Source organism: Caballeronia sp. LP006 (assembly GCF_031450995.1).
Taxonomy (GTDB): domain Bacteria; phylum Pseudomonadota; class Gammaproteobacteria; order Burkholderiales; family Burkholderiaceae; genus Caballeronia.
This window is the reverse complement of the sequence record NZ_JARTVW010000002.1, coordinates 690,418-748,088: the sequence shown is the minus strand read 5'-3', so window position 1 is coordinate 748,088 and position 57,671 is coordinate 690,418. Positions and strand designations below refer to the sequence as shown.

Sequence of the window (57,671 nt, the reverse complement as noted above, 5' to 3'; positions counted from 1 at the left end):
TCGTCCTGCGTGGCAATCTTGCCGTTGAAGAATACGGTATCGGCGCGCGCGGGCGTGCCTGAACCCGTGCCTGAGCTCGTGCTTGAATTCATGGGCGTTCTCGTGTGAGGCGTGCCGCGACGCGGCGCTTGCTGGAAGCCGGCGCGATGAACTTCGCGCCAGCCTTTTCGATACGACTGCGAGCCGATTCAGCCCGCTTCGCTTGCGTGTTCGCCGAGAATCGATTTCGCATAACGCACGCCGATGCCATACGCGCTATGCGACTTGAGAATGTCCATGCAACCTTCGTAAGTCTCGGTGCGGCCCCAGTCGCGTTGCAGTTCGAACATGAACTGAAGCGACGTCATTGGCACCGCGCCGGCCTGGATGATTCGCTGCACGGCGCGTTCGTGCGCTTCGTGCGTGATGTCGCCACAAGCATCGGTCGGGACGTAGATTTGATAGCCTTCCGCGATCATCTGCACGGTCGGAAACGTCACGCATACTTCCGTCCAAAGACCCGCGAGCACGATCTTCTTGCGGCCCGTCGCTTCGATTGCTCGGCGAAAGCCCGCGTCTTCCCACGAGTTCATCGAGGTACGGTCGACCGGCTGCTGCTCCGGAAACACGTCTTGCACTTCGGGCACCATGTCGCCGCTAAAGGTTTTGGCGGCAACGGTAGTGAGAATGGTCGGCACCTTGAACAACTTCGCCGCCTTGGCGATAGCCTGCACGTTATGCAGGATGGTGGTGCGTTCATGCGAGGTCGTGCCAAAAAACATCTGCGGCTGATAGTCGATCAGCGCAACCGCGCAGGTATCCGGGGTCAATAGTTCTTGCGGCATTTGCAGGCTCCGTTGGAAAAGATGCGGCAGTCAGGACGAACATGCCGTGCTCGGGTGAGCGGCTGGAAGGATTGAGATGGATGATAGCCACGCGTCTTCGCCGAGTCCTTGAAAAATCCCTTAATTGTTCTTAACGAATATTCGCTAAGAAAATGCACTTCAATCTTTAGCGCGTGGGATTTTCAGGAAATGAATTTCAGGACTTCGCCTTTCGCTGGCGGGAGCATGCACCGCGATTAAACCGCCTTAAGAACAATTAATCTTTTCTCAAGTTCAGGCGTCTTCCACGCGGCTAAGATTCGGTCCACGCGTCGCGCTCAAGGAATGATTCTTAGCGCACGCGCTCGACCAACATCGCTAAAGGACACGCCATGAGCACCGTAAAGACCAAGGACGGCACGAATATTTTTTATAAGGACTGGGGCAGCGGCAAGCCGGTGGTCTTCTCGCATGGCTGGCCGCTTTGCGCGGATGCATGGGACCCGCAAATGCTGTTTCTGGCGCAGAAGGGATACCGCGTCATTGCGCATGACCGTCGCGGTCATGGCCGCTCCGACCAGACTTCGGAAGGCAACGACATGGACACGTATGCGGACGATCTCGCCGCCGTGCTCGACGCGCTCGATCTGAGGGACGCCATGCTCGTCGGCCATTCGACGGGCGGCGGCGAGGTTGCGCATTACATCGGACGTCATGGCAGCGCGCGCGTCTCGAAGGCCGTGCTGATCGGAGCCGTGCCGCCGATGATGCTCAAGTCCGAGAGTAATCCGCTCGGCTTGCCGATGTCGGTGTTCGACGGCATCCGCGACAATACGGCTTCGAATCGCTCGCAATTCTTCAAGGATCTGGCCGTACCGTTTCTGGGCTACAACCGTGACGGCGCGAAGGTCATACAAGGCAACATCGACGAGTTCTGGCGGCAGGGCATGATGGGTTCGATCAAAGGCCAGTACGAGTGCATCAAGCAATTCTCGGAAGTGAACTACACCGATGATCTGAAGAAAATCGACATTCCCACGCTCGTTTTGCATGGCGACGACGATCAAATCGTGCCGATGGAAGCGTCGGGGCGACGTACGGCGGAGATCGTGAAGAACGCGACGCTAAAGGTTTATGCTGGCGCGCCGCACGGCATGTGCACGACGGAAGCTGATCGCGTGAATGCGGATCTGCTGGCGTTCTTGCAAAGCTGATGCTGCACGAGACATGCTCGCTACGAAGCGAGCATGTCAGCCGACCGAACAGTCAGTACCGCGCTTAATCCCGGATGCTTATCGGCGAATTCGAGTTTGCCGTGATGCAACGTCGCCACCGCCTTGACGAGCGCGAGCCCAAGTCCTACACCGGGCGTCCCACGGCTCGCGTCGCCGCGATAGAACCGCTCGGTGACCTTGTGCTTTTCCGCGTCGGGAATACCGGGGCCATCGTCGGATACGGATAACTCTATGCCGTCATCGCGCGCCAGGAGCGACACTTCGACCTCGCCATTTTCGCGCGCGAACTTGATAGCGTTATCGATCAGATTGCCGATAGCCTGCGCGAGCAGCAAGGGATCGACCACAGCGTACAGTTCGTCCGCCTGCGTCATGGAAAGCGTCACGCCACGCAGTTCCGCCACGGGCTGATAGAACTCGACTGCATCCGAGACAATGGCGAGCAAATCGCTGGACTCGAAACCCGAGCGACGCACGCCCGCATCGATTTCGGCGAGCCGCAAGAGCGCATTGAAGATGCCGATCACGCGATCGACATCCGCAAGCGCGGGCTCCAGTTGCGCGAGCGTGGCTTCATTCCCTTCCTTGCGCAAGCCGATCATCAGCACTTCGAGACGCGAACGCAGTTCGGCAAGCGGCGTACGCAAATCATGGGCGATTGCATTCGACACGTTGCGCACGCCGTTGATGACTTCGATCAGCGCTTCCTGCGCCTGCTTGCGCGTGTTGACCTCTTCCTGAAGCCGCAAATTCTGCTCGCGCTGCAACTTCTGCAAGGCCCGCAACTTGAGATGCGTATGCACTCTCGCGGCGACTTCCTCCATGTGCAGTGGCTTGGTGACGAAGTCCACGGCGCCAGCGCTGAAGCCCGTGATCTTGTCCTCGGTCTGCGTGAGCGAGGTCATGAAGATGACCGGAATGTCGCGCGTGTTCGGGTTGGCCTTGAGCTGACGGCAGGTCTCAAAACCGTCGAGACCGGGCATCATCACGTCGAGCAGAATCAGATCGGGCTGCACGAGTTCGGCGCGGCCCAGCGCCTCGCGGCCATCGCGCGCAACGGTCACGCGCAGGTTGTTTCCTTCGAGCGCATCGACCACGAGGCCGAGATTCGTTGCGGTATCGTCGACAACGAGAACGACTGGCGTGGCGGTATCGGGTAAGTCTTGCGTACTCACGTGCTTGGGTCCAGATGTTCTTCGATCAGGGACAACAGCGCTTGCGATTCGTACCCGGCGGCAAGACATCGCAGACGCGTTGCGAAAATTTCATAGCGCTTGTCGAGTACCGTCAGATGCTCGGCCCGCTCGATGATGTCGCGCATCGAACCGAGCAGCGCAAAGCGATGCAGCAGCGCCATTTCCTCGGGCGGTGGCACGACGAGCGCTTCGTCGGCCCGAGCATGTCTTCCCGTGCGCGGCGCCCATTGCAACGCCAGAAGGCCGGTGATTTCCTTGAGCAGCACATGCAGGTTCAGCGGCTTTTCGATGAACACATTGGCGCCCGCCGCGAGATTGGCCTGCGCATTGCCGCGCGATGCATCGGCCGATACGGCGATCACCGGCACGTCGCGTAACGCTTCCAGCGCGCGCAGACGCTCCAGCATCTCGATGCCACCCATCACCGGCATGAGCGTATCGACGACGATCAGATCGGGCCGGTCCTCGCTCGCCATCGCGAGTCCTTCGCGGCCATTCTCTCCTTGCGATACGCGAAAGCCGCTACGTTGCAAGGTATCGACGAGCAGGATGCGATTGGCCGCGACATCGTCGAGCACGAGTATGTGACGCTCGCGGCCTTCATAGCGCGTGACGCCCACCGGCAGAATCGCGGGCACGGGTTGCGCCGTGGCGCCGGGCGCGTCGAGTTCGAACCAGAACGCGCTGCCTCGGCCAAGCGAACTCGCGACGTGAATATCGCTTCCCATCATGCGCACGAGTTGCCGGCTGATGGCAAGACCGAGTCCCGCGCCGCCGCTCCGACGCGTGAGTTCGCCCGCCTGCTCGAAGGGCTGAAAGATCACATCGAGCCGGTCGGGGCTGATACCTATTCCCGTGTCCTTCACTTCGAAGCGCAGACGTCCGGGCCATATTTCCGAAACCGCGAGACTGACTTCGCCCTGATCCGTGAACTTCACTGCATTGACGAGCAGATTGAGCAACACCTGACGCAAGCGCTTTTCATCGACGCTGATCGCGCGCGGCAGATTCGGCGCCGCATGATAGTGGAGTTGCAGGCCCTTTTGCTGGGCGCGCACGCCGACGATCTCCGCGATGACATCGAGAAACGGACCGAGTGGCACATCGCGCACCTGCATTTCGAGCTTGCCCGCACCGATGCGTGCGAAGTCCAGCAAATCGTTGATGAGCATGAGCAGATGCTCGCCACTCTGTTCGATCACGCCAAGACTAGACAACTGTCTGCGGCTCAACGTTTCATCGCGTCGCAAGATTTGCGCATAGCCGAGAATGCCGTTGAGCGGCGTACGCAATTCGTGGCTGATATTCGCGAGAAACTGATCCTTCGCCTTGTTGGCCGCTTCGGCGGCGTCGCGCGCCACGCGCACCGCATCTTCCAGTGCCTTGCGCGCCGAGATGTCCTGAATGATGGCGATGGTGTGACTCGTGTGCCCAGCAGAGTCGTATTGCAGCGCCACCGATAAATTGACCCACACGCGCTGACCGTCGCGTCTCACGAGCGGTTTCTCTTCCGAGTAATGCGAAACGCCGCCCTCGGTCAACATGAAATAGCGTTGCAGGCTTCCGGTCACGAAGTCGTCGTCGGTGACATCGCGCAGGCGCTTGGCGAGCAACGCATCGCGTTCGTATCCGACGATCTCGCAAGCACGCTGATTCACGCGCAAAAAGCGGCCTTCGAGGTCGCAATGCGCAATACCCACGGCCGCGTTCTCGAAGGTGCCGCGAAAGCGTTCCTCACTCGCGCGTAGTTCGTTCTCGGCGTGCTTGAGCTCGGTGATGTCCACCAGACTCCCGACGAAGCGCACGGGCTTACCGCTCGCATCGCGCCTTGCCATGCCGCGTACCAGCACCTTGCGATCGCTGCCATCGCTATGCAAGAGGCGGTTCTCCATCTCGAACACGCCATCCGCATGTTCGAGATAACGCTCGACGGCCGCTTCGGTCGCGGCCCGTTCCTGCGGGTGCACCACGCTCATATACGACTCGTAGTCGAGCAATGGCTCCTTGCCGCCATAGCCGAGCCATTCCCAGATGTTCGAGAAGCGTGCCTTGCCGTGGCGAAAATCGCCGTCGGGCATGTCGATTTCCCATACGCCGACATTCGATCCGCACATCGCCGCTTCGAATCGTGCATTGGTCTCACGCAAAATCTCCGCTTCTTCCGCGCGCCTCCGTTGCGTGACATCGCGGAACACGAACACGATGCCGAGCCCTTCGCCGCGTTCATCGACGATAGGCGAACCGCTCGCTTCCACCGGCACTTCCTGGCCGTGACGCGCGATCAGCAGATTGCGGCTCGGCAAGCCGATGTCTTCATCAGCGCGCAAGAACGACGACACCGGCTCGCGCGTGATTTCATCGACGACGCAAAAGACCTCGCCCAGCAAGCGGCCGCGTGCTTCATTGCGTGGCCAGCCCGTCAACCGTTCGGCCACCGCGTTCATGAAGTCGATGCGCCCTTCCGGGTCCGTGGCGATCACGCCATCGCCGATACTCGACAGCGTCACCGCATAGCGCTCGTCGCTTTCGCGCATGCGCCGCTCGGCCGCGTATTTGTAGAGCGCCATCTCGACCACGGTGCGCAATTGCGTGTCGTCGAATGGCTTGAGCACATAACCGAACGGCTCGGCCGTGGTGGCGCGCTGCACGGTTTCCTCGTCGGCATAAGCGGTCAGAAACACGACTGGCAGCCTGAATTGCTCGCGCAGAAGCCGCGCCGCGTCGATACCGTCGAGCTTGCCTTCGAGCCGCACATCCATGAGCACGAGATCGGGACGCACTTCCTTCGCCAGCAGGAGCGCATCTTCGCCGCGCGCGGTCGAGCCGACCACCGTATGACCGTTGCGGATCATTTGCTGGGCGATATCGCGGGCGACCACTCGGTCGTCTTCCACAATCAGGATGCGTGCAGGTGCCATCGTTCGTTGAGGTCAGCTTGCTTCGGCTTCGAAGGCTATGGTGAAGACCGTGCCGCCTGCGCGGTTCACATCGACATTGCCGTGCAATTGATTCGCGAGATCATGCACGAGTTGCAGCCCGAGCGTGTCGGCCTGATCGAGCGAAAACGCGGGCGACAGTCCCACGCCATCGTCGGCGATCACGAGGCGGCAACGGTCCTTGTCCGTGATACGAAGCTCTATACGCAACAGTCCGCCGCGTCCCTCCGGAAACGCATGTTTGAGCGCATTGGACACGAGCTCGTTGATGATGAGCCCGCACGACACCGCGCGATTCATGTCGAGCTGGATATCGTCGACGACCACGTCCATGTCCACGCCGAGACGCCGCATGTCGTAAGCCTGCGCGAGATGCTTGCACAGGTTCCTCACGTGCGGCGCCATCATGATGCGAGCGAAATTGCCAGCACGATAAAGGTTTTCGTGCACCATCGCCATCGATCGCACACGGTTGCGGCTTTCGGCGAAGAGTTCGGCTACCGCCTTGTCTTCTACACGCGAAGCCTGCAGATTGAGCAGGCTGCTGATGAGTTGCAGATTGTTCTTCACGCGATGATGCACTTCGTGAAGCAACGCTTCCTTCTCTTCGAGCATGGCCTCCTTCTGTTCGAGCGATGCGTTCTCGAGCGAAATAGCCGCCTGCGACGCAAGCAGTGTCAGCACCGTGATACGCGCTGCCGTGAACACGCCGGGCGCGAGATCGTTCTCGAGATACAGCACGCCCTTGAGCTTGGCCTGCTTGATGATGGGCACGACGAGCACCGAGCGCGCGCCGCTCGAACGCAGATACTCGTCGGCGGAGAATTCATTGGGCAACGTGGCGTCGTCGATATGCACGCGCTCCCGCATGCGCATGGCGAAGTGCACGATGGATACCGGCAATTCACGCGGCGTCATCGGAGCGCTTTCCATGCGGACCTGCACACCGTCCCTGCCGGATACAGCCTGCGCCTCGATCCAAAGTTTCTCTTCGCGCGGCAAGACGAGCACCGCGCGACGCGCGCCCGCATGTTCGAGCACGATGGTCATGAGCGTGCGCAAGAGCCGTTCGAGCACGATCTCGCCTGAGATTGCTTGCGACGCCTGCACGACGGTTTCCACATCGAAGCGTTCCGCCACGACTTTCCTTGCCGTCAGGCTTTCCTCAGGGCTTTCGACGAGTTCCGGATAAAGCCGCTCCAGCGCGTGAACCTTCGCCATCGCGCCCCAGCGCAGATACGCGCGCCGTGCATGGCCCAGATAGACATGAGCGATAGTCGTGAATTCGCGTTCGATGTAAAAGCGCGCGGCCGTTTCATGGGCCAGCGCTTCGATCTGCACAAAGCGATGTTCGCGTGCGAGCGCGATAGCGTCTTCGTAATGACGCATCGCGTCGAACGGCCGGTTCTCGATGCGCGCGACTTCGCCTTCCACGAGCGCCGCCCGGCAGCCGAAATTCGCCGGACCGTGATAGGCCCAGACCTGCAACTTGCCGTGATACTCCGCAAGTGTTGACGACACATCGTGTTTGCGCGGATCGTGCATGCGTGCAAGCACCAGCGCCGCATGAAAATAGTATTCGGCCATTTCGAAGTGGCCGGCGGAGGTCCACAAGAGCGGCCTGGCTTTATCGCCTGCGGCGGCGGCGCCCGCTATGTCATCGGCGAAATGGAGCCATTGCTGCTTGCGAATCCAGTACCAGCATGCGGCAATCGCGAGACTGGCATCGGCTTCGAGGCGCCGCTCGAACTCGGCTTCGTCGAATCCCGCGAGAAGCACGCTGTCGCCACGCAAGTGACCGATCAGCCGCAACTGCGAAGTAATGATATCGACGATAAGCCCGAACTTCGCGCTCTTCACGACCGACAGCCGCTCTTGTGCCTCGCGCTCCACGTCTGCAAGCGGTTCGCCCGCAGCCAGCAGACTCGTGATCAACGTGCAACTGCTGAAGCCCGTATAGGTCAGATCGCCGCTCTCCGTCGCGGCATCGAACGCGCGGCGCAACAAGGGCAGATTCGTGCGAATGTGCCGCGTCCACGGCGTGACGTGATAGGCGAAGCACATGTAGACGCGCGCCTTGAAGCGGTCTAGCGCGCGTTCGTCGACGAGCGCAAGTCCCAGGCGCCCAAAGCCGAACCCAGCCTGATAGTCGCCGAAGATAGGACCCGTCACCATGCCGAGATAGGCATAGCCGAGCGACGATGCATCGCTGTTGCCGTGCGCCACGCTCAGATTCGCCATGCGGCACAGCACCAGGCAGACGAGGTCTTCGTCGCTGAAGAACGCGGGCGGCAGCACGGCCGTGAGCACATCGAGCGTGGCGGCGAGATCGGACGCTTCGAGCAAGGGCAGGTCGATCAGGCGTTCGATCGGCTTCGAGCCGATCTGCCGAAGCAGCGCGTCGTATTCGAGGCGCGCGGCGGCTCGTCCCGGATGCGGCTCCCACTCGATACCGACGTGCCGCAAATACTCCAGACACGTTTGCACGGCAAGCTGCATCTGATCGAGCGCGGTGTAGAGCGTGACGCGCAGGAACGTGACAATGGCGCGATCCGGCAGCGTGCTTGCCCGCTCGGCGAGTTCGGTCAATCGCTTGCACGCGGCTTGGGTATCGCCTGTCAGGAACTCGCACTCGGCGCGGTTGCTTTCCAGCGCGAACTTGCGCGCATAGTCGTCGTGCCATCGAGCGGTATCGAGAAGATCGCTTCCCGTCGAGAAGTACGTCAAGGCGGAACCGAACGCCGACGAAGCCTTCGCGCGCTTGCCCGCCTGCAAATTGAGCTCGACGATTCGCTCGCGCTCCGCCGCGTTATCGACCAATGCGATCGCGCGATCGTACTGATTGACGATCTCGAAGATGTCGGCCTCGGCGTCATGCGCTTTGGTCGCATCGAACATTCGCGCGATTCGCAAGTGCGCGAGCGCGCGCTCGCCCGGCGGAATCATTGCGTAGGCTGCTTCCTGCACGCGGTCGTGCACGAATGCATAACCGTTCTCGCGCCTATACACGAGACCTGCTTCGACCGCATTGCCGAGCGCGGCGTCGATGTCGCCTACGGCATCGGCACACACTTGCGCGAGCGTCGCATCCGTTGCCGCGTTGCCGAGACACGCGAACCACCTCAGCATGTCTTGCGTCGCTTGCGGCGCGCGCGTAATGCGCTCCACCATCAGATCGACGACGCTTTCCGCAAAACGCGCCGCACGAATGCGGTCGATGTCCCAGCGCCAGACGCGTGTATCGCGGTCGAAATGCAACAGCCGTTCCTCTTCGAGAATGCGCAGGAACTGCACCACGAAAAAGGGATTACCACCGGTCTTGTCGAATAGCAGGCTGGCGAGCGGTTCTGCTTCAGCGGCGTCGGCATGCAGCGTGTCGGTCAGCAGATTCGATACATCGCCGGGCGCAAGAGGCGCCAACAGAATGAGATGCAGCGGCGTGCTGGTCTCGCGCACCGTCGCGAGCACGCGTGAGAGCGTGTGCGTGGGCCCCACTTCGTTGTCCCGATACGCGCCGATGAAGAGCACGTGACGCGTATCCGCGGACGCCGCCATATATTCGATCCAACTGCTCGTGCCGGAATCGAGCCATTGGAGATCGTCGAGAAAGAGCACGAGCGTCTCGCCTGGACCACAGAACGTGCCGATGAAACGCGCGAGCACCGCTTGCAGACGCACATGCGCCTCGCGTGGCCCGAGCGCCGGCACAGCGGGTTGCGGACCGATCACACGTTCCAGTTCCGGCACGAGATCGACGATGAGTTGCGCATGCGCGCCAAGCGCATCGGCAAGACGCGCCTGCCATGACGGCAGGTCGAAGGCTTTATCGTCGAGCAGTTGGCGGATCAATTGCTGAAAAGATTGCGCGAGGGTGGCGTAGGGAATGTCGCGCTTGTATTGATCGAACTTGCCTGATGCGAAGCGCCCGTTACCGGCCACGAGCCTCTTTTGCAGGTCGCCAACGAGCGCCGATTTGCCGATACCCGAGTAGCCCGACACCAGCACGAATTCCGAGCGACCTTGCTGCGCCACGCGCTGAAATGCGTTCGCGAGCGCCGCGCTTTCGACTTCGCGTCCGTAAAGGCGTTCGGGAATGAGCAAATGTTCGGGCGCGTCGTGCTCGCCCGGCGTGAACGCTTCGATACGCTCGCTGCGTTGCCATGAATCGAGACAGCGCCGCAAATCGTGTTCGAGCCCGAGCGCGGTCTGATAGCGTTCCTCGGCGGCTTTCGCGAGGAGCCGCGCGACGATGGCGGCCAACTGTCGCGGCACGTGAGGCGCTTGCTCGGCAAGCGGAATCGGCTGACGCGCGATATGACAATGCAGCCATTCGGCGGGCGACGCGGCGCGATACGGCAGCTTGCCCGCGAGCATCTCGTAGAAAACGACGCCGAGCGAATACAAGTCACAGCGCGAATCCACACCGCGATTCGTGAGCCCCGTTTGCTCGGGCGAAAGGTAAGCGAGCGCGTCCAGGGTCACGGGCGCGAGTTCCGTTGCGGGACGTTCGCGCGTTGCTCTCGATGCGCGTCCGAAACCCGTGAGCGCCACTTCGCCGCTCGCTACATCGACGAGTATGTTGGCCGGTCGCAAGTCCTTGTGCATGACGCCACGCGCATGCAGCACCTTGAGCGCCGCTGCAAGATTCACCGCGATGCGCAAGCTCTCATGCACGCCGAGTGTTCCCGCAGATATCGATGCAAGCGAAACACCGCCGCGATCTTCGAGCAGAAGCGTGGCCGCGCCACGCAACTCCACCAGCGCATGCGGCCGCGTGAGAACCGGGCTGTCGAGTAGCGCGCGCAGTTCGAACGCACGCGTGAGCCGCGCCTGACTCTCCACGACTTGCGCCACGTGCGCCACAGGCAGCGCAACGGCAAGCCAGGTCTGCGCGTCTTCGCGACGCCACAGCCGCGACAGGACGAACTCGCCGTCATCGCACAGGGTTCGCCGCTCGAAGTTCCGCAGTTCCAGCATGCTCGCGCCCTCCCGCTACGCTTCTGCGGTCAGCATATAGCCGGCATTGCGGACGGTCAGGAGCAGCGACTTGTCGAAGCCGGTATCGATCTTCTGACGCAGCTTGCTCACGTGCACGTCGATCACGTTGGTCTGCGGATCGAAGTGATATTCCCAGATGTTCTCCAGCAGCATGGTGCGCGTCACGACTTGTTCCGCGTGGCGCATGAGATATTCGAGCAGCTTGAATTCGCGCGGCTTGAGCACGATAGCCTTGCCCGCGCGCACGACCTTGCGCGAAAGCAGGTCGATGCTCAGATCGCCTACCTTCAACGCCGTGTCCACGAGGTTTTCTTGCGAGCGTCGCGTCAATGCGTCGAGCCTCGCCGCGACTTCGCCCAGCGCAAAGGGCTTGACGACGTAATCGTCACCGCCGGCCTTGAGGCCGCGAATGCGTTCATCCACTTCGCCAAGCGCGCTCAGAATGAGGATAGGCACCTTGTTGCCGGTCGCGCGCAACGCCGAGATGATGCCGAGGCCGTCGATACCGCCCGGCAGCATGCGGTCCAAGATGATCGAATCGTAGGTCTCGCCGGCCGCGAGAAACATGCCGTCGCGGCCATTGTCCGCGCAATCGATGACATGGCCCATTTCGGCCAAACCCTTGCGCAAGAATCCGGCGACTTGCTCGTTGTCTTCGATGACCAGGATTTTCATTTTATGGCTCGTAACAGGCTCGAAGCGCACTCTGATTTTCGAGTACAGGGCTTCCCGCCGTGCATTATGCGCCCGCATGGTCCGCGCATAAATCCGGTCATTATTAAATTAAGTTAACGTGCGCGCGGAAAATGGCAAGGTATTCCCGAATTACTAATGAAGGCGCGGAGTTAACTAAGCTTAATGATTTTCTCATCGGGCGCAAAGGCTGGGAAGCATAGGATCGGTTATGTGATCGGACATCCATCGCAAACGGAACGACACCATGAACGCCATTGCCGAGTTGCCCTTACCCGGATCGCACAGCGGCATTATCGATCTGGGCGGCATACGGATCGACCTCGAAGCACGTACCTTGCACCGTCAAGGCGAGATCATGTCCGTGGGCTCGCGCGCATTCGATATTCTCGTCGTGCTGGCTAAAGCGGAAGGGCGCCTCGTCACCAAGGACGAATTGATGAGCGCAGTCTGGCCGCGCACCGTCGTCGAAGAAAACAATATCCAGGTTCACTTATCCAGCCTGCGTAAAAACCTGGGCAGTGATCGCGACATTATCGTGACCGTGCCGGGCCGTGGGTACAGACTGACAAGGCGAACTGTCAGACCTTCGTGTCCGCATGCCGAGGCGCGTTTCGCTCGACCGGAACTCATCGGACGAGAAGACGCGCTTGCCCGTATTTCCACGATGCTCGCCGCGACGCAAGTGCTCACGCTCGTGGGCGCAGGCGGCATCGGCAAATCGGCGCTCGCGCTCGAAGCGGCGCGTCAATGGACAGCGGCGCGCGCAGAGCCGATCTTCTTCGCCGATCTCGCGCGACTCGACCACCCGCGCTCGGTGCAAGAAGCCATCGCGCGCGCATGCGGTTTGCCGGAACACGAGCCGCTCGACTTCTCGTCGCTGCCCGAGCGTGGACTCGTGTTCATCGACAATGCCGAGCATGTGATCGCGCATGCCGCGCAAATAGTCGATGCGCTCGCCGCCGCCAATGACGGCATCCGCGTTCTGGTAACGAGCCGCGAGCCATTGCGCATCATGTCCGAGACGCTCTATCGTGTCGATCCGCTCGACGTGCCGCGCGCCGGATCGACCGATGCGCAAGCGCTCGAACATGCTTCCGTGCGGCTCTTTCTCCGCCGTGGCCGCGCCGTGCAGCGCAATCTCGGCGACGACAGCGCGCAGATCGGCCGCATAGGGACGATATGCCGGCGGCTCGACGGCAATCCGCTTGCCATAGAACTGGCGACCGCGCGTCTTGCCGCGCTCGGCCTCGAAGATATTCATCGGCGGCTGGACGACCGTATGTCCATGCTCGCTGGTGGATACCGCACCGCGCTGCCGCGTCATCAGACGTTGCGTGCGAATTTCGACTGGAGCTACGGGCCGCTCGCCGCGCAGGAAAAGACCTTGCTGCGCAGGATGGCCGTTTTCGAAGACTCGTTTTCGTTCGAAGCCCTGTGCGCTGTCGCATGCGATGACGGACTCGCGCTCGCAACCGTGATCGACGCCGCTAGCGAACTCGCCGCGAAATCGCTGTTGATCGTCGAATATGACGGCCCCGTCGTGCGCTACCGGTTATCGGAATCGATGCGTGCGTATGCGCTGGAAAGGCTCGCGGCGGAGGACGACAGCACGGCAATCGCCGGGCGTCTCGCGCGTTATCTGGAACATTGCGCCGACTTCTCCGGTGCCGACGAAGCGAATGAGCCCGACACCCCGCGAGGTCTCGTTGTCGAGTAAGGTTAGACGTTAAGCGAAGCGTGAGAAGATCACGCGGCACCAGGTCAATCCCGCCACGAAAGCCGAGGAACGCATGGACCGCCTGACCGGCATCGAAGTATTCGTCGCGACCGTCGATGGCGGCAGTTTCGCGGCTGCCGCGCGACGTTTCGGGTTATCGCCCGCGATGGCCGGCAAGTACGTGAGCGCAATCGAAGCCGAACTGAACGCGCGGCTTCTGCATCGCACGACGCGCAAGCTGAGTCTGACCGAGGTCGGCCAACACTATTACGAGCGATGCAAACGCATCCTCGAAGCCTACGAAGAGGCCAATCGCGAGGCGAGCGACGCACAGGACACGCCGCGTGGCGTGTTGCGAATCGCGGCGCCCGTCACGTTCGGAGCGATGCATCTCGGCGACGTCCTCGCTGCATATCTTGAGCAGCATCCGCATGTCACGATAGAAGTGTCGTTGAACGACCGCTATGTCGATCTGCTCGAAGCCGGCGTGGACGTGGCGATACGTATCGGTCGCCTCAACGACTCCGGCCTCGTCGCGCGCAGGCTCGCGCCGTGTCGAATGGTCATCTGCGCATCGCCAGGCTATGTCGAACGACACGGCACGCCGCGCAACCCCGACGACTTGCGGCAAGCGCCGCGACTCGCGTTCAGCGAAGCGGTGTCGGTGGGAGACTGGACGCTCGCCGATACGAAAGGCCGCGCACATGTCATCGACGGGCCATGCCGCATGGCCGCGAACAACACGCAGATGCTGTTGGCTGCGGCGCTTGCGGGCGCGGGTATCGCGTATGGGCCGACCTTCGTGTTCGGCGAACACATCGCGCGGGGGAATCTTGTCGCGCTGTTGCCGGACTATCGGACGCCGGAGTTGGCGATTCAGGCGGTTTATCCGAGCGCACGACATATGCCGCTGAAAGTGCGGCTTCTGCTCGATAGTCTGGTCGCCGCGTTCGGCGACGAGCCGCCTTGGGACCGCTCGTCACGCTGATTCCGTTCAACGCGCTTGCAGTTCGTCGATGAACTTTTCGATAAGCGCAGCGACGGCTGCTGGCGCTTCAAGTGGCGATAAGTGCCCGACGCCGGGCAAGACATGAAGGCGCGCGTCCGCTATGCGAGGCAACAGTTCCTTCCGCAAGGTCTCGACGCGGTCCACCTGGTCGAGTTCGCCTGAGATCACTATGACGGGAACACTGATCGACCCGACTTCATTCGTGATGTCTTCGAGCATGGCGGCGTTCGGCCACGCCGCCTTGGCTTGCGGCGCGCCACGCAAGCTGTCGGCAATCACTTGCTCGCGCAACTCGGGCGCAAGCGGACTTGCGGTGAGCACGTTATCCATGACCCATTCGACCGATTCGCGCGAGTCGTAGGCTGCGGCCATCGCGGCTCGCTGGGCATCGGGAAGCTGCATCGGCGAGGGCGGCGAGGGCGCGATAAGCACGACGCCCTGCAATCCGCGAGGCCTGCGCGATGCGAGCAATTGCGCGACCTTGCCGCCCATCGAATGGCCGATCAGGATGTAGCGATGCAAGTGCAGTGCTTCGACGACGTCTGCTGCGTCGTTTGCAAGATCGGCTATTGCGTAGGCTTGCTCGGTCGCGCTGGATTCGCCCCATCCACGATGATCGAGCGCGATGGTGTGTCGAGCGTTCGCCAATGCGCCGACAACGCCGTCCCATGTCCGCAACGACCCGCCCCAGTAGTGGAGAAACACGAGTGCCGGCTCGCTGCTTCCTTGTTCCTTGACGTGAATCCTCGCTCCGCGTGTTTCGATGTTCATGGCGATGCTCCTTGGGTTTAGTGACGAAAGAGCATCTTAGGTGGGATCGTCTGGATTGATAATTCGCTCAACATGATCGGCACTCGATCACGCCGGGATCGAATTCGATGCCTTGGCAAAGCGCCGGACAGCGCGAATCGTGGACGTAAGGGAGGAAAGCAGAGCACCGCGGATGCCGCTCGACACCATGCATCTCACTTAGAATCACCATCTGGTCTTGTCGACTTGGAGCGTTTTCATGATCAAGAGAGTGCTGACGACCGGTGCAATGCTCGCGAGTATTGTCGTGACGACGCCTGCTCACGCCGATGCAAACGCCGACAAGGCCGCGATCGCGCAAAGGCTGCAAGCATGGTCAAAGGCTTTCAACGCGCGCGATGCCAAAGGCGTCTGCGATATCTTCGCGCCCGACCTGGTCTCGACCGTCCCGGAAGCACTCGATGGCAATCGCGACACGATCTGCAAGAAGCTCGCGGTGCTGTTTGCAAAGCCCGGACTAAGCTTGAAATACGACAGCCCAGACATTCGCGAGATCATCGTTTCCGGCGATAGCGCCATCGTGCGATTGTTCTGGACGCTCACCGCCCGCATGGGTGACAAAGAGAGCGTGACCGAAGAAGCCGGCATGGACATTTTCCAGCGGCAACCGGACGGTCAATGGTCCATCGCCCGCTTCATGTCGTTCAGCGCGACGCCTAACACCGTACTCGAATAAGCGAGAGCAGAACCAAGGGAATATTCCGCGCGCCCGGTTCGTTTAGATGGAGGATGCCGTGTTTTGCGGCCGCCTCGTAGCTATTCGACCTGGAGTGACCCATGAAACTCGTTCGTGCGTTTTCGCTATTGCTTGCCGTGCTTGCCCTATCCCTCGCTGGCTGTCAGACCGACGGCGCCGGTGCAAGCTCGTCGGGCACGTCATCGAGCAGCGGCAGCAGCGGCGGCTATTGACCCGCGCGGTGGCGAGGCCGCCTCCGCGCGACTTTAAAAGCGCGCTGACTGCGTTCATCGACATAGTTGGCCGCGCCGCCGTGCTTTCGTTCAATGAGGCGCAGCCTGCTTATCTCGATCCTTTCGCTCCCGGCGATGCCCGCATGTGGCAAGCGTCAGCGGTCGTCATGCCATCGAGCGTGGAGCAGATCCGCGCGGTCCTGCAAGTGGCGAACCGATTCAAAGTGCCGCTGTGGAGCGTATCGACGGGACGCAACTTCGCTTACGGCGGCGCGGCGCCAAGGCTTGCGGGCAGCGTCGTGCTCGATCTGCAACGCATGAACCGCATACTCGAGATCGACGAAAAGCTGGCTTATGCGCTCGTCGAACCCGGCGTGAGTTACTACGACCTGTATCGTGAATTGAAGGCGCGTGGCACGCGTTTATGGCTCGATCCGCCAGCGGCGGGCTGGGGCAGCGTCATCGGCAATACGCTCGAGCGCGGTTATGGCACGACGCCGTATGGCGACCATGCCGCGATGCAATGCGGCATGGAAGTGGTGCTTGCAAACGGCGATGTCGTGCGCACCGGCATGGGCGCCATGAACGCGAGCCGCGACTGGCAAGTGTTCAAGCCCGGTTTCGGTCCTTCTTATGACGCCATGTTCGCGCAGTCGAATCTGGGCATCGTGACCAAGCTCGGCGTGTGGCTCATGCCCGAGCCCGAGGGCTACATGATCGCGCGCTATGCCTTCAAACGCGATACCGACCTCGAACGGATCGTCGAAACGCTGCGGCCATTGAAGCTGGACGACACGATACAGAGCAGCGCTGTCATCGAAAGCGCGGTGCGCTGGGCGGCGGGCGTATCGACACGCAAGCGGTGGTACGACGGCCCCGGTGCGATGCCCGAAGCGGCCATCGACGCAATGGCGCGCGACATCGACATCGGCCGCTGGAACCTGCGCTTCTGTCTTTATGGACCGCGCGAACTGGTCAACGTGCGGCGCGACATCATCCATCGGCGCTTTGCATCGATTGCCGATGCACGCCTCTTCGACATGCCCTATCGCGACGCATCCGATGAACCGACAGGCGGCGGCGATCGCAGTCAGGTCGGCATTCCCGGACTCGATGCGTTCAACATGCTGAACTGGCGTGGCGGTTCGGGCGCGCATGTCGACTTCTCGCCGATATGCCCGCCAACCGGCGCCGATGCAACCAAGCAATACATGATGGTGCGTGACCGCGCCGCACAGTTCGGCTTCGATTACTACGGCGGCTTCACGGCGGAACGGCGACACATGCATCACATCTTCGCGGCCATTTTCGACCGCGACGACAGCGCTCGAACAAATGCTGCGGGCACGCTGGTGCGCACGCTGATCGAGGATGCGGGCCAGGCCGGCTATGGCCAATATCGCACGCATCTCGCGTATATGGACCTTGCGACTTCGCAATACGACTTCAACGACCACGCGTTGATGCGGCTCACGAACACGCTGAAAACCGCGCTCGATCCGAATGGCATTCTGTCGCCCGGCAAGCAGGGTATCTGGCCTGCCGCTCGGTCGAAGGACGCTCGATGAGACGCGCCCGCCGCGAATTCTTGACTGGCGTATCCCTGGCGGCGGCGTATGCGTGGGCCATCGGAAGCATCGGCGATACGAAGGCGGCACGCATGCGTCTCCTCGTCGTATGCGATGAACGTTGCTCGGATAGCCGCGCGTTTGCGCATCGCGCGAGCTTGAACGGTGCGCGCGTCGTTGCATGGCGAAACGATGCCGGCTTGCTATGGCACGAACGCTTGCTTCCGGATGCATCGCTCGGCGTACCCCTTGCCGGTCTGACGACATACGCGGATGCCTTCGTTCTCTCGCGTCTCGCATGGACGTGCGGCCTGCGCATGACGAAGCTTGCATGCAATGCCGAGGCGCTCGTCGCATGGCGCATGGAGCAACTGAACCAATCCTCTGTTGATTGAAACACCGTCTATCTGCCGATCGATCGACGCAAACGCTTTCGGTTGTCGACCTGCAACACCGCTCGACGCGTTTGAAAAAACGTATATGCGAATCGTTCGCATTTCACTAAAATCGCAGCACGCATGCATCCGTCCTCTCGCGACGACCGCATCGCATCTTCTCGGCACCACACGTGGCAACGCATAGCACCTCTAACAGCGGTTCTCCTTCGGATTTTCTTCGCTATGTCAGCAACTGCTCTGTCGCGCCCGCGCGTTCGCAAAGTTTATGCGGCGGTTCTTCGACTTTTTGTCTGCGCCGTGTTGCCCGCCTCTTTGAGTATCACCGCACGAGCGCAAACAGAGCCGCAGGCATCGCCGGCCAATGCAGACACCGCGCTGCCCGCCGTGAACGTGCGCGGCGTCGCCGAAACGCTTCCCGGCGATTTCGAACCCGCATACGCGGGCGGACAGGTTGCGCGCGGCGCCCAGTTCGGCGTGCTGGGCAGTCAGAAGCTCATCGATGTTCCGTTCAGCATGACGAGTTATACGGCGAAAGCGATCGAGGATTCGCAAGCGCGCACCATCGGCGATCTGCTGGCGCATGATCCCGCCGTTCGTCCCGCCTACGGCTTCGGCAACTTTTCTGAAGTATTCGTGATTCGCGGCTTCCAGCTCAATGGCGACGACATCTCGCTCAACGGCCTGTACGGCATCACGCCGCGTCAGCTCGTCTCGCCTGATGTATTGGAACGCGTCGACGTATTCAAAGGCGCCAACGCGTTCCTGAACGGCGCCTCGCCGACTGGCTCGGCAATCGGCGGCGGCATCAATCTCGAACTCAAGCGCGCCGACGATAAACCTCTCACGCGCGTCACCGTCGATGGCAGCGCGTCCGGTCAGATCGGCACGCACGTCGACGTGGGTCGGCGCTTCGGCAGCGAAGGACAATTCGGCGTTCGCGTGAATGGCTCGATAGACGGCGGCGAAACCAGCATCGACGACGAGTTCCGCCATAACCAGACCACCGCCGTTTCGCTCGACTGGCGCGGCGACAAGCTGCGTTTGTATGGCGATTTCCTTTACCAGCGCAAGAACATCGACCAGGGCCGCTCGACGGTTTCCGTCACGGGCGACGTGGTGCCCGAGCCGCTGTCCGCCACGCACAACTTCGCGCAGCCGTGGACGCATAGCACGCTGGAAGACACGGTAGGCATCGCGCGCGCGGAATACGACTTCTTGCCTGGATGGACCGCATACGCCAGTGGCGGCATCCGGCGCACACACGAGGACGGCACGTATTCGTCACCGACCTTCAACGCGCTCACGGGCACCACGAGCACGCGCGGCGACGTATTGCGCACCACCGACGCGCTGTCCGGCGAAGCCGGCGTGCGCGGCCGCTTCGTGACGGGTCCGGTCTCGCATCTCGTCTCGGCGGGTTTTGCCATCACGAGCGTCGAAGACCGCGAGGCATTCGCCTTCAGCGGGCCCTTCCCGACGACGCTCTATGGCGGCGGCGTCGTGCCGGAACCGGCGGCGACGAGCTTCGTCGCGGGCAGTTTCTCCGATCCGGGTCTCGCGGACCGCATCCTCACGCGCAGTTTCGCAGTATCCGATACGCTCGGCTTTCTCAACGACCGCGTGCTCTTCACCATCGGCGCGCGTCATCAGCAACTGCATCAGAACAACTATACGGTCGGCACGGACGCGATCTCGAACACCTATGATCAGTCGATCAACACGCCGATCTTCGGTCTCGTCGTGAAGCCGACCAACACGATCTCCCTGTTCGCGAATCGCGCCGAGTCGCTCGCGGCAGGACAGACGGCGCCGTTCGGTGCCGCCAATGTCGGGCAGACGCTCTCGCCGAACCGCACGAAGCAATACGAAGTGGGCACGAAGTACGACACGAATCGGTTTGGCGCGGAGCTCGCGCTGTTCCAGATCGAGCAGCCCACGGCGTACACGGACAGCACGAACAACATCTTCGCCACGAACGGAACGCAACGGCATCGCGGAATCGAAATGTCGGTGTATGGCGAACCGCTCAAGGGCGTGCGCGTGCTCGCGGGCGCGACGTTGCTGAACGCGAAGCAACTCGACACGAACGGCGGCGCAACCGATGGTTATCGGCCCATTGGTGTGCCGAGTTATCTCTTCAATTTGGGCGGCGAATACGATCTGCCTTGGGTGCCCGGCCTGACGTTCAACGCGGCGTGGATCCACACGAGCAATCAGTATCTGGACGCGGCCAACCATTTATCGATACCCGCGTGGGACCGCTTCGATCTCGGCGCGCGCTATACGACGACCGTGTTCAAGCACGTAACGACGCTGCGCGCCACGGTTGAAAACGTGACGAACAAATCGTACTGGTCGTCGACGACGGGCGCCTATCTGACAATGGGAAAACCGCGTACGTTGCTGATGTCGGTGACTGCGGACTTTTGATGCCGCGCGCGCGATCTTCGTTACGCCGATAATCGCGCGCCGGTTCAGTTAGAGGAAGTCACGCCTGCGCCCGGCTTCACCGTACCATCGGCCTGTGGAACTTCCACGGGTTTGACTTCGACGGGCGCGGTGCCGTTTTCCTTCAAGCCGAGCTTATCGGCGGTTTTCGGCGATACATCCACGATCCGGTCTTTCACGTAAGGACCGCGATCCCTGATCTCGACTACGTCGCTATTGCCGTTCTCCAGATTCGTCACGCGCGCTTTCGTACCGAGCGGAAGCGTCTTGCTTGCTGCCGAATTGGATTGCGGATTCATCGGCGTGCCGTCGGCCATTTTCTTCTTGTAGAAGTTTCGGCCGTAATACGAAGCCTTGCCCTTGCGTTCCTTGCCGGAGCGGTCGAGATTCACGGGTTCCGCGGCTGCCGCTTTTGCTGTCGCATTCACGTTTGCCTGGCTATGACGCGCATGCTTCTGCGCGCGCTTATGCGCGTGTGTGTGCGTTTGCGTTTGCGTTTTTTCCTGCGCCGCCGGGAATGCGGCATTGAGCCAACACGTCAGCGTGACGAAGACAAGCGCTCGAATCTTCGTTCCGCTTCGCGCTCGTTCCTTCAGATGTATCGTGCTGAGGGTGTCATTCCCCATCGTACGAAGTCGCATTCGTCTCTTCTCCTTGGGCTTTGTGCAGCCATTGACGCCTCGTATGTTTGATTTTGATTATTCGTACGACGAGCATGCGATGCTCTACGTGCTTTCCATCCATTCGCTACGCGTGCCGTGGATGCACGAATCGCTCCCGAACGACAATTTGACGCTCGATGGGACCACGCTCTAACGTAAGATCTTTGGTGCGCGATACGCGCGACCTTGATAACGACGACGGAGTCCACGCAATGAGCCATGATCTCGACAACAAAATCGCCCTCGTCACGGGAACATCGGGAATAGGTGCGTCTGTCGTCTTGCGAATGGCTGCGGGAGGCGCGCACGTCGCGGCGTTGGGCATCGATGAAACGTTGAACGCCGCCTTGCGTCGACGCGCCGAGGATGCGGGGCTGAAAGTGACCGTGCTCAAGGCGGATGTGTCGGACCCGGCGCAAGTCGAAGCGGCGATGCGCGAGACGGTCGAACTATTTGGCGGGCTCGATATCATCGTCAATTCGGCGGCCATTCATCCTTATGGCGATCTCGTCGAGACATCGCACGAGACGTTTGCGCGCTGCATGAACGTGAACGTAGGCTCGATTCATTTGACCGCGCACTTCGGCGTGCCCGAAATGCGCAAGCGCGGCGGTGGCGCGATCGTCAATATATCGAGCGTTCAGGGCTTTAGTTGTCAGGCAGGCGTTGCGGCCTACGTGGCATCTAAAGGCGCGATCCATGCAATGACGCGAGCGATGGCAATCGACTTCGCACCCGACAAGATTCGCGTCACGTCGGTGAGTCCCGCATCGGTACGCACGCCGATTCTCGAACTCGCCGCGCGAACCTTCGACGGACCGGACGCGAACGTCGAGGAAGCCTTCGCGCGATTCGGCGCAGCGCATCCGCTCGGGCGGATCGGCGAACCCGAAGAAGTGGCCGAACTGGTCGCGTTCCTCGTGTCGGATCGCGCGCTTTTCATCAGCGGCTCGGATCACAAGATCGATGGCGCGTTGCTCGCGGGGCTTGGAGTTCGGTAGATGAATGGCACGTTCGCGGCTTTATGGAATCGCTGTAACAAGCGGTGGAGGTGTATAGCAGATCACATTGCGATGAAGTTTTCTCGAAGCTTCCTCACCGCCTGACAGAGAGGCCGGCAATACGCCGGCTTCCGATGGTCGATCATCATGGCAACCGTCTACCAACTCGACGACAAGTCGCCCGGACGGGCTTCAGGGCTCCATCGAAAGTACAGGCGTTGCGTCCAGCGCGCTGGCCCATGCAAGCAACTCGTTCGCTGGCAATGCTTGCGAGAAGAGAAAGCCTTGCAGTTCATCGCAACCGATGCCGCGCAGCGTATCCGCCTGATGTTCGCTCTCCACGCCTTCCGCAACCACACGCAAGCCCAATTCGTGCCCGAGATCGATGATCGCCTTCACGATAGCGAGATCGGCTGGCGCATCGAGCATGTCGTGCACGAACGCTCGATCTATCTTGAGACGGTCCAGCGGAAAGCGATTGAGGTAACTGAGGCTCGAATAACCGGTGCCAAAGTCATCGAGCGAGAGCTTCACGCCGAGCGCACGAATCGCGCGGATGGCCGCGACGTAGCTCTCGGCGTTATCCATGAGCACCGTTTCGGTGATCTCGAGTTCGAGGAACTGCGGCAACACGCGATACTTCGTGAGACTGCGCGCGAGCACGCCCACGAGTTCGGGATCGCGCAATTGAATCGCCGATACGTTCACGGAAGCGCTTACTTCCAGACCATCGCGCTCGCGCCACGTTGCAATCTGACGACATGCTTCGTCGATGACCCACGCACCCATCGGAATGATGAGCCGCGTCTCTTCGGCCACGGGAATGAACTGCGAAGGCATGACGGAGCCAAGCGTCGGACTATCCCAGCGTAACAGGCCTTCGACGCTCGTCAGCATGCCGGTGCGCGCATCGAGACAAGGCTGCCACGCAATGCGCAATTCGTTGCGTTCTATCGCGGTACGCAGACATGCTTCGAGCGAGAGCCGATAACGCACGTGCTCTGCCATGTCGGCCGAAAAGAACTTCACGAGATTGCGCCCCGCCGCTTTGGCCTGATACATCGCGGAGTCGGCGTTTTGCATGAGCGTGTCGATGTCCGCGCCATCTTCCGGATACAACGCGACGCCCACGCTGCACGACACCTGCAACGTCACGCCGCTCACTTCATGCGGCTCACGCAAGAGCGCGAAGAAACGCTCTTCGACGGTACGCAGCACATCCGCTGCGTTGGTCACGCCGTTGAGAATGACGGTGAACTCGTCGCCGCCAAGACGGCTGACCGTATCGTTGCTGCGCACGGCCTTTAGGAGACGCCGCGACACCGAACGCAGCAGACCATCGCCGATATGATGACCCAGCGAATCGTTGATATTCTTGAAGCGGTCGAGATCGATGAACAGCACCGCTACGCGTTGCCGCGTGCGTTGCGCTTGCGCGATCGCCACTTCGAGACGCGTGCCGAACAACGCGCGATTCGGCAGTTCCGTGAGCACGTCATGCTCCGCCAGAAACTGGATGCGCGCCTCACTCTTCTTGCGGTCCGTGATGTCGATCAACGTGCAGATATAGTGCGACACGCTGCTATGCTTGTCGCGCACGGTGCTGACCATGAGCCACGCTGGATAATCGCCGCCTTGCCTGCGTCGCACCTGCGCTTCGCCGTTCCACGTACCGCTGCGTTCGATTCGATTCGCAAGCCGCGCGATGATGCCGCGCTCATCGCTTGCGTCGTGTGCAGCGATAAACGCGGGCGGCTTGCCGACCACGTCATCGCTGCGATATCCGGTTGCACGATAGAACGAGGGATTCGCGGTGACGAGCCGCGCGTCGGCATCGAGAATGACGATCGCCTCCGACGATGCCTCGAACACCCTGCCCCAAAGCTCAAGACGTTGCTCCATCAGCTTGATCTGGTTGATCGGCGTAAAGGCCGTGAGAATGGCGTCGCGGCCCTGGAAATTGAGGCGGCGCGCGGAGAGCATCGCCCACGTGGGTTGCGCCGTGGCTTTCCAGTGAACCTCGAATTCGTCGATAGCCTCGCGGTCGGACAGTTGCTGGAAAAAGCGTGCACGCGTCGATGAATCAAGACCGAAGGCCCACGGGTCTGTTGCGCAACCGTTGAGCCAGAAGAGGCCGGGCGTATTCGCGTGCAGCACTTCGTGGCCGGGAACGGCGGTGACGACCATCGGCACGGGCGTGGCTTCGACGAGTGCGTATTGCGCGGCGGATGCGCGCGTCGTGGCCGCGAGTTCCTTCTGCACGTCGCGTTCGTGGTCGAGTTGCGCAAGCATCTCGTTGAAGCCACGCACCAGTTGACCGATTTCGTCCTGACTATGCCAGCTTGCACGTTGCGAATGGTCGCCCGTTCGCCGCACGATATCCATCACGCGCGCGAGCTTGCGCAAGGGCGACGAAATCTGCTGCGCGACGCAATACACCATCGCCAGAATGCCGCATAAGAGAAAGAGCGCGGTGCCCAGATGCAGCCACATGCGTGAGAACAGCATATGTACACGCACATGCAGCAGCTCGTCGAGTTGCGTGCCTGTCACGCGCCAGCTCGTGCTTGCGCTGGCGACGAGCGCTTGCTGCGCGGTATCGACGATGGATACGACAGCGGGATCGGGCGCGGCGTTGCCATCCACGACGATGCGCGCCGCGTGACGAAACGCTTCGACCGAGGTACGCATGCGTGCAAACGAAGGGGTGAGCGCTGCATCGAGTTCGTGATTCGCGGCGCCTGCTTCAGCGAAGTCGGAGCGCAGACCTTGCATGACGCCATCGAGTTGTCCTTCGAGCACGAGATAGCGCGTGCGTACTTCCTCGCGCGAGCGTGCCGGATCGAGCCCTTCGTGCAGATGTTTGCCGATGCCATCGACTGCATCGATCAGCGCCGGATAGCGCAGAATCGATTGCGACATTGCGTAGTAGCTGTCGAGGTCGGGATCGAGGATAAGGTTCGATTGATTGCCGATGCGTGTGATGAGTTCGCGGCAGGCGTCGAGCGCGGCGCTGGTCGTTGCGGGCTTGGGCGGCGTTTCGTGAGAGAGCGCGTCGAGCGCTTCGCGCAAGGTCCCGTTGAGCTCGGCGCTCTTCATGTGCTCGCCGTATCGCGCTTCCGCGTTCGCGAGATCGTCGATGGACTTGCGCCATGCACCCGATGGCAGACGTTGCCCCGCGCCCGCGAATGCGACTTCGACGAGCGCGTCTTTCACCACATGCACATAGGCGTTGCCGACGATCTCCTTGTTCGAGAAATCGATGGCGAGATACTTCTCGTGGATCAGGATACCGCTGATGTAGATCACCGCGCTCAGGTCGAGCAGATAGATGAGCAGCAGCTTGTGCCCGACCCGCAGGCGCGCGAGCAGCCGGAAGAAAGGATTGCGCTTCATGGAGCGCTTCGCTTCGCGCGACTTAGCGGGATCAAGTGAACCTCGTGCAATGGTTGGCGCGCCGGCACTCGATGTGAGCCGGACCGATATCACGCGCTAACGGCCGGAGCTTATTGAACTTTAGTTATTGATCGAAGTTCACTGTTTGGGTGCTAGAGTGGGCGATTGAAGTGCGTAAAATGCGCTAAAGATGCGCGGAAATTTGCGTTTCACGGTGCTTAGTGTCGGTTCACAATCCTCAATCCAACTCGTGTATGCCATCCCATCGGCCGCTTCGGCCACACTCGACGACGCCCTCCTCTATCGCAAGGCTTCCGGCGTTTCGTTCAGATCTTCGTCGCGCCCCTTCTACTCCCGCGAAGACAACATCGACGAATAACGAACGACCTCACCCCGCAATCGACGCCTCCACCGCCGCGAGATACGCCGACAAAGCGCGCCTCACTTCACGCAGATAACGGCCGGCAAGCTGCACATCGCCCATGGCGGGACGCAGCTTGATGGCAAGCGCGCCCGTCGCGAGCGCATGCAGCATGTCCACATACAACGCGCGCTCGGACGCTTTCACGCCAGGAATGCGCGCGTCGAGGACCTTGCGCAACGTGCCCGCCTTGCGCTTGTTTTTGTGATCGTCGTCGTGCGGCATGATCGACATGAGAATCAGGCAGTCGGGATGCTGCTCAAGGTACGTGATATACGGCGTCATGAAGCGGTCGATCACCGCTTCCGCCGAAATACCGCGCCAGTAGTCCGTATCGAGTCCGACCAGCTCGGCTTCGATCTCGTCGGTCGCCGCCATGTGGCGGTCCCACAGCGCGTTCAAGAGACTGTCGCGGTCTGGAAAGAAGTGATACATCGAGCCGATCGGCGTGCGTGCCTGCCGCGCAACGCCGTGCATGGTCACGCCCGTCAGCCCCTTTTCGACGATCAGTTCAGCCGCCGCATCGAGCACCGTCTCGATGCGCGCGCGGCCACGCGCCTGCAATGGCGCACGCGCGCTGCTGCCGCGATCGCTCGCTGTCGTGGCTTCTTCCCGTGGCGACGATGGCTTCTTCATTGTCAATCCTCTCCATGATGAAACTGGACGCGTCCGTCTAGTCTGCGTCATACTAGACGATATCGTCTAGTATCAGCGGCCCCGATTGCTTGCCTTACACGCGTAATTATCTCGCGGTCGCGTTAAACGTTGGAGAGAAACATGGCAGCAGAAGCGCCCGCCGATAGCGGCAAGATCAACGACACCACCACGCGCAAGCCTTCGCGCAAGGGCGTGCTTATCGTCGTCGGTATCGTCGCGGTGGTAGTCGGCATCGCATGGGGCGTGCGCTGGTGGACGGTCGGCCGCTTCATCGAAACCACGGACGACGCCTATCTCAAGGCCGACAGCGTGACCGTCGCGCCGAAGGTGAGCGGCTACGTCACCGAAGTGCTCGTCGCGGACAATCAGACGGTCGCCGCCGGCGCGCCGGTCGCGCGGTTGGACACGCGGCAGTATCAGGCGCAACTCGATCAGGCCAAGGCTACGCTCGACGCCCGCGCCGCCGACATCCTCCGTGCCGAGGCCGAAGTCAAACAGCAGCAGGCCAACGCAGAACAGGCGAAGGCGCAAGCGGAGGTATCGCGCGTGAGTTTGCGGCAAGCCGAAGCCGACGTGCGCCGCTACGAGCCACTTGCCGCGAGCGGCGCGGAAACCGCCGAACGTCTTGCCAATCTCGTCAGCACGCGCGATCAGGCGCGCGCCACGCTCGCCGCGAATCTTGCGGCGGCGCGTTCGGCCAGCACGCAGATCGGCGCGACCGAAGCGCAAATCGTGCAGGCGAAGGCACAGATGGAAGCCGCACAGGCGCAACTGGATCAGTCCAGCCTCGACGTGCACGACACCACGCTTTATAGCCCGCTCGCGGGGCGCGTAGGCGACCGCAGCGTGCGCGTCGGTCAGTATGTGCAGCCGGGCACGCGGCTCATGACCATCGTCCCGGTCGAAGCGCTCTATCTCGAAGCGAACTTCAAGGAAACTCAAGTGGGCCGCATGCGCGTAGGCCAGCCGGCCACGCTGCATGTCGACGCCATCAAGGGCGCCGATCTGCATGGCGTGGTCGAGAGTTTCTCGCCGGGCACTGGCGCGCAGTTCGCGCTCTTGCCGCCGGAAAATGCCACCGGCAACTTCACGAAGATCGTGCAGCGCGTGCCGGTGCGTATTCGCGTGGATACGGGTCCGCAAACGCGCAAGGTGCTGTTGCCGGGTCTGTCCGTCACCGTCGATGTCGACACGCGCTCCGCCACCGACGACAGCCGCCATATCGCCGAAGAGAACAGTCATGACTGAGGCCCGTGCCGCGCGCGCGAGCGCCGGCGACTGGATCGCCGTCACGGCAGGCGCGCTCGGCGCGCTGATGGCCACGCTCGACATCTCCATCACCAACTCGGCGTTGCCGCAAATTCAGGGCGAAATCGGTGCGACGGGCACCGAAGGCACGTGGATCTCGACGGGCTATCTGATGTCCGAAATCGTGATGATTCCACTCGCCGCGTGGCTCACGCGCGTTTTCGGCCTGCGCAACTTCCTCCTGAGCAATGCAACGCTCTTCACCTTGTTCTCGGTGATGTGCGGCTTCTCGCACTCGTTGCCCATGATGATCGCCGGCCGCATCGGCCAAGGCTTCACCGGCGGCGCGATGATTCCCACGGCGCAGACCATCATCCGCACGCGGCTGCCGCGCGAGCAGATGCCCGTGGGCATGACCATCTTCGGGCTGATCGTGCTGCTCGGGCCGTTGCTCGGTCCCGTGCTCGGCGGCTGGCTCGCGGAGAACATTTCATGGTCGTGGTGCTTCTTTCTCAACATCCCCGTGGGCGTCGCGCTGATCGCGTTGCTGATCACCGGTCTGCCGCAGGAAAAGCCGCAGTGGGACGCCTTCTTCAAGGCGGACTGGCTCGGCATCGCGGGACTCGCCATCGGGCTGAGTTCGCTTACCGTCGTGCTCGAAGAAGGTCAGCGCAATCAGTGGTTCGAGTCGACTGAGATCGTCTTGCTCACGTGCGTCACCGCATTCGGCTTTTTGCTGATCGCGCTGTCGCAAGTCTTCGCGAAGCGGCCTATCGTGCGGCTGTCTCTGTTGCGCAATCCGCGCTATGCAAGCGTGATTCTCATTGTCTTCGCGGTCGGCGCGGGGCTTTACTGCGTGTCGTTTCTGCTGCCGCAGTTCCTGAGCATCGTCGCGGGATACAACGCGTTGCAGTCCGGCTCGATCATGCTGGTGTCAGGCGTGCCGGCGTTTCTCATCATGCCCGTGTTGCCGCGTCTGCTCGGCAAGTTCGACTTCCGCGTGCTCGTCATCACCGGCTTGTTGTTCTTCGCGGCGAGCTGTCTGCTCGACATATCGCTGACGGCGCAAAGCGTCGGACACGACTTCTACGCCTCGCAAATTTTGCGCGGCTTCGGCCAGATGCTCGCAATGATGCCGCTCAATCAAGCCTCCATGGCCGCGGTCTCGCGCGAGGAATCCGGCGATGCCGCGGGCCTCTACAACATGGCGCGCAACCTCGGCGGATCGGTCGGGCTCGCGATCATTGGGACGGTCATCGACCGGCGTAATGACTTTCACGGCGAGGCCATCCGCGAGACGCTCACGGCCAATTCGGTGCTCGGCCAGGACCGGCTCGCGGCCAACGCGGCGGGATTTTTCGCGCAAGGCGGCGACATGGCGCACGCCAAGATGCAGGCGCTCGGGCAATTGTCCGTGCAGATCGGCCAGCAAGCCATCGTCATGACCTACTCCGAAACCTTCTTCATCCTCGCGATCGCGTTGCTGGCCTGCGTGCCGCTCGCCCTTCTGCTCAAAACGCCGCGTCATCAGGCTGGCGAAACGCCATCCGCCGGCCACTAATGTCATGACTGATTCAACGATGTCTCTCAACTCCTTCCGCAGCAGGCGCGCCATGCCGTTCTTGCTTGCGCTCATTTGCTCCGCGTGCACGGTGGGCCCGGATTACCGTGGCGCGCCGGATATCGCGGCGGAATCGCTCAAAAGCGGGACGTTCGTGCGTACGCCGCAGCAGGGCGTCGACGTCTCGCATGCACCCGCCAAGTGGTGGCTCGCGCTGAACGACCCGAAACTGAACGATCTTGTCGATGCAGCGCTTTCCAGCAATCCCGATGTGAAAATCGCGCAGGCGAAACTGCGGCAAGCGCGCTCGCAATTGCGCGGGCAAGAGGCCAACGGCATGCCGAAGGCGTCGGCATCGGCGGCGGCGTTGCGTATGCGCTCGCCCGATCTCGGCAGCTTCGCGGCATCCAATGCGGGAGGTTCGGATCAGGGCACGGCGACATCCAGCGGGCGTGGTCCGCTCGACTTCTACACCGCCGGCTTCGACGCCTCGTGGGAACTCGATCTCTTCGGCGGCACGCGTCGCGCGGTCGAAGCGGCATCCGACGAAGCCGACGCCGTCAAAGCGGATCTCGCCGACACGCAGGTGTCGCTCGCGGCGGAAGTCGCGTCCGCCTACGTCGGCTTGCGCGACCAGCAACGACGTCTCGCGCTCGGCCGCAGCACCGCCGAATATCAGCAGCAAATGCTCACGCTCACCGAGCAGCGCCGCGCGCGCGGCACGGCGGCCGACGTGGATGTCGAGCGCCTCACGACGCAAGTGGATACCACGCGCGCGACGCTCGTGCCGTTGCAGGTGCAGATCACCGATTCGCTGGATCAACTCGCCGTGCTCACGGGCCGCGCGCCCGGCGCGCTGGACGCGCAACTCGGTGAGGCCGCGCCCTTGCCCGACTTGCCAGCTTCGGTGGCTATTGGCGAGCCATCGGCGATGCTGCAACAGCGCCCGGACATCCGCGCGGCGGAACGGCGCCTCGCATCGAGCAATGCGCAGATCGGCGAGCATGTCGCGGACTATTTTCCGAAGGTGACGTTGCTCGGCGATATCGGCTTCACGGCGTCGGACCCGGGACATTTGCTGCGCAAGCAGAATTTCTCGTGGCTCGGCGTGCCGTATCTGCAATGGAACGTGCTGGACTTCGGCCGCACGGCGGCGAGCGTGGATACCGCGAAGGCTTCGCGCGACGAAGCCGAGGCGCGTTATGAAAAGACCGTGCTGGCCGCGCTCAAGGACGCCAATTCGGCGCTCGCGCGCTACGGCTATCAGCGCGAGCATCTAGTGCGGCTCGAAGAGGTCAATGCGTCGTCGGAGCGCGCCGCCATCCTCGTGCGTCAGCGCTACAAGGCCGGCGTGTCGACCTTGATCGATCTGCTCGATGCGCAGCGCACGCAGTTCGCCGCGCAGCAGGACGTGGTTGCGGCGCAGGGCGAATTGCTCAAAGACTTCGTGTCGCTACAAAAGAGTCTTGGCCTCGGCTGGCAACAGGGAGATGACGCGAACCAGCTTGCGGCGGCGCATTGAGCCGTTTAGAAGCCGGCGTCTCGTGCGCGAACCGGAATGCGCGCGGTGAATCTCGTGCCGATCTCGGCGCTCGATTCCACTCCGAGCGTTCCGCCGTGCGCCGAGACGATCTGCTTGCAGATATAGAGCCCGAGTCCGAGCCCGCCGCCCGGCGCGCTCGTCGCGGGACGCCAATAAGGCTCGAACACTTTTGAGAGCGTCTCCGGCGCGATAGGCTCGCCGCCATTGGTCACCGACAGCGTGAGGTGATCGCGCTCTACCGCAATCTCCACCGTGACGGGCGTATCGGCGCCGCCGTGAGTCATCGCGTTGCCGAGCAGGTTTGAAAGCAACTGCTGAATGCGGACGAGATCGCAACTGACCGCGGAATCAACCTGTATGGCGCGATTCACCGCGCGCGACGGGTTCGCCACGCAAAGCTCGTCGACGACCGCGCGCAGGTAAGGCGCGATGTCATCCACCGCGACGATGCTAACCGACATGCCCGAGCCGAGACGGCCGCGCGCGAGATCGAGCACGTCGTCGATCAGCCGCGCCATGCGCGCCGCCGTCGCCTTGAGCCGATTGCCGATACCGACGAGATCCGGCTCGCTCTTGCGCCGGCTCAACAATTCGCCATTCGCGCTCACGGCGCTCAACGGATTGCGCAAATCGTGACCCAATACCGCGATGAACTGCTCCCGAAGATGCGCCGTCTCGCGCTCGTCGAACAGTTGCGCTTCAGTGGACCATTGCCGCTTTTCGCTGGCGAGCTGCATGCCGATGAGATTTGCGAACACCTCGAACATGCGCACGACGCGCGGCTCGGATACCTTCGCCGGACGCGGATCGACTGCGCAGAGGTTGCCGAAATACTCGCCGTCCGGCAAAACGATAGGCACGGAAATATAGCTTTCGAGACCGTAAATGGCGGGTGTGTGATGATCGCGATACGTGGTGTCGCTGCTGAATCGATCGACGATGATCGGCGCACGCGAGGCCCGCGATTCCGAGCAGAGCGTGGTGCGCAGTTCGAGTTGTCCGCCCGGCACCAGTCCGAAATTGATGTTGTCCTGAACGGCGCACGCCGTCCAGGTCGAGTCGGTGACGCGCGCGACGGCCGCGAAACCCATTCCAGTTTCGTCGCAGATCATCTTGAGTATCGACGGCACCGCGCCGATTCCAGCCACGGCGCCCATGTCGCGCGCCAGTGCCTCTCGCGAATCCGCCGGTAAAAGTGGTCTATTCACGGCTTCCCTCCTCATCCGCGACATTGTGACAGAGCACGCTCATGCGGTACCAAAGTTTTACGGATAACCGTGCGGCAAATAGCTGATCGATCTGCGCTGCCATGCACCGCAAAGGTTTGCGCATCGCGCGTTAAACGTTATTCAGCGGGTTTGAACGTGCAAGCCGTGAATAAATACGCTGTGTGCTGAATAACAGGTGATTCCCGCTTATTTAAAGGATGCGACAGACGTGGTGCGCGGCTCGCGTGCGAGCTGCGTGATAATGAACCTATTGCAAAGAACTAAAACGATCTGCGGCCGACGAAAAGCCGGCTGCGGTTATCAATCTCGCAAAGCGCACGGTGAATCCACTCACGGATTTGCAACATTGGACGCGCGGAATCAAATAAGTTTTTCTCGGGAGCCGGCTGCGTAGCATTGCAGCGCGAGCGCGCAAGGCGCTCCTTGGTTCCGCTCGGATCGCTCGGTTTTGTTCGAGCATTGCTCCTTTTGACTTGCACTCTCACTGGCAAAGCTGCTTCCTCCACATGGCCGGCCGGTCACGCGCGTGGCGCCAAGGACATAGGCCATGATGCACAACTTCCTCTCCAATAATCGCTCAGAGCTGGTGGAGCGGTGTCGAGCCAAGGTCGCGAGCCGCCCGACGCGCGCAGCCTCCGATGCGCAGCTCGAAAACGGCGTACCGATGTTTCTCGACCAATTGATCAAGACGCTGCGCATCGAGCAAGGCAGCGATCCGCTCGCGAGTCGCGCGGTATCGGGTGCGGCCGGCGGCATCATGACGGAATCGGAGATGGGCGCAACGGCCGGACAGCATGGTCACGCGCTGCATTTGCTCGGTTATACGATCGCTCAGGTCGTGCACGATTACGGCGATCTTTGTCAGGCCATTACCGATTTGGCGCACGAGCGCGATGTGCCATTCCAGATCAATGAATATCGGACGTTAAACCGCTGTCTCGATAACGCTATTGCGAAGGCTGTCACCGAATTCAGTTATCAACGCGCGCAAAGCACAAATCAGGAACAACAGCGCGCCGCTCAGGAACGGGCGGGTGAACTTGCACACGAACTGAGAAACGCACTGTCCATCGCGACAACGGCCTTCGAAGCCGCAAGAACCGGAAGTCTGAGCCTGACGGGCGCCACGGGAACGGTACTTCAGCGTGGCCTGGCTTCGCTGCGCACGCTAATCGACGGCTCCATTGCGGACGTCAAGGAATTGGCGGACGGCGGGACGTCGGCGGCGACGTTTTCGTTGGCCGACTTCATTACCGAGGTAGCGCACGCGGCTGAACTAGCAGCGCAAGTGCGAGGTGTGAAATTCACGGTGTCTCCCGTCGACAGCACGCTTGCCGTCAGCGCCGACCGCGATGCGCTTTATTCGGCACTCGGCAATCTGCTGCAAAACGCGTTCAAGTTCACGCGCCCGCAAAGCGAAGTGTCGCTCAACGCTTATGCCGTGGCCGGCCGCATTCTAATGGACGTGAAGGACCATTGCGGCGGACTTCCGCCCGACTCCACGCTCACCATGTTCGAACCTTTCACGCAGCAATCCGCCGACAAGAGCGGCCTGGGCCTGGGCTTGTCGATTTCCAAGAAGATCGTCGAGACATATGGCGGCGTGCTGAGCGTGGCGAACCTTCCGGGCGTCGGGTGTATCTTCACCATCAACCTGGCGCGCCATTCGGTTTGACGACGGCGCTCGAATCAGCGGGCGCTTTTTAGCGAACTGGCGTGAAGCGCCAGCGTTTCGAGTAGCGCGCTCAACCTGAGCGGCTTCGTGAAGTGGTAATTGAAACCGGCGCGTATCGATGCCGCGCGTTCCGCCATCGAAGACAACGCGGTCACGGCGATCAGGAGCGTCAGTTTGTGCTCGTCGGCCTGGCGCAACTGACGCGCAACCTCGCGCCCGTCCATGAGCGGCATTTCGACATCGATCAGGGCAATCTCGGGCCGCCACCGGCGAATCTCGGCCAGCGCGGCGCAACCGTTTTGGGCCGTATGGACATCGTAGCCTTCGAGCGATAGTGCTGAAGCGCAGGCCGCACGAATGGCGGCATCGTCGTCCGCAACAAGGAGACGGGGCAGGTGCTTGCGCATGATGGTGCTCGCTTTTTTAATGGCTAATACATCTATTCGAGCATTGAGCATTCCCGACCATGCAGACTATTCGTGCGGCGCGCCTCTAATAGCCCTGCTCGGGCTCGCAAACGACATGAAAATTGACGAGCGTGGTCTGCCCGAACGTGTTGCTAAGCGCGACATCGGCGGCATCGCGGCCGTACGCCATCAGCACGCGGCCAACGCGCGGCGCGTTATTGCGCGGGTCGAAGACCTGCCACGTGCCGCCGACATAGGCCTCGAACCACGCCGCGAAATCCATCGGCGCATAAGGCGGCGGCAAGCCGACATCGCTGATATAGCCGGTGCAGTAACGTGCCGGAATATTCAGCGCGCGGCACAGCGTCACCGCGAGATGCGCGAAGTCGCGGCACACGCCCACGCGCTCCTGGTAAGCCTCCCAGGCCGTCTTGGTCGGGCGCGCATGGTGATAGCCGAACGTGATGTGATGATGCGCGAAGTCGCAGATTGCCTGCACGCGGGCCGCGCCCGGCGCGGAGTTGCCGAAGAGTTGCCAGGCGGCTTCCGATAGCAGATCGGTTTCGCAGTACCGGCTGCCGAGGAGAAAGACGAGGCACTCGTCGGGCAGTTCTTCCACCGCGTGTTGCCGGCCATCCACGGGACGCGTTTCGAACTCGCCCGATACATTGAGCAATGCGGAAGTCGACAGTTCGAAACGCCCCGGCGGCGCCACGATCCGGCTGCACAAATTACCGAAACCATCGCGATACTGAGTAATCGGCACCGGCGGATTGGTGGCAAGCACGTCCGCCACGATCACATCGTTGGCATGCGAGTAATGCGTGTTGAGCATCAGCATCATGGGTGTCGGCTGCGGACACTCATAGGCAAGATCGTAGCCAACGCGGAGTCTCATCGGACGTCCTTTGCTGTGATGATTCGTGTGGGGCGTCTCGAAGGACGCCGCAAGCGAGGCGCTTGCAGCCACACTATACTGCGCCGCCCTGAAGTCATTAAAGCCGGAAAATTAATGTGGAGCGTGCGGTATCGCGCGGTTCAAAAGCGCGCGCCCGGCACGCATCGCACACATCGCACGCTACGCGCCACGCAGCAGGATAGCTTCGAGATCGTCCTCCTCTTCTTCCGCCGTATGCAGCCGCAGAGTAGCTTCGATGTGCGCGAGATGCTCGACCATGAGCTTTTGCGCCAGCTTGACGTTGCCGGCTTCGAGCGCATCGATCAAGCGCGCGTGCTCGTCGTGCGGACACGCCTCCGAGGTCGGCGCGTTGTAGAGCAGGATGGTCAGACACGTGAGCATCTGCAGGCCGCGCATGGTGCGCTCGATGAAGCGATTGCCGCCAAGCTGCGCCAGCAACACATGAAACTCCCCCGAGAGCCGTACAGCGGTGCGCCGGTCATTGCGCTTGCGTGCATCTTCCTCGCGCGCGACATGCGCCCTCAATGACGCAATGTCCTTCTTCGTCGCGGACCGGCAAACCTTCTCGACCACGGGCAGTTCTATCTGCCGCCGCGCCTCGAAAAGTTCGCGCGCTTCTTCCACCGTCGGGCTCGCGATAAACGCGCCCCGGTTCGGCACGATAGTCACCACCAGTTCATGCGAAAGCTGTTGCAGCACCGCGCGCACCACCGTGCGGCTCACGCCGAAGATGGCGGCGAGCCGGTCTTCCGCGAGCTTCGTCCCCGGATGCAGGCGATGTTCGGCGATGGCGTTCATCAACCGTTCGTAGATGGGATTGCGTTGAACGCCATCGAATGACCCTTTGACGTCGAGTTCATTCGATGCGCTTCGTTTCTTGTCTGTGGGCATGAGGTCTTCCTGAGTCCTGCGGTATTCCTGGCGCGATTATCCGCTTAGATTGCATACGATTCAAATCGGGATTGTATGTATCAGCACTGTGAAGCGCCGAACAAACCAAGCAAAAAGCAGCATTGTTGGTGCCAAAAAGCATCGCGAAGGTGCAGCGTTACACGCCGATGGTGCGAAATGGTCCAATTGAACCGCAGCAAGTCTCGTATACAAACGTAGCTGATTTTGTAGTCAATAATCTGCATCGCTAGTAAACAAAGGCAGTCGCGGTTAACGTCAACTTACGTATGCAAAAGTGGCACGGTCTTCGCTAAAGCTCTCGGGCGATGCCTCTAAGCGCTGCGCGACGTCTCACGGAACGAACCCGACCACTGGGAACACGATGCGAAAGTTGTTGCTGGCGCACGGCGGTGCGCTTTCCAATCTGCCGCTCTTCGTCGCCATCGACGCGGGCTTGCTCGAAGCGCGCGGACTTCACGCCGAAGCACCAGAGCTGGCCGAATTCAAATCGACGGCCGCGCTGTTGCGTACCGGTGCGGCGCAACTCGGCACCACGGGCTTCACGCAAGCGTTAGTCGATCACGCGTTGCCCGATCCGCTGCGCATCGTCGGCGGCAGCGGCAAGCTCGGCATGGCGCTGGTCGGGCAAGGCGGTTTGACCGTCGAGGCACTGCGCGGCCAGCGCGTGGGCACCTTCGCCGACGACCCCATGGAAGCCCTGCTCTACGACGCCTTGCGCATTTACGGCGTCGGCATGAGCGAGGTCGAGTGTGTGCACTTCGGCTCGCTGACCGCCGCCGCCAGCGATCTGCTCGCCGGCCGCATTGCCGCGTTGACGCTGGTGGAACCGTATATCTCGCGCTTCGTGGCGCAAGGCTTCGATGTGCTCTGCGACGGCATAGAAGCATGGGGCGGCGACTATCCCGACACACTGCTCGTCGCGCGTGAAAGTTTTCTCGTGGCACAGCCGGACATCGTGCGCGAAGTGCTCGCCGGCATGCTCGAAGCGCAAGCGCTCATAGAGCGCGATCCGCACGCCGCGTTGCGCGCGAGTGCGCATCGATGGCCCGAGTTTTCGCATGACGAGTTGCTCGCGGGCATGGCGCGTCAGCCATCCGATGTCGACATTCGGCCGTTACGCGCCAGCGTGCTCGCGCGGGCATCGGCACTCGAAGCGCTTGGACGCATGCGTATCACGCCGCGCCTAAGCGACATCTTCGCCCTCGATCTGCTCGACGGCTTGTTCAAGTCCGGACCGATTTTCCAATGAAACGCCTTTGTTCAATTTGACGGGGATATCACGATGTTCAGGAAATTCATCGATAAAAACGCGGCATCGCTGCGTCTTAGCGCGGTCAGCCACGAGCGGCGCGACTTTCTTGCGCGCAGTGCCTGCATGGCGGGCGGCGCGATGCTCGGCGGCGCATGGCTCACCAACGCCAGCGCGGCCGGCGGTCTCACGCTCAAGGCGACGCACGGCACGGGCCTCTGTAATTGCCCGTTCTTTCTCGTGAAGGAGCGCAATCTGGCGCAAGGCGTGACGCTCGATTTCGTGACCACGCCGACCAATGCCGACATCGCGGCGCTCTTCGGCGCGGGCGTGGTGGATGTGAGCGTCGTGCCGTACACCAACTTCATGACGCTCTACGATGCGGGCGCGCCCATCAAGGTCGTCGCGGGATCGGGCGTGCAGGGCTGCGTGATCGTCGCGCAGCCGGGCATCACGTCGGCGGAGCAGTTGCGCGGCAAGACCATCGGCACGTTCCAGGCCGATACGCTCGAAATGCTGCCCTACGACTATCTGAAGAAAGCGGGCATGAGCTTCAAGGACGTCAAGGTGCGCTACTTCGGCACGTCGCCGGAGCTGGCGCAGGCGTTCATCGCGGGCAATATCGATGCGATGTGCCATATCGAGCCGTATGCCACGCAGGCGCTGAAGTCGCGCGCGGGTTCGGTCATGCTTTCAAATGGCGTCGATGTGTACGGCGCGAACTATTCCGACTGCGTGCTCGCGGTGCGCGAGAAGTTGCTGCACGAGAATCGCGATGCCGTGAAGTCGCTCATCAAGGCCATGATGGTCGCGCAGCATCAGGAAGAACAGGATCGCGCGACCGCCGTGAAGGACACCGTCGGCAAATACTTCAAGACGAGCTACGACGCCACGCTCGACGCCGCCACCAAGCAGCCGCCGATGATCGATCAGCGTGGCAACGAAGCGTTCATCCTCGGCCGCGCGGAAAATCTGAAGGAGCTTCGCTACATCAAGAAGCTGCCAGGCAAGGACATGTTCGACTGGGGGCCGCTCACCGAAGTCATCAAGGAAAACGGCGACCTGTACGCGCAATTGCAGCGAAAGACCGCATGAGCAGCCTCATGGGATACGCCACTTCCCGCCTGAAGCGCGCGAGCGACAAGACCGCCGATGGACGTGCGCGGGCGCGGCGCGCGCCGCTCCTTGCGCGCATCGTGCCGCTTCTGTGGGGCATCGCTTCGCTTGCGTGCTTCATCGCCGTGTGGGAGGCGGCCTGGGCGCTGCACTGGGCCGATCCACTCTTGCTGCCGCCGCCGCATATCTTTTTGCGCAACTTCGGCTCGCAGGCGCAGTACTTTTTGTCGAGCGATGTGATCGGCGAGCAGTCGAGCGGCACGGCCTTCGGCGCGCTGGCGATGACCATCGTCGCGACTACCTTGCGCGTGCTCGCAGGTCTCACGCTCGGCTTCGTCTGCGCGGTGGCGATGGGCGTGGCCATCCGTTACTTTCGTCTCTTCGGCAATCTCACGCTGCCCACCATCACGCTGCTTGCGCCGATCTCGCCCATTGCGTGGCTGCCTGTCGCGATCTTTCTGTTCGGCATCGGCAATGGGCCAGCGGTGTTCATGGTCTTCATCTCGCTTTTCTTCGTGATGACGGTATCGACCATCGGACAAATAGACAGCGTGAGCCGCACGCAGCTGAACGTGGCCGCCGTAATGGGCGCCACGCGCGCGCAGACGTTTCGCCATGTGATCCTGCCCGCGATTCTGCCGTCGCTTTTCATGGTGCTGCGCATGAACCTGTTCGGCGCGTGGATGGTCGTGCTGATTGCGGAGGCGACCGGCGTGGGCAGCGGGCTCGGACAAGTGGTGATGCTCTCGCGCAATACCTTCAACGCGAGCCTTTCGTTCTTCACGATGACGCTGATCGGCGTGCTCGGTTTCGCGTTCGATTACCTGTTGCGCATCGTGCAGCGCAAAGTGCTGTTTTGGGTGCCGGAAAGCGGCCTGAGGAAATGACATGACCGAACAAGCCTTTGCCGACGTTGCACCGAAGCGCCGCGGCCAGCCACCGCTCGTGACCTGCACGGGCGTCGGCAAGACGTGGGAGACGGACGGCGAACCGTTCGTGGCTTTACGCGACATCGACCTCGAAGTAGCGCGCGGCGAGTTCGTCGTCTTTCTGGGTCCGAGCGGATGCGGCAAGAGCACGCTGCTCTTTCTCATGGCGGGACTCGAACAGGCGACCGAAGGCCGCATTGTGTGCGGCGGCGCGGAAGTGCATGCGCCGGGCACGGATCGCGGGCTCGTGTTTCAGGAGGCGTCGCTTTATCCATGGCTCACGGTTGGCGAGAACGTCACGTTCGGCTTGAAGATGCAGCATGTGCCGAAGGATCGCCGCCGCCAGGTCGCGCAGGAGATTCTCGAACGCGTGGGACTTTCCGAAGCCATCGACAAGCGGCCGGATCAGTTGTCGGGCGGCATGCGGCAGCGCGCGGCCGTGGCGCGCGCGCTTGCGCTCAAGCCGGAAATCCTGCTGCTCGATGAACCCTTCGCCGCACTCGATGTGCAAACGCGCGCCCGCATGCAGGACTTTCTGATTCAGGTGTGGCGGCAAGCGGGCGTATCGATGGTCTTCGTCACGCATCATATCGACGAAGCCATTGCGCTCGCGGATCGTATCGTCGTGTTCACGGCGCGGCCCGGGCGGATCAAGACGATCATTCCCGTCGACATGCCGCGTCCACGCGATTCGCGCAGCCCGGCCTTTCACGCGCTCGCCGATCGATTGACCGACCTGTTGCGCGACGAAGTTGACCGCGCGTTCGCGGAGCAGGAGCGCATCAAGTGACCGACGACGTGCTTCGCGTAGCCGCGATTCAATCGCCGCCCTGCACCACCGATCTCGCGCACAACGCGGCCATCGCTTTCGATGCCGTCCGCCGCGCCGCAAACGAAGGCGCGCGTCTCATCGCGCTGCCGGAACTCGCGACGGTGCCGTATTTCGCGGGCTCGCCTGCGGGACGTTATCGCGAATGGGCGAATCCCGCGCAAGGCGCTTTCGCAGATAAGTGGGCCGCGCTCGCAAAGGAATGCGATGCCGCGCTCATCGTGCCGTTCTACGAGCACGATCCCGCGAGCGGTTGCTATCACAACGCTGTGCTTGGCTTCGATGCCAAAGGCTTATCGTTGCGTGCGAATGCAAGCCCGGTTGCCCGCAAGCTGCACTTGCCCGTCGGCGACGATCCCCCGCCCGGCTATGACGAGCCCGCGCATTTCACGCCCGGCTCGGGTCTGCATGTGGTGAACGTCGGTGTCTGGCGCGTGGGCGTGCTGGTTTGCTACGACCGGCGTTTTCCCGAGTGCTGGCGCGCGCTGCGGGCACAAGGCGCGGACCTCGTGATCGTGCCGGTGGCGGGCAGCGGCGGCGACGACATGGACTTCTTCGTCGGCGAAATGCGCACGCATGCCCGCGAAAACGGCCTCGCCGTGCTGTGCGCGAACAAGGCCGGTGACGAGTTTCTCGATGACGCGCGTATCGACAACTTCGGCGAATCGTGTGTGATCGCGGCCGATGGAGCGGTGCTCGCGCGACGGTCCGGCATGCTCGGCGCAGGCATCGTGAGCGCGACGCTCGTGCACGCGGATATCGCGCGCACGCGGCGTCGGCTCAATTATTACGCGCATCGGCGGACCGATCTATACGGCACGCCGTCGTTCTAATTTTCCCCATTCACTTCGAGAGAGCAGAGAACGCGATGTCCGAATCATTGATCGTGGCAGGATGGATTGTGAAAGGCGCGGCCGACCGGCATGCGGCCGAGGTGGTGCGCGACGCGGCGCTGTATCAACGCGATGGCGTGATCGTCGAGATCGGCCCGCGCGATGCGATGGTGCAGAAGTATCCGCACGCGCTGCGCCTCGGTTCGCCCGACACGGTGCTGATGCCGGGCTTCGTCAACAGCCACCATCATGTCGGTCTCACGCCGGTGCAACTCGGCTCGCCGGACCATGCGCTCGAACTCTGGTTCGCGAGCCGCATGGGGGCACGCGATATCGACTTGTATCTGGACACGCTCTACTCCGCCTTCGAGATGATCGCCTCGGGCATCACGACCGTGCAGCATATTCACGGCTGGCGTCCTGGTCCGCTCGATGCCATCCATCAGGCCGCGTCGCGCGTGCTCGATGCTTATCGCGATCTCGGCATGCGCGCGTCGTACAGCTTCGCGGTGCGCGATCAGAACCTGCTCGTCTACGAAGCCGACGACGACTTTTGCAACCGCCTGCCGTCCGAAACCGGCGATAAGCTGCGGGCGCATCTGCGGCGTTTTCGCATTCCGCTCGCGGATTACCTGCAACTCTTCGATACCCTCACGCGCGAGAACGAAGGCCATGCGCTAACGGCCATTCAGCTCGCGCCGGCCAACCTTCACTGGTGCAGCGACGACACGCTGCTCGCGCTCAAGGAGAAGTCGGCACGGCACGGCGTGCCCATGCACATGCATCTGGTCGAAACCGCGTATCAAAAGGAATATGCGCGGCGTCGCTCGGACAAGACGGCAGTCGGCCATCTGAACGATCTGGGCCTGCTCGGTCCTTCGCTCACGCTCGGCCACGGTGTCTGGCTCACCGAGGCGGACATCGAGACCATCGCGCATACGGGCACCTGCATCTGCCATAACTGCAGTTCGAACTTCCGGCTGCGCAGCGGCGTCGCGCCGCTTAACGCGTTTGCGCGGCATGGCGTGACGGTCGGCATGGGGCTCGACGAAGCGGGCATCAACGAAGATCGCGACATGCTTCAGGAGATGCGTCTTGCGCTCAACGTTCACCGCACGCCGGGCATGGACGACGACGTGCCGACATGCCCGCAGATTCTCAAGATGGCAAGCGAGGACGGCGCGCGTACGACGCCGTTCGGCGCGCGTATCGGCAGGCTCGAAGAGGGGCGTCTCGCCGATCTCGTGCTGATGAACTACAAGACCGCGACGTGGCCGTATCAGGACGACGACATTCCCATGCTCGACGCGTTGATGATGCGCGCCAAGACCAATGCCGTCGATGCCGTGATGATCGGTGGCGAAGTGGTGTATCGCGAAGGCCGCTTCACGCGTATGGATCGCGATGCGGTGCTCGAAGACATCGCGCGTACGCTCTCGCAGCCGCGCAGCCCTGAAGAGACCGCGCGCCGCGAATTGGGGCGCGCCGTGTTTCCGCACGTCAAGGCGTTCTATGATGGCTATCTGACCGGCGAAAGCGAGACGCCGCGCGAGCCGTTTTACGCGCCGTCGTCGCGCATCTGATGCGGAGACCGAACGTGCAGGCGCTTTTACAATCGATCGATACGCGCTTCGAAGCGCAAGTGGAATTTCTCGCGGCGCTCGTGCGCAAACCTTCCGACAATCCGCCCGGCGACTGCGCGCAGCACGCGCACATGACTGCCGGGCTGCTCGAAGCGCTCGGCTTCGAAGTCGAACGTCACGCGGTGCCGCAAACGCTCGTGGAGGCGGCGGGCATGCAGAGCGTCACGAATCTCGTCGTGCGGCAACGCTTTGGCGTTGGACCTGTCATCGCGCTCAACGCGCATGGCGATGTGGTACCGCCCGGCGAGGGGTGGTCGAGCGACCCGTACGGCGCGCAGATTCGCGAGGGCGCGTTATACGGGCGCGGCGCGGCGGTATCGAAGTCGGATTTCGCCACGTATGCGTTCGCGTTGAAGGCGCTGGTCGAAAGCGGCGTTGACCTCAAAGGCACGATCGAGCTGCATCTCACCTACGACGAGGAAACCGGCGGTCTGCTCGGGCCGGGATGGTTGCTTGCCGAAGGCATCGTCAAGCCGGATTACGCCATCTGCGCGGGCTTCAGCTACGCCATCACGGTTGCGCACAACGGCTGCCTGCATCTGGAAGTCACGGTGAGCGGCAAGTCGGCGCATGCGGCGCGGCCCGATACCGGACACGACGCGCTCGAAGCCGCGACCGTCGTGCTGAACGCGCTGTATGCGCATCGGCGCGAGTTGCAGGAGATTCGCTCGGCCACGCCCGGTATCGAGCATCCGACGCTCGTCGTCGGGCTGATCGAAGGCGGCATCAACACCAATGTCGTGCCCGACCGCGTGAAGCTGCGGCTCGACCGGCGCATCGTGCCCGAGGAAGATCCGGCGCGCGCGCGTGAACGCCTGGAATGCGTCGTGCGCGATGCGGCGCGCGAACTGCCGGGCATCACCATCGCCACGCGCGAAGTGCTGGCCGCGACGCCCATGCGCACGCTGCCGGGCGCCGAACGTCTCACGCACGCATTGCAGGACGCGGCGCTCACGATCATGGGCATCGACATACCTGCCGAAGGCGTGCCGCTCTATACCGACGCGCGTCTTTATTGCGAAGCGGGCGTGCCGACCGTGATCTATGGCGCGGGGCCGCGCACGCTGCTGGAAGCGAACGGACATCGCGCGGACGAACACGTCAAGCTCGAAGACATGCGTATTGCGACGAAGACCGTCGCGCTCGCGCTGACCCGGCTTTTGGGCGGCGCTTGAGTTCAGGCCACGAATCGAACGAAAGGAAGTCATGCGCATCAAGCTCATCAATCCCAACACGACGCAAGGCATGACCGACGCGATGGCCCGCTGCGCGCGCGCGGTCGCTTCGCCCGGCACGGAAGTCGTGGCAGTCGGTCCGACAATGGGCCCGCCTTCGATCGAAGGCCATTACGACGATGCGCTCGCCACGCCCGGCCTCCTCATGGAAGTGGCGCGCGGCGAGCAAGAAGGCTGCGACGCGTATGTGATCGCCTGCTTCGGCGACCCCGGCCTCTACGCCGCACGCGAACTTGCGCGCGGACCGGTAATAGGCATCGCGGAAGCGGCGATGCATGCCGCAAGCGTGCTTGCGCCGGGCTTTTCCGTGGTGACGACGCTCGGACGCACGCGCGGACTTGCCTGGCATCTCGCGCAGCGCTACGGCATGGAGCGCTTTTGCCGCAACGTGCGCGCGACCGAACTCGCCGTGCTCGAACTCGAAACGCCCGGTTCGGCCGCGCGCGCCACGATCCTCGAAGAATGCCGGCGCGCACTCGACGAAGACGGCAGCGAGGCGATCGTGCTGGGCTGCGCGGGCATGGCCGATCTGTGCGCGGAGTTGCAGGACACGCTGGGCGTGCCCGTCATCGACGGTGTGACGGCCGCGCTCAAGTGGTGCGAGGCGCTCGTCACGTTGAAGCTCAATACCGCCAAGCGCGGGGAATTCGCACGGCCGCTGGCCAAGCGCTACGTCGGGGAACTCGCGGCATTCAGTCCGCTTTGACCCTGTAAGGCTCAACGCCCTTCGCTTCAAACCCTTCCTTCTTCACAAAATTACGCGCGCCCGGACCGTTGAACGTCCCGGCGCGCGCTGCCGCTGATCGGCTGGAAAGCTAGTCAACAACGTTGTTAACAACGAAAGTATTTTTGACACGATATTTTTCGGTGTAGTTTACTTGAACATGTCAACAACGCCCGCTACACCGGAGCATGCATGGACGCAGAATTCGACCTCGTGATTCGCAACGCCCAAGTTGCCACCGCAAGCGATACGTTCCTCTCCGACATAGGTGTGAAGGACGGCCGCATCGTGCAGATGGGTTTGTCGCTCGGCGCGGGCAAGCGTGAAGTGGACGCGCAAGGCCGCATCACCACGCCCGGCGGCATCGACGCGCATTGCCATCTGGATCAGCCCATCGCGCCGCCCGCCCGCATGACCGACGACTTCGAGTCCGGCACGCGCTCGGCGGCCTGCGGCGGCACCACGACGATCATCCCGTTCGCGGCGCAGCAAAAAGGGCAAACGCTGCGCGCGGCCGTAGACGACTATCACCGGCGCGCGGAAGGACGGGCGAGCATCGACTACGGCTTTCACCTGATCGTCTCGGACCCGACGCCGGACGTCATGGCGAATGAGTTGCCGCAGCTCATCGCGGAGGGCTACACGTCGTTCAAGATCTACATGACCTACGACGACATGAAGCTCGACGACGGCCAGATTCTGCGGCTGCTCGCGCTGGCCCGCGCACACGGCGCCATGGCGATGATCCACGCGGAAAACAGCGAGTGCATTGCGTGGCTCACCGAAAGCCTGCTCGACGCGGGTCTCACCGCGCCGCGCTATCACGCCGCCTCGCGTCCCATGCTCGTGGAGCGCGAAGCCACGCATCGCGCCATCAGCTTGGCCGAACTCGTCAACGTGCCAATGCTGCTCGTGCATGTCTCCGCGCGCGACGCGGTCGAGCAGATTCAATGGGCGCGAAGCCGCGGCCTCAAGGTGCTGTCCGAGACCTGCCCGCAATATCTGTTTCTCACGGCCGAGGACCTCGGCATGGACGACGGCTACGAAGGCGCGCGCTGTGTGTGCAGTCCGCCGCCGCGCGACAGCGATAGTCAGGAAGCGATCTGGAGCGCGCTCGCGGACGGCACGTTCACCGTGTTCTCGTCCGACCACGCACCCTTCTCCTTCGAAAGTCCCACGGGCAAGAAGCCCGGCGGCGAGGAAGTCGCGTTTCCGTATATCCCGAATGGCATTCCGGGCATTGAAACGAGACTGCCGCTGCTCTATTCCGAAGGCGTGATGACCGGGCGCATCTCGATCAACCGCTTCGTCGAACTCACCGCGACCAACCCCGCGAAGACCTACGGGCTGCATCCGCGCAAAGGCACCATCGCGATCGGTTCGGATGCCGATCTCGTGATCTGGGACGAGCATCCCGACGACCCCGTGCGCCTGACCAACGCCATGCTGCATCACGCCGTCGATTACACGCCATACGAAGGCCGCTCGCTCGATTGCTGGCCGGCCTACACCATCGCGGGCGGCGAAGTCGTGTGGGACGGAAGGCGCTACTTCGGCACGCCGGGACGCGGACGCTTCTTGCCGCGCGGCCTGCCCACCATCGTTCCGGCCAAACCTGCCGGCCGCGCGGCGCGATGAAGTGCGACGCGTCTGCTTCGAGTTCGCATCAACGGTTCCATCCGATCCCACCGGTCTCATCTTCACGCAAGGAGCGTGTCATGTGGCAAACCTACGACGCCAAGCCCGTGTCCGCATTTACGCGAGCGGGTTCCATCCAGCTTGCGCGGCTTATCGCGGCGGCCGCCGCGCTCGGCATCGGCGCGCTTGCCATGCCCGCCTTCGCGCAGAACAACAATTCGGTTCTGGTCGTGGCCGGGCCGCGCACGCCGGAGTCGCTGGATCAGGAATATCCGCCGACCGAAGCCAGTCACGAGGCGCGCCGCAACGTGTTCGAACGCTTGCTCACCTATGAGATGAAGCCGGGTGAAAACGGCGTGACCGTCGAGGACTTCAGCAAGCTCAAGGGTGCGCTCGCTGAAAGCTGGGAGACTTCGCCCGACAAGACTTCGATCACCTTCCATCTGCGCCCCGGCGTCAAGAGCTATGCGGGCAACACGCTCACCGCCGACGACGTCATGTGGACCTTCCAGCGCGGCTGGAATCTGAAGGCGACGTTCCGCTGGTACATGACGCAGGTGCTGAAGATCACCGACTTCGACACGGCCTTCAAGAAAATAGACGACCACACGGTGAAGGTCACGCTGCCGGGTTCGTCGCCGCTGATCGAACGGCTGTGGGTGAACAACGATCTCGGCATCATCGATTCGGTCGAGATCAAGAAGCACATCACGCCGGACGACCCGTGGGGATCGCGCTGGCTCGCGAGCCATTCGGCATCGTTCGCGCCGTATCAGGTCACGAAGTATTCGCCCGGACAGGAAGTGGTCTACGAGAGCAACAAGAACTACTATCGTGGCGCGCCGAAGCTCACGCGTATCGTGTTCCGCGAGATGCCGACGTCGGCCAACCGTCTCGCGGCGTTGCAGGCGGGCGCCGTCGATGTGGCCGAATGGCTCGCGCCGCGCGAACAGGCCACGCTCGAAAAAATGCCCGGCGTGAAAGTGTGGAAGGTCTACGGCAACTACATTCAGCGCGTGGAAATGAACAACGCCGTTGCGCCCTTCAACAACGACAAGGTGCGTCAGGCGCTGAACTACGCGGTGCCGCGCGAGCAGATCCTCAAGTCCGTGTTCTACGGCACGGCGCGGCCCACCAAAAGCCCGGTATCGGAGATCTATCCCGCGTACACGGATCAGTACTACCACTACACCGAGGACCTCGACAAAGCGCGTGCTTTGCTGAAGGAAGCGGGCTACGAGAAGGGCTTCAAAACGCAGTTGGGCTATCCCACCGGCGACCAGACCGAGGAAGAACTGGCGATCATCCTGAAGACGGCTTTCTCGAAGATCGGCGTGGACGTGGAATTGCAGAAGCTGCCTGCATCGACGCTCGTCGAGCGCTATTCGAAGGGCACCATTCCCATGTACTTCTTCCGCGACATGGCTATCGTGCCGGATGCCGCGTACGTGACGAATCTCTGGCTCAACAGCGCGTCGCTCATCAACTATTCGCATTACAAGAATGCGGAAGTCGACAAGCTCATCAACGACAGTCTTTCGATGACCGACGAAGCCAAGCGCAAGACTTCGATGGAGCGCGTGCAGCAACTCGTGATGGGCGAAGCACCGTGGGTGTTCCTCATCAATCCGGGTTATCAGCTTGCCACGCGCGCCAACATCAAGGGCTATAGCTGGAACACGACCAACGGCAATACCTGGTACGACTTTTCCAAGAACTGAGGTCCTTACGCCGTGACGCCGCCGCGCAAGCCAGCGGCGTCTTCGCGGCGCGATCCTCCTGAAGGAGTTCGCGATGTCCCTCTTCACCGCGTGGCGTTCGGCGCCGCGACCGCTTCGCATCGTCGTCGCGCGGATCGGCATTCTCATCCCGCAGATGTTCGGCGTGATGTTCGCGACCTTCCTGCTGATCCGCCTCCTGCCGGGCGACCCCGCGTTGCTCATGCTCGGCAACATGGCGACGCCCGACGCCATTGCATCATTGCGCGAGAAACTGCATCTCAACGGCACGGTATGGTCGCAATTCGGCGGCTATCTCGTCGCGCTGATGCACGGCGACCTCGGCACCTCGATGTTCACCTCGAACCCCGTCACCGTGGATCTGCTGCAACGCGTGCCCGCCACGCTCGAACTCATCACCTATTCGATGATCCTCACCGTCGTGCTCGGCGTTGGGATCGCCGTGACCTCGGCGGTGCGAGCGGGCGGACTGGTGGATCGCGCGAGCCGCGTCTACGGACTTGCCGCCGGCGCGATACCGGACTTCTGGGTCGGGCTCCTCCTCATCTACGCGCTCTTTCATATGGCGGGCATTGCGCCCGCGCCGTTCGGACGCGTCGATTCATTCGTCACGCCGCCGCCCACCGTCACCGGCTTCTACACCATCGACAGCGTGATTGCCGGCGACTGGGAAGCGTGGCGCTCGGCGGTCGCGCATCTGTGGCTGCCGGTGCTCACGCTCACCATCGTCAACATGGGCGGCCTGATGAAGCTCACGCGTTCGACTTTCGAGGGCATCTATCGCAGCGAGTTCATCCGCCATGCGCGCGCGTCCGGGCTTTCCGAGCGCATGCTCGTGCGAAGCGCGCTGCGCAACAGCCTGCCGCCCATCATTACCATGATCGGTTTTCTGTTCGGCTTCCTGCTTGGCGCGGCCGTGCTCGTGGAGACCATCTTCGCGTGGGGCGGCCTCGGGCAATACGCGGTGCAGGCCGTCATGAACAGCGACTATCCCGCGTTGCAGGGTTTCGTGCTCGTCGCGGCGGCCTTCATTCTGCTTGTCTACACGGCGGTGGACGTGCTCTACGGACTCGCCGATCCGAGGATCGAAATATGAAACCGATGAACGCGCTCTCCGCTTTTCGCCAGCGTCTCGACAAAGCGCTGATCTTCGGGCTTGCGCTGCTCGTGTTGCAGATCGTGCTGATCGTATTCGCGCCGCTCATCGCGCCGCATTCGCCAATAGAAGCGGACCCGTCCAATATTCTGAAGGCGCCTTCGTGGCACTACTGGTTCGGCACCGACGTATCGGGCATGGACATTCTCTCGCGCGTGATCTACGCAACGCGCATCAACCTGCTGATCAGCGTGACGGCCGTGGCGATTGCCTTCGTGATCGGCGTGCCGATTGGTCTTTTCATCGGCTACTACCGGAATATGTTGAGCACACTCGTGATGCGCGTGTTCGACTTCATTCAGTCGTTTCCGGTGTTCGTTATCGGCATGGCGCTGGTGTCGGTCATGGGCCAGGAAATCTGGAACGTGGCGATCGTGCTCGCCGTGCTTTTCATTCCGATGTTCGCGCGCCTGATCCGCGCCGAAGTGCTCTCGTTGCGCGACCGCCCGTTCATCAGCGCGGCGCGTTGCAGCGGCGCGACGGACGCGGGCATCATGTTCCGCCACATTCTGCCGAACGCGATCACGCCAGCCATCGTGCAGGTTTCGATCAGCATCGGCATGGCGATTCTTCTGACCGCGGGTCTTTCGTTCGTCGGCGCGGGCGTGCGCATGCCGACGCCCGAATGGGGCTTGATGGTCGCCAACGGCGCGCAGCAAATGATTCTCGGCGTGTGGTGGGCGGCGCTCTTTCCGGGCCTTGCCATCATCGTGTCCGTGCTGACCTTCGCCATTCTCGGCGATGCCGTCAAACGTATTGCGGAACCCGTCTCGCGAGGTGAGCAATGAACGCGTCTTCGCGACCCGTGCTGCTGGAAGTCGAACGGCTCACCGTCTCGTTCGGCGATACTCCCGCCCGCCGCGTTCTCGATGAAGTGAGCTTCACGCTGCGCCAGGGCGAGATTCTCGGCATCGTCGGCGAAACCGGCGCGGGCAAGTCGGTGCTGGCGCGCTCGATCATCGACCTGTTGCCGGAGGGCGGACACATCGACGGCGGGCGGGTGATGCTCGCGGGGCAATCCGTGCTCGACATGCCCGCGCGCGAGAAGCGGCGCTTTCGCGGCGGCGAGGTCGCGCTGATCGGCACCAATGCAAAGATGCTGCTCGATCCGGTGGAGACAGTCGGCGCGCAGATCGTGCGCGTGTTGCGCGTGCATAAACGCATTGGACGGCAGTCGGCATGGCGCGAGGCGATCGAACTCTTTAAGCAAGTGCGGATCGTGAATCCGGAAGCGCGCGCGCATGCTTATCCGCACGAACTATCGGGCGGCATGGCGCAGCGCGTGGTCATTGCGATGGCGTTGATCGCCCAGCCCAAGGTCTTGCTCGCCGACGACGCCACGCTCGGTCTCGACGCGACAATCCAGTTGCAGGTGCTCGATCTGCTCGCGCAGAAGGGCCGCGATCTGGGCCTCGGCGTCGTGATGGTCACGCACGATCTCGGCGTCGTCGCCAACTATTGCGACCGCGTGGCGATCATGAAAGACGGCCGGCTGATCGAGCTCGCTTCGGTCGGACCTTTTCTGCGCAGCCCGCAAGAACCGTACAGCCGCGAGTTGCTCGATGCCGCGAAAGCGCGCCCCGCGCCGCGCGAGCCCGATCTGCGCACGGACGCCGACAAGGCCGCCGCGCGCCGTCCTTTGCTCGAAGTCGAACACCTGGTGAAGACCTTCGTCTCGGACCGCAATCATGCCGTCGTGCGCGCGATCGACGATGTGTCCTTCGCCATCGCGAAGGGCGAGACCCTCGCGCTCGTCGGCGAGAGCGGCTCGGGCAAGACGACGACCGGCCAATGCTTGTTGCGTCTGCTCGATGCGGACTCCGGCGTGATTCGCTTCGATGGTGTGAACACGCTCGATCTGTCGGAACGCGCATTCCGGGCCGTGCGACGGCGCATGCAGATGGTCTTCCAGGAGCCTTATGTATCGCTCAATCCGCGCTGGCAGGTCCGCGATCTGATTGCAGAGCCGTTCGCGCTCGGCGAGAAGCTCACGCGCGCCGACCGCGAGGCGCGCGTGCTGCATCTGCTCGATCTCGTGAATCTGTCGCGACGGCGCGCGACTGCGTATCCGCATGAGTTGACGGCGGGCGAACAGAAACGCGTGGGCATCGCGCGGGCGCTCGCGGCCAATCCCGACTTCGTCGTCTTCGATGAATGCACGACCGCGCTCGATATTCGCGTGCGTGCGCAGATCATCGACCTCGTGCGTAACCTGCAGGCAGAGATGGGCTTGTCCGCCTTGTTCATCACGCACGATCTGAACTCCGTGCGCTCGCTCGCGCACTATGTCGCGGTCATGCGCAACGGCAGGATCATCGAAACTGGCGAGGCTGAAACCGTATTCGAGCGGCCGGTCGAAGAGTACACGCGCAAGCTCCTGAAGGCCGAGTTGCCGATAGAGGAAGTCGCAAAGACGGTTCACCATCTCGATGTCGCGGGAGAAAGACAATGAGCGTGCCGCAGAGAATCATCGTAACGGGCGCGGCGGGGCTCGTGGGCCGCGCGGTGGTCCGGCTTTTAAACGCGCGTGGCGATGAAGTCGTCGCGATGGATCGCAGCGGCAGGTTGCGCATAGACGATGTCACCGTCGCCGAATGCGATCTTCGCCACGTGCATGGACTGCATGCGCTGGCGCGCGGCGGCGTGTCGGGCGTCATTCATTGCGGTGCGTTTTCCGGGCCGATGGTCGCGCGCGATAACCCCGCCGCCATGTTCGACGTGAACATCGGCGGCACGGCCAACATGCTGGAAATAGCGCGCATACATGGCGCGCGCCGCTTCGTGTATTGCTCGTCGACGAGCGCTTATGGCGATACGCCGCCTGGTCCCGTCCCTGAAGATGTCGTGCTCGCGCCCGCCAGTCTTTACGGCGCGAGCAAGGTCTGCGGCGAGCAACTCGTCTGCGCCTACGCGCGGCAATACGGCGTGGATGGCGTGAGTCTGCGGCTGTCGTGGGTGTACGGCCCGCATCGCACGACCGACTGCATGATCCGCCGCATGCTTACCGACGCCATGGCGAAGCAGCCGACGCGCGTGCCGTTCGGCCTCGACTTTCATCGCCAGTACATTCATGTCGACGATGCCGCCGCCGCGCTCGTCGCCGCGCTCGACGCGCCGTCGCTGCCGCGCCGCACCTACAACATCACCGGTGGCGTGCGCGCGACGCTCGGCGAAGTGGCGGATATCGTACGCCGCGTGATGCCCGGCGCGGATATCGAACTCGCGCCCGGTCCCGATCCGCTCGACGAGAATCAGGAACGCTTCGACATTTCGGCGGCGGCCACGGACTTGGGTTACAGGCCGCGCCTCGACCTCGAAGCGGGCATTCGAGCTTACGCGCAATGGCTCGCCGAAACATCGGCCGAAACCGCATGATCGAATCAAGGAGGAGCATCAGCATGGAATCGTTCTCGCTGAAGGGCCGCACGGCGTTCGTGACCGGCGGCAACACGGGTATCGGCCGCGCCATCGTGCAACTGTTCGCGGCTCAGGGCGCGAAGGTCGGCATTTCGCATATCGGCGATGCAGCCGGCGCGCAAGCACTCGCCGACGAACTCGCCGCCAGCGGTGCAGAAGCCGCCGTGACCGAATGCGACGTCACCGATGCCAATGCCGTCGCGCGCCTGAACGCATGGAGCCGCCAGCATCTCGGCCCCGTCGATATTCTCGTGAATGCGGCGGGAATCAGCGGCGAGACGCCGTTCGTCGATCTGTCCATCGACGAATGGGACCGCATGATGGCCGTGAATCTGCGCGGCACGTTCCTCGTCACCAAGCAGTTTTTCGCGGACATGATCGCGCAGAAGTACGGCCGCGTCATCAACATCGCCTCGCAACTCGCGTACAAGGGCACGTACGACATGAGCCACTATTGCGCGTCGAAGGCGGGCGTGGTCGGCTTCACGCGCGCGCTGTCCTACGAAGGCGCGCCGCACGGCGTGACCGTCAACGCCATTGCGCCGGGCCCCGTCGAAACCGCGATGCTCGCGAGCTTCACAAACGAATGGCGCGCGATGAAGTTCGCGCAGCTTCCCGCCGGCCGCTTCGGTGAAACCGGCGAGATCGCGCCTACCGCGCTCTTGCTCGCATCGGAAACGGGCGGCGCGTATTTCATCGGTCAGACGCTCTCGCCCAATGGCGGCGACGTGATGCTCTGAGCCCGTTCATCCTTTCGAAACACCACGACACGACACAGGAGTGCAGCATGGATCTCGATCGCGATTTCGTCGGTTATGGCGCGCATCCACCCCACGCGCGATGGCCGGGCAACGCGCGTATCGCCATCAACTTCGTGATGAATTACGAGGAAGGCTCGGAGCCTTCCATCGGCGATGGCGAAGCCGCCACCGAGACCTGGTTCACCGAATCGCACGGCTTGAACTCCGGCGTGCGCGGCCGCGATCTTGCAGCCGAAGGTCTCTTCGAATACGGCAGCCGCGTGGGGTTCTGGCGCCTCATGCGGCTTTTTCGGGAGCGCGGCCTGCCGCTCACCGTGTATGGCTGCGCGCTGGCGCTCGAACGCAATCCGCAGGCAGCGGAAGCCATACGCCATTCAGGCTTCGACGTGTGCAGTCACGGCTGGCGCTGGATCAAGCATTACGACCTGAGCGAGGAAGAGGAACGCGAGCATATTCGCCGCGCGATCGAGTCGCTTGAGCGCACGACGGGCGAGCGTCCGTACGGCTGGTATTGCCGCTATTCGCCTTCGGTAAACACGCGAAGGCTGCTCGTCGAGGAAGGCGGCTTTCTCTACGATTCCGACTACTACGGCGATGAATTGCCCTTCTGGAAGGTGGTTCAGGGCCAGCCGCATTTGGTGATACCCTACTCGCTGACCACGAACGACGGTCAGTTCGCCGGGTCGGTAGGCACGGCCAATCAGTGGTTCGAATTCATGCGCGACAGCTTCGACATGTTGTATAGCGAAGGCGCGACACAACCGAAGATGATGTCGGTCGGGCTGCATATGCGGCTCATCGGTCATCCGGCGCGCGCGGCGGGTCTTCAGCGTTTCCTCGATCATGTGATGAAGCACGAGGACGTGTGGGTCACGCGGCGTATCGACATTGCGAACCACTGGATCAAGGAACATCCGTTCGTGCGGTAAGCGGTCGGGCGAAGCGAGCCTGACCATCGGCATGTCTCTTTCGACATGCGCCAATCCATCAGACGCGGCACATGCTAAAAACCGTCGGCGAAACGCAGAAACTCAAGCCCCGCAAGACAGGCGACGGCGACAACACCAGCGAAGAGATTTACGAACAGATCTACGTCGCACTACTGGAGCATCGGCTCGTGCCCGGCACGAAGCTCGCCGAAGAACGTCTGGCCAGTATCTTCGGCGTGAACCGGGCACGTGTGCGCGACGCGTTGAGCCGGCTTGCATATGAACAGATCGTCGAGGTGTATCCGAAGAAAGGCTGGTTCGTCGCGAAGCCTTCGGTGGACCAGGCGCGCGATGTTTTCGAAGCGCGCAGGGTGATCGAACCCGCGGTCATTGCGCGGCTCACGCGCAGCATCACGCCTGACAAGCTCGCGCAAATGCGCGAGCACTTGCGGCTCGAAATGGACGCGCGCGAGCGTTCGGACAAGCGCGCGGTCATCCGGCTCTCGGGCGAATTTCACAATCTCGTGGCGACGCTCGCGGGTAACTCGTCGTTCACGCGCAGCGTGCGCGAACTATCGACACTGACGTGCCTCGTCATCCTGCTCTATAACGCGCCGATAACGTCGAGTTGCCGCGCCGATGAACACACCGCTATCGTCGATGCCATCGCCAAGGGCGACGGCGACAAGGCGGCGGAGTTGATGCTGCATCACCTCGATCACATTCAAAGCGCGCTCAATCTGGATGTGGTCGAGGAGGAAGTGGACCTGGAAGCGATATTCAAGCGCTAGGGTGCTTCTTTGAAGGCATCGAGCCACCCGAGCCCCGCGACCGTCGATTCACGAGGCCGATACTCGCAGCCAATCCAGCCTTCGTAACCCTGCGCCCGGATACTCGCGATCAACTCGTTCCACGGCATGTCGCCGGTGCCGGGTTCGTGGCGGCCGGGTGCGTCGGCGAATTGAATGTGCGCGACGTCGGGCGCATACAAGGCGAATTGCTCGACCACATCGAGACCGCTCATGCGGCAATGATAGGCATCGAAAAGCAGGCGCAACTTAGGTTGCGCGATCTCCTTCATCAACGCATGCGCCTCTTCGAGGCTGCGCAGAGCATAGCCCGGTACGTCGATCTGATTGAGGCATTCGAGCAGCAGCGTGACGCCGCTATCGCGCGCCGCATCCGCAGCCCACGCGAGATTTTCACGCAACGTATCGCGCACCTGTTCAACGGGCACGCCGCCTGGCGCAAGTCCAGCCATCACGTGAATGAGCCCGCACTTCAGCGCCGACGCGTAATGCAGCGCACGCAACACGCCATCGCGATACCGCGCCCGTTCGCCGGGAATGCATCCGAACCCGTTACCGCCGATACTTCCAGGCGGCGCGGCGGGCGTGTTGATCAGCACTTGCCGAAGCCCCGTGGCATCGAGCGTCGCCTTGAGAATCGCAGGCTCGAACTCATAAGGCGACGCGTACTCGACCGCGCTAAAGCCCTGCTTTGCGGCCGCCTCGAAGCGTTCGAGAAAGGGCAGCTCCGTGAAGAGCCACTTGAGGTTTGCGCAGAACCTGAGCGAAGTACCGTTCGATGTCTGCATCACTTCAGTCCGACGATCAGCTCGACTTCCACCGGCGCGCCGTGCGGAAGCTGCTGCACGCCGATCGCGCTGCGTGCGTGTCCGCCTACTTCGCTGCCCAGTGCGTCGATGAGTACGCGCGAGGCCGCGTCGATCACCTTGCCCTGCGCCGTGAAGTCCGGCGAGCAGGCAACGAAGCCGGTCAACTTGAGCACGGCCGCGATTTTCTCGCGCGAGCCGAGCGCGCGCTCCAGCGCCGCGAGACACGCATGCGCGCAAAGCGCGGCCGCGGCTTCGGCGTCGGGCATCGCAATCTCTTCGCCTACCTTGCCGCGATACTTCAGTTCGCCCGCCTCGCGCGGAAGCTGTCCGCTTACGAACGCAAGATTGCCGAATAGCCGTACCGGCGTGAGCAGGGTGGAAGCATTCGATGAATTCATGTCACCGCCCGTTCAATAAACGCTGCGCGAAATGTCGATTCCGAAATACTTCTTCCAGACCGCGTTGAGCTTGCCGTTCTGAAGATTGCTCGCAACCCACGTATCGAGCCAGCCTTGCATGGCGGCATCGTTTCGCTTGAGGCCGATGGCGAGCGGGTCTTCGGCCACTTGGAACTGATACTCGAAGTTGGATGCGGGGCTCGTCTCTTTGACGGCAAGCGCATCGGCAAGCGCAGCCACGAAGATGCTCTGCTGACCCGACGACACCGCCGTACGCTCGGTGGCCTCGTCCAGATAGCGGACGATGTTCACGTCCTTCACGCCCTTGTCCTTGATCGCCGCAACGAGATCCAGATCGGCCGTGGTGCCGCGCGCCGTAGCCACCGTCTTGCCGGCAAGACTCTCGACATCCTTCAGCGTGTTCTTGCCCGGCGCGACGACGAAGATCGGCTCGGTGGCATACGGGCGGCTGAAGCCGATCACCTTCTTGCGTTCATCGGTGACGGAGAACGACGCAACGACGATATCCGCCTTGCCCGTCAGCAAGAACGGAATGCGGTTGGGTCCGTTCACGGGGACGATATTCAGCTTCACGCCGAGGTCGTTCGCAATCAGGCGCGCGATATCGAGGTCGGTGCCGGTCTGCACGGCGTTCGCGTCGATCATGCCGTAAGGAGGATGTGTGAAGTCGATACCCACGTTGATGCTGCCGCGCGACTTGATGTCGGCGAGCGTGTCGGCGCTGGCCGCGCTATTAAGCGCGCATAAGGTCAAGGTCATTGCAAGGAATCGGGTCCAGCCGCGCTTCAGGTTCATTTCGCGTGCCTCTGGTTCAAAGGTTGATGAGTAAAAGGGTTACAGCCCGTTGCCTACGAAAACTTGAAGCTCGGCGGTTCTGGGCGCTTCGAGCATCGCGCCGCTACCCGCTTCCCAAACCACGCCGTCGTTCATGAACACCACTTTCTGCGCGACCGAACGCGCAAACGCCATCTCGTGCGTGACGATCAGCATGGTCATGCCATCGCTCGCAAGCCGTTCCATCACGCGCAGCACTTCGCCGGTGAGTTCGGGATCGAGCGCGGATGTCACTTCGTCGAACAGCA

49 protein-coding genes (2 of these 49 only partly in view) are annotated in these 57,671 nt (G+C 62.2%); 31 read left to right on the top strand and 18 right to left on the bottom strand.

The genetic code is table 11. The features are described 5' to 3' along the window. Together P9250_RS04085 and P9250_RS04080 are read right to left on the bottom strand one after the other, a co-directional pair. Positions 1-92, bottom strand: partial view of an amidohydrolase gene (locus P9250_RS04085; RefSeq protein ID WP_310391241.1) — the 5' end (the start) only. It extends 1,795 nt beyond the left edge of the window; 92 of the gene's 1,887 nt are visible here — the first part of the coding sequence; it begins with the start codon at positions 90-92; the stop codon falls past the left edge of the window. A 96-nt stretch (positions 93-188) separates the two neighbouring features. Beyond that, positions 189-824: a hydrolase gene (locus P9250_RS04080; RefSeq protein WP_309964722.1), complete on the bottom strand. Its 636-nt coding sequence runs from the start codon at positions 822-824 to the stop codon at positions 189-191. Between the two features lie 371 nt (positions 825-1,195). Here P9250_RS04080 and P9250_RS04075 point away from each other — a divergent pair, with 371 nt between their 5' ends. After that, positions 1,196-2,017: an alpha/beta hydrolase gene (locus tag P9250_RS04075; protein WP_310391239.1), complete on the top strand. Its 822-nt coding sequence runs from the start codon at positions 1,196-1,198 to the stop codon at positions 2,015-2,017. A 20-nt stretch (positions 2,018-2,037) separates the two neighbouring features. On the opposite strand, the gene P9250_RS04070 is transcribed toward P9250_RS04075, so the two are convergent. From P9250_RS04070 to P9250_RS04055, 4 genes are read right to left on the bottom strand one after another with little or no spacing between them, the layout of a single operon-like run. Continuing rightward, positions 2,038-3,213, bottom strand: a complete 1,176-nt coding sequence (locus P9250_RS04070; RefSeq protein WP_310391237.1) for a hybrid sensor histidine kinase/response regulator — start codon at positions 3,211-3,213, stop codon at positions 2,038-2,040. Then, the gene (locus P9250_RS04065; RefSeq protein ID WP_310391235.1) at positions 3,210-6,152 is read right to left on the bottom strand and encodes a PAS domain S-box protein; all 2,943 of its coding nucleotides are present in this window, start codon (positions 6,150-6,152) and stop codon (positions 3,210-3,212) included. Before P9250_RS04065 ends, P9250_RS04070 begins: the two co-directional genes overlap by 4 nt. Before the next feature lie 12 nt (positions 6,153-6,164). Then, on the bottom strand, positions 6,165-11,147 hold the full coding sequence (locus tag P9250_RS04060) for an AAA family ATPase (RefSeq protein ID WP_310391233.1): 4,983 nt from the start codon (positions 11,145-11,147) through the stop codon (positions 6,165-6,167). A 15-nt stretch (positions 11,148-11,162) separates the two neighbouring features. Beyond that, positions 11,163-11,843 carry a response regulator transcription factor gene (locus P9250_RS04055; protein WP_244831202.1) on the bottom strand — a complete coding sequence of 227 codons (681 nt, stop codon included), beginning with the start codon at positions 11,841-11,843 and terminating at the stop codon, positions 11,163-11,165. A 265-nt stretch (positions 11,844-12,108) separates the two neighbouring features. Here P9250_RS04055 and P9250_RS04050 point away from each other — a divergent pair, with 265 nt between their 5' ends. Then, entirely contained in the window at positions 12,109-13,581 is a 1,473-nt protein-coding gene (locus tag P9250_RS04050; RefSeq protein ID WP_310391231.1) for a winged helix-turn-helix domain-containing protein, read from the top strand. A gap of 73 nt (positions 13,582-13,654) precedes the next feature. Further along, on the top strand, positions 13,655-14,569 hold the full coding sequence (locus P9250_RS04045) for a LysR family transcriptional regulator (RefSeq protein WP_310391229.1): 915 nt from the start codon (positions 13,655-13,657) through the stop codon (positions 14,567-14,569). Between the two features lie 6 nt (positions 14,570-14,575). Here the strand turns inward: P9250_RS04045 and P9250_RS04040 are convergent, their stop codons facing one another. Further along, complete coding sequence (locus P9250_RS04040) at positions 14,576-15,361, bottom strand: alpha/beta hydrolase (protein WP_310391227.1); 786 nt, start codon at positions 15,359-15,361, stop codon at positions 14,576-14,578. 238 nt (positions 15,362-15,599) lie between these two features. Between P9250_RS04040 and P9250_RS04035 the strand changes: the two genes are divergently transcribed. The 5 genes from P9250_RS04035 (at position 15,600) to P9250_RS04015 (ending at position 20,705) form a co-directional block, all read left to right on the top strand. Beyond that, positions 15,600-16,076, top strand: coding sequence for a nuclear transport factor 2 family protein (locus P9250_RS04035; RefSeq protein WP_310391225.1), 477 nt, complete (start codon positions 15,600-15,602; stop codon positions 16,074-16,076). 101 nt (positions 16,077-16,177) lie between these two features. Continuing rightward, entirely contained in the window at positions 16,178-16,309 is a 132-nt protein-coding gene (locus P9250_RS04030; RefSeq protein ID WP_255784980.1) for a hypothetical protein, read from the top strand. Between the two features lie 8 nt (positions 16,310-16,317). Next, entirely contained in the window at positions 16,318-17,877 is a 1,560-nt protein-coding gene (locus P9250_RS04025; RefSeq protein WP_409014791.1) for an FAD-binding protein, read from the top strand. After that, positions 17,874-18,272: a hypothetical protein gene (locus tag P9250_RS04020; protein WP_250511689.1), complete on the top strand. Its 399-nt coding sequence runs from the start codon at positions 17,874-17,876 to the stop codon at positions 18,270-18,272. The genes P9250_RS04025 and P9250_RS04020 overlap by 4 nt, the downstream gene beginning before the upstream one ends. 225 nt (positions 18,273-18,497) lie before the next feature. Beyond that, on the top strand, positions 18,498-20,705 hold the full coding sequence (locus P9250_RS04015; RefSeq protein WP_250467881.1) for a TonB-dependent siderophore receptor: 2,208 nt from the start codon (positions 18,498-18,500) through the stop codon (positions 20,703-20,705). 44 nt (positions 20,706-20,749) lie between these two features. On the opposite strand, the gene P9250_RS04010 is transcribed toward P9250_RS04015, so the two are convergent. Next, positions 20,750-21,364: a septal ring lytic transglycosylase RlpA family protein gene (locus tag P9250_RS04010; protein WP_310391220.1), complete on the bottom strand. Its 615-nt coding sequence runs from the start codon at positions 21,362-21,364 to the stop codon at positions 20,750-20,752. Positions 21,365-21,407: 43 nt separating this feature from the next. Between P9250_RS04010 and P9250_RS04005 the strand changes: the two genes are divergently transcribed. Then, on the top strand, positions 21,408-21,539 hold the full coding sequence (locus tag P9250_RS04005; protein WP_310391218.1) for a hypothetical protein: 132 nt from the start codon (positions 21,408-21,410) through the stop codon (positions 21,537-21,539). 58 nt (positions 21,540-21,597) lie between these two features. After that, positions 21,598-22,386, top strand: coding sequence for an SDR family NAD(P)-dependent oxidoreductase (locus P9250_RS04000; protein ID WP_250467879.1), 789 nt, complete (start codon positions 21,598-21,600; stop codon positions 22,384-22,386). A gap of 192 nt (positions 22,387-22,578) precedes the next feature. Here P9250_RS04000 and P9250_RS03995 read toward each other — a convergent pair whose 3' ends face one another. Together P9250_RS03995 and P9250_RS03990 are read right to left on the bottom strand one after the other, a co-directional pair. After that, positions 22,579-25,782: an EAL domain-containing protein gene (locus P9250_RS03995; protein ID WP_310391217.1), complete on the bottom strand. Its 3,204-nt coding sequence runs from the start codon at positions 25,780-25,782 to the stop codon at positions 22,579-22,581. Between the two features lie 388 nt (positions 25,783-26,170). Next, the gene (locus tag P9250_RS03990; protein ID WP_244831191.1) at positions 26,171-26,839 is read right to left on the bottom strand and encodes a TetR/AcrR family transcriptional regulator; all 669 of its coding nucleotides are present in this window, start codon (positions 26,837-26,839) and stop codon (positions 26,171-26,173) included. Between the two features lie 141 nt (positions 26,840-26,980). Between P9250_RS03990 and P9250_RS03985 the strand changes: the two genes are divergently transcribed. Genes P9250_RS03985 through P9250_RS03975 form a run of 3 tightly spaced genes read left to right on the top strand, consistent with a single transcriptional unit; the run spans position 26,981 to position 31,191 of the window. Beyond that, complete coding sequence (locus P9250_RS03985; protein WP_244831190.1) at positions 26,981-28,108, top strand: HlyD family secretion protein; 1,128 nt, start codon at positions 26,981-26,983, stop codon at positions 28,106-28,108. Then, positions 28,101-29,669, top strand: a complete 1,569-nt coding sequence (locus P9250_RS03980; RefSeq protein WP_244831189.1) for an MDR family MFS transporter — start codon at positions 28,101-28,103, stop codon at positions 29,667-29,669. The genes P9250_RS03985 and P9250_RS03980 overlap by 8 nt, the downstream gene beginning before the upstream one ends. A 19-nt stretch (positions 29,670-29,688) precedes the next feature. Continuing rightward, positions 29,689-31,191, top strand: coding sequence for an efflux transporter outer membrane subunit (locus tag P9250_RS03975; RefSeq protein WP_310391214.1), 1,503 nt, complete (start codon positions 29,689-29,691; stop codon positions 31,189-31,191). Positions 31,192-31,196: 5 nt separating this feature from the next. Here the strand turns inward: P9250_RS03975 and P9250_RS03970 are convergent, their stop codons facing one another. Continuing rightward, positions 31,197-32,420, bottom strand: coding sequence for a GAF domain-containing sensor histidine kinase (locus P9250_RS03970; protein ID WP_309847486.1), 1,224 nt, complete (start codon positions 32,418-32,420; stop codon positions 31,197-31,199). A gap of 568 nt (positions 32,421-32,988) precedes the next feature. Between P9250_RS03970 and P9250_RS03965 the strand changes: the two genes are divergently transcribed. Next, entirely contained in the window at positions 32,989-34,116 is a 1,128-nt protein-coding gene (locus P9250_RS03965) for a sensor histidine kinase KdpD (RefSeq protein ID WP_250527182.1), read from the top strand. A 14-nt stretch (positions 34,117-34,130) separates the two neighbouring features. Here P9250_RS03965 and P9250_RS03960 read toward each other — a convergent pair whose 3' ends face one another. From P9250_RS03960 to P9250_RS03950, 3 genes are all read right to left on the bottom strand, one after another. Next, positions 34,131-34,523, bottom strand: coding sequence for a response regulator (locus P9250_RS03960; protein ID WP_250467872.1), 393 nt, complete (start codon positions 34,521-34,523; stop codon positions 34,131-34,133). A gap of 85 nt (positions 34,524-34,608) precedes the next feature. Then, on the bottom strand, positions 34,609-35,421 hold the full coding sequence (locus P9250_RS03955) for a transglutaminase family protein (protein ID WP_250493917.1): 813 nt from the start codon (positions 35,419-35,421) through the stop codon (positions 34,609-34,611). A 180-nt stretch (positions 35,422-35,601) separates the two neighbouring features. Beyond that, complete coding sequence (locus tag P9250_RS03950; RefSeq protein ID WP_250493916.1) at positions 35,602-36,333, bottom strand: GntR family transcriptional regulator; 732 nt, start codon at positions 36,331-36,333, stop codon at positions 35,602-35,604. A gap of 382 nt (positions 36,334-36,715) precedes the next feature. Here P9250_RS03950 and P9250_RS03945 point away from each other — a divergent pair, with 382 nt between their 5' ends. From P9250_RS03945 to P9250_RS03865, 17 genes are all read left to right on the top strand, one after another. Beyond that, positions 36,716-37,603: an ABC transporter substrate-binding protein gene (locus tag P9250_RS03945; RefSeq protein ID WP_310391210.1), complete on the top strand. Its 888-nt coding sequence runs from the start codon at positions 36,716-36,718 to the stop codon at positions 37,601-37,603. A gap of 33 nt (positions 37,604-37,636) precedes the next feature. Further along, positions 37,637-38,698 (top strand): ABC transporter substrate-binding protein, encoded by a 1,062-nt coding sequence (locus P9250_RS03940; protein WP_250511699.1) that lies wholly within the window; start codon positions 37,637-37,639, stop codon positions 38,696-38,698. After that, the gene (locus P9250_RS03935; RefSeq protein ID WP_250467868.1) at positions 38,695-39,606 is read left to right on the top strand and encodes an ABC transporter permease; all 912 of its coding nucleotides are present in this window, start codon (positions 38,695-38,697) and stop codon (positions 39,604-39,606) included. The genes P9250_RS03940 and P9250_RS03935 overlap by 4 nt, the downstream gene beginning before the upstream one ends. Before the next feature lies 1 nt (position 39,607). Beyond that, a complete protein-coding gene (locus tag P9250_RS03930; protein ID WP_244831179.1) occupies positions 39,608-40,438 on the top strand; it encodes an ABC transporter ATP-binding protein in 831 nt (276 codons plus the stop codon). Further along, complete coding sequence (locus P9250_RS03925; RefSeq protein ID WP_310391204.1) at positions 40,435-41,310, top strand: carbon-nitrogen hydrolase family protein; 876 nt, start codon at positions 40,435-40,437, stop codon at positions 41,308-41,310. Before P9250_RS03930 ends, P9250_RS03925 begins: the two co-directional genes overlap by 4 nt. 35 nt (positions 41,311-41,345) lie before the next feature. Beyond that, positions 41,346-42,893, top strand: a complete 1,548-nt coding sequence (locus tag P9250_RS03920; RefSeq protein ID WP_310391202.1) for an amidohydrolase family protein — start codon at positions 41,346-41,348, stop codon at positions 42,891-42,893. Then, the gene (locus P9250_RS03915; RefSeq protein WP_409014788.1) at positions 42,893-44,128 is read left to right on the top strand and encodes an ArgE/DapE family deacylase; all 1,236 of its coding nucleotides are present in this window, start codon (positions 42,893-42,895) and stop codon (positions 44,126-44,128) included. Before P9250_RS03920 ends, P9250_RS03915 begins: the two co-directional genes overlap by 1 nt. A 31-nt stretch (positions 44,129-44,159) precedes the next feature. Continuing rightward, a complete protein-coding gene (locus P9250_RS03910) occupies positions 44,160-44,894 on the top strand; it encodes an aspartate/glutamate racemase family protein (RefSeq protein ID WP_310391199.1) in 735 nt (244 codons plus the stop codon). 210 nt (positions 44,895-45,104) lie between these two features. Next, the gene (gene hydA, locus P9250_RS03905) at positions 45,105-46,550 is read left to right on the top strand and encodes a dihydropyrimidinase (protein WP_244831174.1); all 1,446 of its coding nucleotides are present in this window, start codon (positions 45,105-45,107) and stop codon (positions 46,548-46,550) included. 80 nt (positions 46,551-46,630) lie between these two features. Further along, positions 46,631-48,271: an ABC transporter substrate-binding protein gene (locus P9250_RS03900; protein ID WP_310391197.1), complete on the top strand. Its 1,641-nt coding sequence runs from the start codon at positions 46,631-46,633 to the stop codon at positions 48,269-48,271. Positions 48,272-48,344: 73 nt separating this feature from the next. Next, complete coding sequence (locus P9250_RS03895) at positions 48,345-49,385, top strand: ABC transporter permease (RefSeq protein ID WP_310391195.1); 1,041 nt, start codon at positions 48,345-48,347, stop codon at positions 49,383-49,385. Continuing rightward, on the top strand, positions 49,382-50,233 hold the full coding sequence (locus P9250_RS03890) for an ABC transporter permease (RefSeq protein WP_250511705.1): 852 nt from the start codon (positions 49,382-49,384) through the stop codon (positions 50,231-50,233). Before P9250_RS03895 ends, P9250_RS03890 begins: the two co-directional genes overlap by 4 nt. Beyond that, entirely contained in the window at positions 50,230-51,897 is a 1,668-nt protein-coding gene (locus P9250_RS03885; protein WP_310391193.1) for an ABC transporter ATP-binding protein, read from the top strand. Before P9250_RS03890 ends, P9250_RS03885 begins: the two co-directional genes overlap by 4 nt. After that, the gene (locus P9250_RS03880; RefSeq protein ID WP_310391191.1) at positions 51,894-52,820 is read left to right on the top strand and encodes an NAD(P)-dependent oxidoreductase; all 927 of its coding nucleotides are present in this window, start codon (positions 51,894-51,896) and stop codon (positions 52,818-52,820) included. The genes P9250_RS03885 and P9250_RS03880 overlap by 4 nt, the downstream gene beginning before the upstream one ends. Positions 52,821-52,843: 23 nt before the next feature. Beyond that, the gene (locus P9250_RS03875) at positions 52,844-53,602 is read left to right on the top strand and encodes a 3-oxoacyl-ACP reductase family protein (RefSeq protein WP_310391189.1); all 759 of its coding nucleotides are present in this window, start codon (positions 52,844-52,846) and stop codon (positions 53,600-53,602) included. 47 nt (positions 53,603-53,649) lie between these two features. Continuing rightward, a complete protein-coding gene (locus tag P9250_RS03870) occupies positions 53,650-54,552 on the top strand; it encodes a polysaccharide deacetylase family protein (RefSeq protein ID WP_310391186.1) in 903 nt (300 codons plus the stop codon). 71 nt (positions 54,553-54,623) lie between these two features. Further along, entirely contained in the window at positions 54,624-55,343 is a 720-nt protein-coding gene (locus tag P9250_RS03865) for a GntR family transcriptional regulator (RefSeq protein WP_244831166.1), read from the top strand. On the opposite strand, the gene P9250_RS03860 is transcribed toward P9250_RS03865, so the two are convergent. The 4 genes from P9250_RS03860 to P9250_RS03845 all read right to left on the bottom strand — a co-directional run. Next, positions 55,340-56,149: a TIM barrel protein gene (locus tag P9250_RS03860; RefSeq protein WP_310391183.1), complete on the bottom strand. Its 810-nt coding sequence runs from the start codon at positions 56,147-56,149 to the stop codon at positions 55,340-55,342. The genes P9250_RS03865 and P9250_RS03860 overlap by 4 nt on opposite strands. Beyond that, the gene (locus P9250_RS03855; RefSeq protein ID WP_244831164.1) at positions 56,149-56,568 is read right to left on the bottom strand and encodes a RidA family protein; all 420 of its coding nucleotides are present in this window, start codon (positions 56,566-56,568) and stop codon (positions 56,149-56,151) included. Before P9250_RS03855 ends, P9250_RS03860 begins: the two co-directional genes overlap by 1 nt. Positions 56,569-56,580: 12 nt before the next feature. After that, on the bottom strand, positions 56,581-57,348 hold the full coding sequence (locus tag P9250_RS03850) for a transporter substrate-binding domain-containing protein (RefSeq protein WP_244831163.1): 768 nt from the start codon (positions 57,346-57,348) through the stop codon (positions 56,581-56,583). 75 nt (positions 57,349-57,423) lie between these two features. Beyond that, on the bottom strand, positions 57,424-57,671 hold the 3' end of the coding sequence (locus tag P9250_RS03845; protein ID WP_310391181.1) for an amino acid ABC transporter ATP-binding protein. Its footprint extends 481 nt past the window's final position; 248 of the gene's 729 nt are visible here — the last part of the coding sequence; its start codon lies beyond the right edge, outside the window — the gene reads right to left on this strand; the stop codon is at positions 57,424-57,426.

Coding starts and splice junctions, on each gene's coding strand:
- P9250_RS03975 (WP_310391214.1), top strand. CDS start 29,689: ATGTCTCTCAACTCCTTCCGCAGCAGGCGCGCCATGCCGTTCTTGCTT.
- P9250_RS03890 (WP_250511705.1), top strand. CDS start 49,382: ATGAAACCGATGAACGCGCTCTCCGCTTTTCGCCAGCGTCTCGACAAA.
- P9250_RS04050 (WP_310391231.1), top strand. CDS start 12,109: ATGAACGCCATTGCCGAGTTGCCCTTACCCGGATCGCACAGCGGCATT.
- P9250_RS03990 (WP_244831191.1), bottom strand. CDS start 26,839: ATGAAGAAGCCATCGTCGCCACGGGAAGAAGCCACGACAGCGAGCGAT.
- P9250_RS03920 (WP_310391202.1), top strand. CDS start 41,346: ATGTCCGAATCATTGATCGTGGCAGGATGGATTGTGAAAGGCGCGGCC.
- hydA (WP_244831174.1), top strand. CDS start 45,105: ATGGACGCAGAATTCGACCTCGTGATTCGCAACGCCCAAGTTGCCACC.
- P9250_RS03880 (WP_310391191.1), top strand. CDS start 51,894: ATGAGCGTGCCGCAGAGAATCATCGTAACGGGCGCGGCGGGGCTCGTG.
- P9250_RS03850 (WP_244831163.1), bottom strand. CDS start 57,348: ATGACCTTGACCTTATGCGCGCTTAATAGCGCGGCCAGCGCCGACACG.
- P9250_RS03995 (WP_310391217.1), bottom strand. CDS start 25,782: ATGAAGCGCAATCCTTTCTTCCGGCTGCTCGCGCGCCTGCGGGTCGGG.
- P9250_RS03960 (WP_250467872.1), bottom strand. CDS start 34,523: ATGCGCAAGCACCTGCCCCGTCTCCTTGTTGCGGACGACGATGCCGCC.
- P9250_RS04040 (WP_310391227.1), bottom strand. CDS start 15,361: ATGAACATCGAAACACGCGGAGCGAGGATTCACGTCAAGGAACAAGGA.
- P9250_RS03875 (WP_310391189.1), top strand. CDS start 52,844: ATGGAATCGTTCTCGCTGAAGGGCCGCACGGCGTTCGTGACCGGCGGC.
- P9250_RS04065 (WP_310391235.1), bottom strand. CDS start 6,152: ATGGCACCTGCACGCATCCTGATTGTGGAAGACGACCGAGTGGTCGCC.
- P9250_RS03945 (WP_310391210.1), top strand. CDS start 36,716: ATGCGAAAGTTGTTGCTGGCGCACGGCGGTGCGCTTTCCAATCTGCCG.
- P9250_RS03915 (WP_409014788.1), top strand. CDS start 42,893: ATGCGGAGACCGAACGTGCAGGCGCTTTTACAATCGATCGATACGCGC.
- P9250_RS03870 (WP_310391186.1), top strand. CDS start 53,650: ATGGATCTCGATCGCGATTTCGTCGGTTATGGCGCGCATCCACCCCAC.
- P9250_RS03885 (WP_310391193.1), top strand. CDS start 50,230: ATGAACGCGTCTTCGCGACCCGTGCTGCTGGAAGTCGAACGGCTCACC.
- P9250_RS04000 (WP_250467879.1), top strand. CDS start 21,598: ATGAGCCATGATCTCGACAACAAAATCGCCCTCGTCACGGGAACATCG.
- P9250_RS03900 (WP_310391197.1), top strand. CDS start 46,631: ATGTGGCAAACCTACGACGCCAAGCCCGTGTCCGCATTTACGCGAGCG.
- P9250_RS04055 (WP_244831202.1), bottom strand. CDS start 11,843: ATGAAAATCCTGGTCATCGAAGACAACGAGCAAGTCGCCGGATTCTTG.
- P9250_RS03865 (WP_244831166.1), top strand. CDS start 54,624: ATGCTAAAAACCGTCGGCGAAACGCAGAAACTCAAGCCCCGCAAGACA.
- P9250_RS03940 (WP_250511699.1), top strand. CDS start 37,637: ATGTTCAGGAAATTCATCGATAAAAACGCGGCATCGCTGCGTCTTAGC.
- P9250_RS03955 (WP_250493917.1), bottom strand. CDS start 35,421: ATGAGACTCCGCGTTGGCTACGATCTTGCCTATGAGTGTCCGCAGCCG.
- P9250_RS03985 (WP_244831190.1), top strand. CDS start 26,981: ATGGCAGCAGAAGCGCCCGCCGATAGCGGCAAGATCAACGACACCACC.
- P9250_RS04075 (WP_310391239.1), top strand. CDS start 1,196: ATGAGCACCGTAAAGACCAAGGACGGCACGAATATTTTTTATAAGGAC.
- P9250_RS03965 (WP_250527182.1), top strand. CDS start 32,989: ATGATGCACAACTTCCTCTCCAATAATCGCTCAGAGCTGGTGGAGCGG.
- P9250_RS04045 (WP_310391229.1), top strand. CDS start 13,655: ATGGACCGCCTGACCGGCATCGAAGTATTCGTCGCGACCGTCGATGGC.
- P9250_RS04060 (WP_310391233.1), bottom strand. CDS start 11,147: ATGCTGGAACTGCGGAACTTCGAGCGGCGAACCCTGTGCGATGACGGC.
- P9250_RS04005 (WP_310391218.1), top strand. CDS start 21,408: ATGTTTGATTTTGATTATTCGTACGACGAGCATGCGATGCTCTACGTG.
- P9250_RS03980 (WP_244831189.1), top strand. CDS start 28,101: ATGACTGAGGCCCGTGCCGCGCGCGCGAGCGCCGGCGACTGGATCGCC.
- P9250_RS03860 (WP_310391183.1), bottom strand. CDS start 56,149: ATGCAGACATCGAACGGTACTTCGCTCAGGTTCTGCGCAAACCTCAAG.
- P9250_RS03950 (WP_250493916.1), bottom strand. CDS start 36,333: ATGCCCACAGACAAGAAACGAAGCGCATCGAATGAACTCGACGTCAAA.
- P9250_RS04035 (WP_310391225.1), top strand. CDS start 15,600: ATGATCAAGAGAGTGCTGACGACCGGTGCAATGCTCGCGAGTATTGTC.
- P9250_RS03935 (WP_250467868.1), top strand. CDS start 38,695: ATGAGCAGCCTCATGGGATACGCCACTTCCCGCCTGAAGCGCGCGAGC.
- P9250_RS03930 (WP_244831179.1), top strand. CDS start 39,608: ATGACCGAACAAGCCTTTGCCGACGTTGCACCGAAGCGCCGCGGCCAG.
- P9250_RS03910 (WP_310391199.1), top strand. CDS start 44,160: ATGCGCATCAAGCTCATCAATCCCAACACGACGCAAGGCATGACCGAC.
- P9250_RS03895 (WP_310391195.1), top strand. CDS start 48,345: ATGTCCCTCTTCACCGCGTGGCGTTCGGCGCCGCGACCGCTTCGCATC.
- P9250_RS04020 (WP_250511689.1), top strand. CDS start 17,874: ATGAGACGCGCCCGCCGCGAATTCTTGACTGGCGTATCCCTGGCGGCG.
- P9250_RS04030 (WP_255784980.1), top strand. CDS start 16,178: ATGAAACTCGTTCGTGCGTTTTCGCTATTGCTTGCCGTGCTTGCCCTA.
- P9250_RS04015 (WP_250467881.1), top strand. CDS start 18,498: ATGTCAGCAACTGCTCTGTCGCGCCCGCGCGTTCGCAAAGTTTATGCG.
- P9250_RS03855 (WP_244831164.1), bottom strand. CDS start 56,568: ATGAATTCATCGAATGCTTCCACCCTGCTCACGCCGGTACGGCTATTC.
- P9250_RS04080 (WP_309964722.1), bottom strand. CDS start 824: ATGCCGCAAGAACTATTGACCCCGGATACCTGCGCGGTTGCGCTGATC.
- P9250_RS04010 (WP_310391220.1), bottom strand. CDS start 21,364: ATGCGACTTCGTACGATGGGGAATGACACCCTCAGCACGATACATCTG.